The sequence below is a fragment of the Aeromonas enterica genome, assembly GCF_054052465.1.
The window spans coordinates 1-56,054 of the sequence record NZ_JBSTYL010000019.1 but is presented as its reverse complement, the minus strand read 5'-3'; the positions used below and the strand labels follow the sequence as shown (position 1 = coordinate 56,054).

General features: G+C 61.3%; 53 protein-coding genes, 1 tRNA gene and 1 pseudogene (1 of these 55 running past the window's edge). 25 read left to right on the top strand and 30 right to left on the bottom strand.

The window, feature by feature from the left end:
- The 3 genes from cysN to cysG form a co-directional block, all read right to left on the bottom strand.
- Positions 1-597, bottom strand: the beginning of a protein-coding gene (cysN, locus tag ACW5XD_RS17505; RefSeq protein WP_456495957.1) for a sulfate adenylyltransferase subunit CysN. The gene continues 831 nt to the left of window position 1, outside the view; 597 of the gene's 1,428 nt are visible here — the first part of the coding sequence; it begins with the start codon at positions 595-597; the stop codon falls past the left edge of the window.
- A 12-nt stretch (positions 598-609) separates the two neighbouring features.
- Entirely contained in the window at positions 610-1,518 is a 909-nt protein-coding gene (gene cysD / locus ACW5XD_RS17500) for a sulfate adenylyltransferase subunit CysD (protein ID WP_456495956.1), read from the bottom strand.
- A 106-nt stretch (positions 1,519-1,624) separates the two neighbouring features.
- The gene (gene cysG / locus ACW5XD_RS17495) at positions 1,625-3,058 is read right to left on the bottom strand and encodes a siroheme synthase CysG (protein WP_456495955.1); all 1,434 of its coding nucleotides are present in this window, start codon (positions 3,056-3,058) and stop codon (positions 1,625-1,627) included.
- A 197-nt stretch (positions 3,059-3,255) separates the two neighbouring features.
- Between cysG and ACW5XD_RS17490 the strand changes: the two genes are divergently transcribed.
- Together ACW5XD_RS17490 and ACW5XD_RS17485 are read left to right on the top strand one after the other, a co-directional pair.
- Entirely contained in the window at positions 3,256-4,179 is a 924-nt protein-coding gene (locus ACW5XD_RS17490) for an SPFH domain-containing protein (RefSeq protein ID WP_456495954.1), read from the top strand.
- On the top strand, positions 4,176-4,631 hold the full coding sequence (locus ACW5XD_RS17485; RefSeq protein WP_042869488.1) for an NfeD family protein: 456 nt from the start codon (positions 4,176-4,178) through the stop codon (positions 4,629-4,631). Before ACW5XD_RS17490 ends, ACW5XD_RS17485 begins: the two co-directional genes overlap by 4 nt.
- 86 nt (positions 4,632-4,717) lie before the next feature.
- Here the strand turns inward: ACW5XD_RS17485 and ACW5XD_RS17480 are convergent, their stop codons facing one another.
- Positions 4,718-5,128: a CBS domain-containing protein gene (locus tag ACW5XD_RS17480; protein ID WP_456495953.1), complete on the bottom strand. Its 411-nt coding sequence runs from the start codon at positions 5,126-5,128 to the stop codon at positions 4,718-4,720.
- 153 nt (positions 5,129-5,281) lie between these two features.
- Between ACW5XD_RS17480 and ACW5XD_RS17475 the strand changes: the two genes are divergently transcribed.
- From ACW5XD_RS17475 to ACW5XD_RS17435, 9 genes are all read left to right on the top strand, one after another.
- Positions 5,282-7,192, top strand: a complete 1,911-nt coding sequence (locus ACW5XD_RS17475; protein WP_456495952.1) for an ABC transporter ATP-binding protein — start codon at positions 5,282-5,284, stop codon at positions 7,190-7,192.
- Positions 7,185-7,646 carry a DUF2390 domain-containing protein gene (locus ACW5XD_RS17470; RefSeq protein ID WP_456495951.1) on the top strand — a complete coding sequence of 154 codons (462 nt, stop codon included), beginning with the start codon at positions 7,185-7,187 and terminating at the stop codon, positions 7,644-7,646. Before ACW5XD_RS17475 ends, ACW5XD_RS17470 begins: the two co-directional genes overlap by 8 nt.
- Positions 7,640-8,494 (top strand): 23S rRNA (adenine(2030)-N(6))-methyltransferase RlmJ, encoded by an 855-nt coding sequence (locus tag ACW5XD_RS17465; protein WP_456495950.1) that lies wholly within the window; start codon positions 7,640-7,642, stop codon positions 8,492-8,494. Before ACW5XD_RS17470 ends, ACW5XD_RS17465 begins: the two co-directional genes overlap by 7 nt.
- A gap of 337 nt (positions 8,495-8,831) precedes the next feature.
- Positions 8,832-9,194 (top strand): DUF2061 domain-containing protein, encoded by a 363-nt coding sequence (locus ACW5XD_RS17460; protein WP_456495949.1) that lies wholly within the window; start codon positions 8,832-8,834, stop codon positions 9,192-9,194.
- A gap of 124 nt (positions 9,195-9,318) precedes the next feature.
- Positions 9,319-9,918, top strand: a complete 600-nt coding sequence (locus ACW5XD_RS17455; RefSeq protein ID WP_456495948.1) for an MliC family protein — start codon at positions 9,319-9,321, stop codon at positions 9,916-9,918.
- A gap of 428 nt (positions 9,919-10,346) precedes the next feature.
- The gene (locus tag ACW5XD_RS17450; RefSeq protein ID WP_456495947.1) at positions 10,347-10,775 is read left to right on the top strand and encodes a VOC family protein; all 429 of its coding nucleotides are present in this window, start codon (positions 10,347-10,349) and stop codon (positions 10,773-10,775) included.
- Positions 10,776-11,073: 298 nt separating this feature from the next.
- On the top strand, positions 11,074-11,907 hold the full coding sequence (locus ACW5XD_RS17445) for a hypothetical protein (protein ID WP_456495946.1): 834 nt from the start codon (positions 11,074-11,076) through the stop codon (positions 11,905-11,907).
- A gap of 201 nt (positions 11,908-12,108) precedes the next feature.
- Positions 12,109-12,486 (top strand): MerR family transcriptional regulator, encoded by a 378-nt coding sequence (locus ACW5XD_RS17440; protein WP_456495945.1) that lies wholly within the window; start codon positions 12,109-12,111, stop codon positions 12,484-12,486.
- 136 nt (positions 12,487-12,622) lie between these two features.
- Entirely contained in the window at positions 12,623-13,225 is a 603-nt protein-coding gene (locus ACW5XD_RS17435; RefSeq protein ID WP_456495944.1) for an NAD(P)H-dependent oxidoreductase, read from the top strand.
- Positions 13,226-13,270: 45 nt separating this feature from the next.
- On the opposite strand, the gene putP is transcribed toward ACW5XD_RS17435, so the two are convergent.
- The 11 genes and pseudogenes from putP to ACW5XD_RS17380 all read right to left on the bottom strand — a co-directional run bounded on the left by putP (position 13,271) and on the right by ACW5XD_RS17380 (position 24,961).
- Positions 13,271-14,788: a sodium/proline symporter PutP gene (putP, locus tag ACW5XD_RS17430; protein ID WP_456495943.1), complete on the bottom strand. Its 1,518-nt coding sequence runs from the start codon at positions 14,786-14,788 to the stop codon at positions 13,271-13,273.
- A 290-nt stretch (positions 14,789-15,078) separates the two neighbouring features.
- Positions 15,079-16,005, bottom strand: coding sequence for a L,D-transpeptidase family protein (locus ACW5XD_RS17425; protein WP_073351664.1), 927 nt, complete (start codon positions 16,003-16,005; stop codon positions 15,079-15,081).
- Between the two features lie 187 nt (positions 16,006-16,192).
- Positions 16,193-17,434, bottom strand: coding sequence for a mechanosensitive ion channel family protein (locus tag ACW5XD_RS17420; RefSeq protein WP_456495942.1), 1,242 nt, complete (start codon positions 17,432-17,434; stop codon positions 16,193-16,195).
- A 129-nt stretch (positions 17,435-17,563) separates the two neighbouring features.
- Positions 17,564-18,763 (bottom strand): acetate kinase, encoded by a 1,200-nt coding sequence (locus ACW5XD_RS17415; RefSeq protein ID WP_456495941.1) that lies wholly within the window; start codon positions 18,761-18,763, stop codon positions 17,564-17,566.
- 170 nt (positions 18,764-18,933) lie between these two features.
- Positions 18,934-19,404, bottom strand: a complete 471-nt coding sequence (locus ACW5XD_RS17410) for a YhcH/YjgK/YiaL family protein (RefSeq protein WP_456495940.1) — start codon at positions 19,402-19,404, stop codon at positions 18,934-18,936.
- 303 nt (positions 19,405-19,707) lie between these two features.
- Positions 19,708-20,814 carry a 1-acyl-sn-glycerol-3-phosphate acyltransferase gene (locus ACW5XD_RS17405; protein ID WP_456495939.1) on the bottom strand — a complete coding sequence of 369 codons (1,107 nt, stop codon included), beginning with the start codon at positions 20,812-20,814 and terminating at the stop codon, positions 19,708-19,710.
- A 156-nt stretch (positions 20,815-20,970) separates the two neighbouring features.
- Positions 20,971-22,602, bottom strand: coding sequence for a multicopper oxidase CueO (gene cueO / locus ACW5XD_RS17400; RefSeq protein WP_456495938.1), 1,632 nt, complete (start codon positions 22,600-22,602; stop codon positions 20,971-20,973).
- Between the two features lie 128 nt (positions 22,603-22,730).
- Positions 22,731-22,829 (bottom strand): annotated as a pseudogene (locus tag ACW5XD_RS17395) (aspartate racemase); the annotation flags it as partial.
- Between the two features lie 16 nt (positions 22,830-22,845).
- On the bottom strand, positions 22,846-23,538 hold the full coding sequence (locus ACW5XD_RS17390) for an aspartate/glutamate racemase family protein (RefSeq protein ID WP_456495937.1): 693 nt from the start codon (positions 23,536-23,538) through the stop codon (positions 22,846-22,848).
- Between the two features lie 120 nt (positions 23,539-23,658).
- The gene (locus ACW5XD_RS17385) at positions 23,659-24,249 is read right to left on the bottom strand and encodes a LysE family translocator (RefSeq protein WP_456495936.1); all 591 of its coding nucleotides are present in this window, start codon (positions 24,247-24,249) and stop codon (positions 23,659-23,661) included.
- Positions 24,250-24,364: 115 nt separating this feature from the next.
- A complete protein-coding gene (locus ACW5XD_RS17380) occupies positions 24,365-24,961 on the bottom strand; it encodes a LysE family translocator (protein WP_456495935.1) in 597 nt (198 codons plus the stop codon).
- 116 nt (positions 24,962-25,077) lie between these two features.
- Between ACW5XD_RS17380 and ACW5XD_RS17375 the strand changes: the two genes are divergently transcribed.
- The 3 genes from ACW5XD_RS17375 (at position 25,078) to ACW5XD_RS17365 (ending at position 28,748) form a co-directional block, all read left to right on the top strand.
- On the top strand, positions 25,078-26,454 hold the full coding sequence (locus ACW5XD_RS17375) for an aminotransferase-like domain-containing protein (protein WP_456495934.1): 1,377 nt from the start codon (positions 25,078-25,080) through the stop codon (positions 26,452-26,454).
- Positions 26,455-26,507: 53 nt separating this feature from the next.
- On the top strand, positions 26,508-26,972 hold the full coding sequence (locus ACW5XD_RS17370; protein WP_456495933.1) for a hypothetical protein: 465 nt from the start codon (positions 26,508-26,510) through the stop codon (positions 26,970-26,972).
- Between the two features lie 147 nt (positions 26,973-27,119).
- A complete protein-coding gene (locus ACW5XD_RS17365; RefSeq protein ID WP_456495932.1) occupies positions 27,120-28,748 on the top strand; it encodes a hypothetical protein in 1,629 nt (542 codons plus the stop codon).
- 90 nt (positions 28,749-28,838) lie between these two features.
- Here ACW5XD_RS17365 and ACW5XD_RS17360 read toward each other — a convergent pair whose 3' ends face one another.
- On the bottom strand, positions 28,839-30,152 hold the full coding sequence (locus tag ACW5XD_RS17360) for a sodium-dependent transporter (RefSeq protein WP_456495931.1): 1,314 nt from the start codon (positions 30,150-30,152) through the stop codon (positions 28,839-28,841).
- A 443-nt stretch (positions 30,153-30,595) separates the two neighbouring features.
- Between ACW5XD_RS17360 and ACW5XD_RS17355 the strand changes: the two genes are divergently transcribed.
- Positions 30,596-31,312: a substrate-binding periplasmic protein gene (locus tag ACW5XD_RS17355; protein ID WP_456495930.1), complete on the top strand. Its 717-nt coding sequence runs from the start codon at positions 30,596-30,598 to the stop codon at positions 31,310-31,312.
- 5 nt (positions 31,313-31,317) lie between these two features.
- Here the strand turns inward: ACW5XD_RS17355 and ACW5XD_RS17350 are convergent, their stop codons facing one another.
- Both ACW5XD_RS17350 and ACW5XD_RS17345 read right to left on the bottom strand, forming a co-directional pair.
- A complete protein-coding gene (locus ACW5XD_RS17350) occupies positions 31,318-32,631 on the bottom strand; it encodes a sodium-dependent transporter (protein ID WP_456495929.1) in 1,314 nt (437 codons plus the stop codon).
- 212 nt (positions 32,632-32,843) lie between these two features.
- Positions 32,844-33,683 carry an isopenicillin N synthase family dioxygenase gene (locus tag ACW5XD_RS17345; RefSeq protein ID WP_456495928.1) on the bottom strand — a complete coding sequence of 280 codons (840 nt, stop codon included), beginning with the start codon at positions 33,681-33,683 and terminating at the stop codon, positions 32,844-32,846.
- Positions 33,684-33,890: 207 nt separating this feature from the next.
- Here ACW5XD_RS17345 and ACW5XD_RS17340 point away from each other — a divergent pair, with 207 nt between their 5' ends.
- Entirely contained in the window at positions 33,891-34,454 is a 564-nt protein-coding gene (locus ACW5XD_RS17340) for a DUF2799 domain-containing protein (RefSeq protein ID WP_456495927.1), read from the top strand.
- A gap of 50 nt (positions 34,455-34,504) precedes the next feature.
- Here the strand turns inward: ACW5XD_RS17340 and ACW5XD_RS17335 are convergent, their stop codons facing one another.
- Both ACW5XD_RS17335 and ACW5XD_RS17330 read right to left on the bottom strand, forming a co-directional pair.
- Entirely contained in the window at positions 34,505-35,326 is an 822-nt protein-coding gene (locus ACW5XD_RS17335) for a Cof-type HAD-IIB family hydrolase (protein WP_456495926.1), read from the bottom strand.
- Positions 35,327-35,517: 191 nt separating this feature from the next.
- Positions 35,518-36,759: an MFS transporter gene (locus ACW5XD_RS17330; RefSeq protein ID WP_456495925.1), complete on the bottom strand. Its 1,242-nt coding sequence runs from the start codon at positions 36,757-36,759 to the stop codon at positions 35,518-35,520.
- Positions 36,760-36,922: 163 nt separating this feature from the next.
- Here ACW5XD_RS17330 and ACW5XD_RS17325 point away from each other — a divergent pair, with 163 nt between their 5' ends.
- On the top strand, positions 36,923-37,543 hold the full coding sequence (locus ACW5XD_RS17325; RefSeq protein ID WP_011707347.1) for a helix-turn-helix transcriptional regulator: 621 nt from the start codon (positions 36,923-36,925) through the stop codon (positions 37,541-37,543).
- Here the strand turns inward: ACW5XD_RS17325 and ACW5XD_RS17320 are convergent.
- Positions 37,519-37,734, bottom strand: coding sequence for a hypothetical protein (locus ACW5XD_RS17320; protein WP_123785047.1), 216 nt, complete (start codon positions 37,732-37,734; stop codon positions 37,519-37,521). The two genes, ACW5XD_RS17325 and ACW5XD_RS17320, sit on opposite strands and share 25 nt — an antisense overlap.
- 117 nt (positions 37,735-37,851) lie before the next feature.
- Between ACW5XD_RS17320 and ACW5XD_RS17315 the strand changes: the two genes are divergently transcribed.
- A complete protein-coding gene (locus ACW5XD_RS17315) occupies positions 37,852-38,328 on the top strand; it encodes an Lrp/AsnC family transcriptional regulator (protein WP_456495924.1) in 477 nt (158 codons plus the stop codon).
- Between the two features lie 114 nt (positions 38,329-38,442).
- Here ACW5XD_RS17315 and ACW5XD_RS17310 read toward each other — a convergent pair whose 3' ends face one another.
- The 3 genes from ACW5XD_RS17310 to ACW5XD_RS17300 all read right to left on the bottom strand — a co-directional run bounded on the left by ACW5XD_RS17310 (position 38,443) and on the right by ACW5XD_RS17300 (position 39,594).
- Entirely contained in the window at positions 38,443-38,760 is a 318-nt protein-coding gene (locus ACW5XD_RS17310) for a hypothetical protein (RefSeq protein WP_456495923.1), read from the bottom strand.
- A gap of 145 nt (positions 38,761-38,905) precedes the next feature.
- Positions 38,906-39,133 (bottom strand): hypothetical protein, encoded by a 228-nt coding sequence (locus ACW5XD_RS17305; RefSeq protein WP_042865583.1) that lies wholly within the window; start codon positions 39,131-39,133, stop codon positions 38,906-38,908.
- Between the two features lie 35 nt (positions 39,134-39,168).
- Positions 39,169-39,594: a MarR family winged helix-turn-helix transcriptional regulator gene (locus tag ACW5XD_RS17300; RefSeq protein WP_456495922.1), complete on the bottom strand. Its 426-nt coding sequence runs from the start codon at positions 39,592-39,594 to the stop codon at positions 39,169-39,171.
- 141 nt (positions 39,595-39,735) lie between these two features.
- On the opposite strand from ACW5XD_RS17300, the gene ACW5XD_RS17295 reads away from it, so the two are divergent.
- From ACW5XD_RS17295 to chrA, 4 genes are all read left to right on the top strand, one after another.
- A complete protein-coding gene (locus ACW5XD_RS17295) occupies positions 39,736-40,182 on the top strand; it encodes an organic hydroperoxide resistance protein (protein WP_456495921.1) in 447 nt (148 codons plus the stop codon).
- Positions 40,183-40,264: 82 nt separating this feature from the next.
- Complete coding sequence (locus ACW5XD_RS17290) at positions 40,265-41,269, top strand: NADP-dependent oxidoreductase (RefSeq protein ID WP_456495920.1); 1,005 nt, start codon at positions 40,265-40,267, stop codon at positions 41,267-41,269.
- Positions 41,270-41,379: 110 nt separating this feature from the next.
- Positions 41,380-41,823, top strand: coding sequence for a nucleotide triphosphate diphosphatase NUDT15 (locus ACW5XD_RS17285; protein ID WP_456495919.1), 444 nt, complete (start codon positions 41,380-41,382; stop codon positions 41,821-41,823).
- A gap of 123 nt (positions 41,824-41,946) precedes the next feature.
- Complete coding sequence (gene chrA / locus ACW5XD_RS17280; RefSeq protein WP_456495918.1) at positions 41,947-43,089, top strand: chromate efflux transporter; 1,143 nt, start codon at positions 41,947-41,949, stop codon at positions 43,087-43,089.
- Between the two features lie 80 nt (positions 43,090-43,169).
- Here the strand turns inward: chrA and msrB are convergent, their stop codons facing one another.
- From msrB to malQ, 4 genes are all read right to left on the bottom strand, one after another.
- Positions 43,170-43,556, bottom strand: coding sequence for a peptide-methionine (R)-S-oxide reductase MsrB (gene msrB, locus ACW5XD_RS17275; protein ID WP_058395907.1), 387 nt, complete (start codon positions 43,554-43,556; stop codon positions 43,170-43,172).
- Positions 43,557-43,612: 56 nt separating this feature from the next.
- Positions 43,613-45,754, bottom strand: a complete 2,142-nt coding sequence (gene glgX, locus ACW5XD_RS17270) for a glycogen debranching protein GlgX (protein ID WP_456495917.1) — start codon at positions 45,752-45,754, stop codon at positions 43,613-43,615.
- A complete protein-coding gene (glgB, locus tag ACW5XD_RS17265) occupies positions 45,754-47,931 on the bottom strand; it encodes a 1,4-alpha-glucan branching protein GlgB (RefSeq protein ID WP_456495916.1) in 2,178 nt (725 codons plus the stop codon). Before glgB ends, glgX begins: the two co-directional genes overlap by 1 nt.
- Positions 47,932-48,013: 82 nt before the next feature.
- Positions 48,014-50,203, bottom strand: coding sequence for a 4-alpha-glucanotransferase (gene malQ / locus ACW5XD_RS17260; RefSeq protein WP_456495915.1), 2,190 nt, complete (start codon positions 50,201-50,203; stop codon positions 48,014-48,016).
- Positions 50,204-50,548: 345 nt separating this feature from the next.
- On the opposite strand from malQ, the gene gap reads away from it, so the two are divergent.
- Positions 50,549-51,544: a type I glyceraldehyde-3-phosphate dehydrogenase gene (gap, locus tag ACW5XD_RS17255; RefSeq protein ID WP_043138590.1), complete on the top strand. Its 996-nt coding sequence runs from the start codon at positions 50,549-50,551 to the stop codon at positions 51,542-51,544.
- 115 nt (positions 51,545-51,659) lie between these two features.
- Complete coding sequence (locus ACW5XD_RS17250) at positions 51,660-52,526, top strand: D-hexose-6-phosphate mutarotase (protein WP_456495914.1); 867 nt, start codon at positions 51,660-51,662, stop codon at positions 52,524-52,526.
- Positions 52,527-52,595: 69 nt separating this feature from the next.
- Here ACW5XD_RS17250 and nadA read toward each other — a convergent pair whose 3' ends face one another.
- Positions 52,596-53,669, bottom strand: coding sequence for a quinolinate synthase NadA (gene nadA / locus ACW5XD_RS17245; protein WP_043138584.1), 1,074 nt, complete (start codon positions 53,667-53,669; stop codon positions 52,596-52,598).
- Positions 53,670-53,810: 141 nt separating this feature from the next.
- Here nadA and ACW5XD_RS17240 point away from each other — a divergent pair, with 141 nt between their 5' ends.
- Entirely contained in the window at positions 53,811-55,916 is a 2,106-nt protein-coding gene (locus ACW5XD_RS17240) for a methyl-accepting chemotaxis protein (protein ID WP_456495913.1), read from the top strand.
- A 48-nt stretch (positions 55,917-55,964) separates the two neighbouring features.
- Here the strand turns inward: ACW5XD_RS17240 and ACW5XD_RS17235 are convergent.
- Positions 55,965-56,040 (bottom strand) — tRNA-Val (locus ACW5XD_RS17235).
- Positions 56,041-56,054: the final 14 nt, after the last annotated feature.

The following is a 56,054-nucleotide window of genomic DNA, read 5'->3' as shown; positions in this document are numbered from 1 at the left end:
CTGTATGGTGTCGACGCTGAGCTTCTTGGCAAACTCACGATAATCGGCACTGATGCGATCGAACACCTCCTGGCTGAACTCCACCAGATCCATCTTGTTGACCGCCACCACGAACTGCTTGATGCCGAGCAGGCTGGCAATAAAGCTGTGACGACGGGTCTGATCCAGCACCCCCTTGCGGGCATCGATCAGGATGATGGCCAGATCGCAGGTGGAGGCGCCGGTCGCCATGTTGCGGGTGTACTGCTCGTGACCCGGTGTATCCGAGATGATGAACTTGCGCTTGGCGGTGGAGAAATAGCGGTAGGCCACGTCTATGGTGATGCCCTGCTCGCGCTCGGCCTGCAGGCCGTCCACCAGCAGCGCCAGATCCAGCTTCTCGCCGGTGGTGCCAAGTTTCTGGCTGTCGGACTCCAGCGCTTTCAACTGATCTTCATAAATCTGCTGGGAGTCGTGCAGCAGGCGACCGATAAGGGTGCTCTTGCCGTCATCCACGCTGCCGCAGGTGAGAAAACGCAGCAGACTCTTGTGCTGCTGGGCGTGCAGATAGGCTTCGATGCCCTGTTCGGTAATGGCTGTCTGAATATGGCTGTTCATGCTGACGACTCCTTAGAAATATCCCTGACGCTTCTTCTGCTCCATGGAGCCTGCCTGATCGTGGTCAATCAGCCGTCCCTGCCGCTCGCTCGAGGTGGTGAGCAGCATCTCTTCGATGATCTCCGGCAGCGTGGTGGCATCGGATTCGATGGCCCCGGTCAACGGGTAGCAACCCAGGGTGCGGAAGCGCACCAGCTCCTGCTTCACTTCGTCTTCAGGGCCGATGGGCATGCGCTCGTCATCCACCATGATCTTGATGCCGTTGCGCTCCACCACCGGGCGCACGGCCGCGAAGTAGAGCGGCACTATGTCGATGTTCTCGAGATAGATGTATTGCCAGATGTCGAGCTCGGTCCAGTTGGAGAGCGGGAACACCCGGATGCTCTCCCCCTTGTTGACCTGGCTGTTGTAGACGCGCCACAGCTCGGGGCGCTGGTTCTTCGGATCCCAGCGGTGGGACTTGTCGCGGAAGGAGTAGACCCGCTCCTTGGCACGGGATTTCTCCTCGTCGCGGCGGGCGCCACCGAAGGCGGCATCGAAGCCGTGCTGGTTGAGCGCCTGCTTGAGCCCCTCGGTCTTCATGATGTCGGTGTGCTTGCCGCTGCCGTGCACGAAGGGGTTGATACCCATGGCGAGGCCATCCGGGTTCTTGTGGACGATGAGATCCAGCCCGTACTTTTTGGCGGTCTCGTCACGAAACTGGATCATCTCCTTGAACTTCCAGTCGGTGTCGACGTGCAGCAGGGGGAAGGGGATCTTGCCCGGATAGAAGGCCTTGCGGGCCAGGTGCAACATGACGGAGGAGTCCTTGCCGATGGAGTACATCATCACCGGGTTTTCAAATTCGGCAGCCACCTCGCGGATGATGTGGATGCTCTCGGCCTCCAGCTGCTGCAAGTGGGTCAGTCTTTCACGGTCCATGTCTGGGTCCTCGGTTCATTGCTAACGCGCCTGCTCGGGGCGCGGTGTTGGTTCAGGTCGGTGCCGCCATGGCCGCACCGTCAAATCGGTTCTTTACTCTGCCGGCTCAGGCCAGCTGCACCAGCTTGAGGTCACAGCCATTCAGGTCGCCGCTGCCCGCCTCATCGCCACTCTTTTCCCCAAACCAGGCCAGCCGGTCGCGCAGGGCGACCACCTCGCCGATGACGATGAGCGACGGGCTCACTGCCTGCTCGGCCAGTACCGCCAAGTCAGCAAGGGTGCCGGTCAGCACGCGCTGACGGGATGTGGTGCCCCGCTCTATGATGGCGATGGGGGTTTGGCTGCTGCGGCCGTGATCCATTAGCTGCTGCCGGATATGTTCGGAGCGCATCAGCCCCATGTAGATGACCAGGGTCTGACTGGTGGAGGCGAGCTGCTGCCAGTCGGGCTCCTTGCCCTCCTTCTGGCAGTGGCCCGTGATGAAGACGGCACTCTGGGCGTGGTCACGATGGGTCAGCGGAATGCCGGCATAGGCGGTGGCACCAGCGGCGGCCGTGATACCGGGCACCACCGAGAAGGGGATCCCCTCTGCTGCCAGTACCTCCAGCTCCTCGCCGCCACGACCAAACATGAAGGGGTCGCCCCCCTTGAGCCGCACCACACGGTTGCCTGCGCGGGCATGCTCCACCAGCAGGCGATTGGTCTCCTCCTGCGGCACGCTGTGGGCGCCGGCCTTCTTGCCGACCGACACCAGGGTAGCGTCGCGGCGCACCAGATCCAGGATCTCGGGCGAGACCAGCTGGTCGTAGAGCACCACTTCGGCCTGCTGAATCTGTTGCAGCGCCTTGAGGGTCAACAGGCCGGGATCGCCGGGCCCCGCCCCCACCAGCACCACCTCGCCCACCTCGCTTTGGGCCTTGTCGAGCCCCTCATTGAGCCAGGTTTCGGCACTCTGCCAGTCCTGCTTTTCGATGAGGCCGGCCAGGGTATTGGAGGAAAAGGCCCGCTCCCAGAAGCGGCGACGATCAGAAATGGATGAGAGCACCCGCTTGGCCTTGTCGCGCACCCGGCCGGAGAGTTCGGTAAGCCCCCCCAGATGGCGGGGCAGCAGGCTCTCGAGCCGCTCGCGCAACAGGCGCACCAGCACGGGGGCCTTGCCACCGCTGGAGATGGCCACCATCAGGGGAGAGCGGTCGATGATGGAGGGGAAAATGAAACTGGAGCGCTTGGGGTCGTCTACCACATTGACGAACAGACCCAGCTGATTGGCGCTCTGATAGACAAGGGCGTTGACCTCGAGATCATCGGTGGCGGCCACCACCAGGATCTGGCCGGCCAGATGGACCGGGGTGAAACGCTCGACCAGATGGGTAAAACGGCCGGCAAATTCGGCGAATTCGGGTTCAATCTCGGGAGAAACCAGGGTCAGCCTTGCTCCTGCGGCCAGCAGCAGGCGAGCCTTGCGCAGGGCTACCTCGCCCCCGCCTACCAACAGCACGGGGCGGCCTTCCAACTTGGCAAACATAGGTAAATAATCCATTTCGGCCCATCCCTTGGAACACGACTAACATGGGGCGACTATAGGCAGGGCTGCTTATCCCTCAAAATAATAAAAAATGCTTTTTAATGCGTTTTAGTAATTAGCAAAGCCGTATGATGACAAAGGAGAACGAACATCCTTGTGGTGCTCGGCGCCAGGCCATAGGCTAGTGAAAGTGTTTCATAAGGAGCTTAATGATGAATGAGTCATTGATTGTGCTGGGGATCTTCGTGTTCCTGGTGATCGTCACCCTGAGTGCCGGGATCAAGATAGTGCCGCAGGGCTACAACTGGACCGTGGAGCGCTTCGGCCGCTACACCCGAACTCTCTCCCCCGGTCTCAACCTGCTGATCCCCTATGTGGACAGGGTCGGCCACAAGATCATCATGATGGAGCAGGTGCTGGACATACCGGCACAGGAGGTGATCTCCCGCGACAACGCCAACGTCACCATAGACGCCATCAGCTTCGTGCAGGTAGTCGATGCCCGCAAGGGGGCCTATGAGGTCAACGATCTCCCCAGCGCCATCCGCAATCTCACCATGACCAACATGCGGACCGTGCTCGGCGCCATGGAACTGGACGAGATGCTCTCCCAGCGTGACACCATCAACGAGAAGCTGCTGCGCACCATGGATGCGGCCACCGCCCCCTGGGGCATCAAGGTGACCCGCATCGAAATTAAAGATGTACGTCCGCCGCTGGCACTGGTGGAAGCGATGAACGCCCAGATGAAGGCCGAGCGCCAGAAACGGGCCGAGGTGCTGGAAGCCGAAGGGGTACGTCAATCCAAGATCCTCAAGGCCGAGGGGGAGAAGCAGTCCCAGATCCTCAAGGCCGAGGGTGAGCGTCAGGCCGCCTTCCTCGCTGCCGAAGCGCGCGAAAGGGCCGCCGAGGCAGAAGCCAAGGCGACCCATATGGTCTCAAAGGCTATAGCGGAAGGGGATATGCAGGCCATCAACTACTTCGTGGCCCAGAAATACACCGAAGCGCTGGCCCGCATCGGTGAAGGCCCCAACAGCAAGATCATCATGATGCCGCTGGAAGCGGGCAGCCTGATTGGCTCGGTTGCCGGCATGGCCGAACTGTTCAACAAAGATGGCAAGGGCAACAAGTCATGACAGCCCTGTTCGAGGGGCTGACTCACTGGCACTGGCTGGGGCTCGGCTTCGTGCTGCTGGCCATCGAAGTGATGAGCTCGGTGGGTTTTCTGCTCTGGACCGGCATAGCTGCGCTGGAAGTCGGTCTGATCCTGCTGCTCTGGCCCTTCGGCTGGCAGGCGCAGCTGCTGCTGTTTGCGGTGCAATCCCTGCTCACCACCTGGGCCTGGTGGCGCTGGCAGCACCGACAGGACAGCTCGGGTCAGGATGCAGCTGCCCCCATCAACGAGCGGATGCAGAGCTATCTGGGCCGTGAGCTGACCCTGCTGGATGATGTGGTGCAGGGAACAAGCCGGGTGCATCTGGATGACACCGTCTGGACGGTGCGCAGCCCAGTGCCGCTCACCGCGGGCAGTCGGGTCAAGGTGGTGGGGGCGGATTCCCATATCCTGCTGGTGGAGCCATTGCCCTGACTCGGGTCAGCCACCACCTTGATGACACGAAAAAGGGCTCCTAGGAGCCCTCTTTCATGGGGTGGCACAGGCCAAAGTCTAAAAGCCTAGAAGGCGTCGCTGTCGAGGGCGGCGCGCAGCAGATCCTTCCAGCTGATGATGCCGACCAGGGCGCCATTTTCCAGCACCGGCAGGCAGGAGACATTCTTCTCCAGCATCACCTTGACCCCGTCCCGCACCGTGAGTTGAGGGGCTATGGTGACGGGATGGCGACTCATGATCTGGTGGGCGCGCCGATTGAGGGTCTCGGTATCGCGGCTCATTTCGGCCTCGGAATCGAGGTATGGGCTGATGGCGCGGAACAGATCCCGGTCCGAGATGACCCCCACCAGATCCTCTTCCTCCAGTACCAGCAGGTGGCGAAAGTGAGCCTGCTCGAAGATATCCTTGATGACATTGAGTCTGTCATCCATGGAAACGGTGGCGACCCGGGTCGTCATTATGTCCCTGATAAGCATGCTAGCCTCCCCAACCCTGACTGATTTCTCTGTTATGGCATGTTTTTGCCCCCCCAGCCAGTGGGAGCCCCCCACCTCAAGTGCAAATCTGCGCCGTTTCACGTAAGATCCGCGCCAGTTTTTCTCCTCCATTTGAGCAAGCAGACCCCATCCATGATAGTTGCCAGTCAAATCGAACTGATCCGCGGCGGCCGCAAGCTGCTGGACAACGCCTCCGCCACCATTCACCCCGGCCACAAAGTGGGTCTGGTGGGTAAAAACGGCTGTGGCAAGTCCACCTTTTTTGCACTGGTACGGGGCGAGCTGGCCATCGACAGCGGCAGCTTCAGCCTGCCCGCCGGCTGGCAGATCGCCGGCGTCGCCCAGGAGACGCCGGCCCTTGACTGCTCCGCGCTGGAGTACGTGATCGACGGTGACAAGGAGTTCCGCGCACTGGAGGCCCAGCTGGCCCAGGCCGAGCGGGATGACAACGGCATCCTGGTGGCCGAGCTGCACGACAAGCTCGACACCATAGGCGCCTACAGCATTCGGGCCCGCGCCGCCGAGCTGCTGCACGGCCTCGGTTTCAGCGACGAGCAACTGGGTTCGCCGGTGCGCAGCTTCTCCGGTGGCTGGCGCATGCGCCTGAACCTGGCCCAGGCGCTGCTCTGCCGCTCCGACCTGCTGCTGCTTGATGAACCGACCAACCACCTGGATCTTGATGCCGTCATCTGGCTGGAGAAGTGGCTCAAGGGCTATCAGGGCACGCTGGTGCTGATTTCTCACGACCGCGACTTCCTCGATTCGGTCATCAGCCGCATCATCCACATCGAGAACGGCAAGCTCAACGAATACACCGGCGGCTACTCCGACTTCGAACTGCAGCGCGCCGAACAGCTGGCCCAGCAACAGTCCATGTACGAGAAGCAGCAGCGGGAGGTCTCCCACATGCAGGCATATGTGGACCGCTTCCGCTACAAGGCCTCCAAGGCCCGTCAGGCCCAGAGCCGTCTCAAGGCCATGGAGCGGATGGAGAAACTTCTGCCCGCCCACGCCGACTCCGAGTTCAGCTTCGAGTTTCGCGAGCCGTCGGCCCTGCCGACCCCGCTCATCGCCATGGAGAACCTCAGTGCCGGTTACGGCGACAAGGTGATCCTGGAGAAGATAAAGATGAACCTGGTGCCGGGTTCGCGCATCGGCCTGCTGGGGCGCAACGGCGCTGGCAAGTCCACTTTCATCAAGATGCTGTCGGGCACCAATGCGCCCCTGTCGGGCAAGCTGGAGGTGAGCGCCGGGGTCAGCATCGGCTACTTCGCCCAGCATCAGCTGGAGACCCTGCGTCTCGACGACACCCCGCTCGATCACCTGGCCCGCCTCGCGCCGGACAAGCCCGAGCAGGAGCTGCGCAACTATCTGGGCAGCTTCGGCTTCCACGGTGACAAGGCGCTCGACAAGGTAGCCCCCTTCTCCGGCGGCGAGAAAGCGCGGCTGGTGCTGGCCCTCGTCACCTGGCAAAAACCGAACCTGCTGCTGCTGGACGAACCGACCAACCACCTGGATCTGGAGATGCGCCACGCCCTGACCATGGCGCTGCAAGGCTTCGAGGGCGCCATGGTGGTGGTCTCCCACGACCGGCACCTGCTGCGCACCACCACGGATGATTTCTATCTGGTGCATGGCGGCCGGGTCGAAGCCTTCGACGGCGATCTGGACGACTACCACAAGTGGCTCGGCGAGCAGGAAAAAGAAGCCAACGCCAAGCCCAGCGACGGCATCATCTCCGCCAACTCGGCGCTGGCGCGCAAGGATCAGAAGCGGCGCGAGGCGGAGTTCCGCCAGCAGACCCGGCCGCTGCGCCAGAAGCTGGAGAAGCTCGAAGCCAACATGGAGAAACTACAGACCCGACTGGCTGCGGTGGAAGAGCAACTGGCCGATCCCGCCATCTACGAAGAGAGCGCCAAGAACAAGCTCTCCGAACTGCTCAAGTCCCAGGGCCCCATCAAGGAGGAGCTGGAAGGGGTGGAGCTGGAGTGGATGAGCCTCTCAGAGGAGCTGGAAACCATGGAGCAAGCCTTCTTTGCGTGATGAACAGCTGATGGCGGCCGAGCGGGTCGCCGTGCACGAACTGCCGACGCCGCTCGGCTTCTGGCACTGGAGCGGCAAGGTCTATGGCGAGCGCAGCCAGGACTGGCTGACCGTGCAGGCGCAGGGCGGCAACGTCAATCTGGCGCTCTTGCTGCACCGGCTGGATCAGGCCGATATCCAGGTCGACCTGACCGACCTGCAACCTGCGTTGGTGCAGACCGAAGCAGTACTGACCCCCTGGCGTGCTCTGCGCCAGAGCGCCAAGTCGCGGCTGGATGAGGAAGAGTATCAGGCCATGCTGGCCCACGAGCTGGAGCTGGAACGGCTGCAGCAGGGGGTCCTGCTGCAGACCCTGCGCAGCCTCACCCTGTATCGGGGCAAGAGCCACAATTTGTTGAACTATCTATCGTTACTGGGGGCTCAGCAGGGCCCCCTCAGAGATCTAATATGCTGAGTTATCGCCACGCCTTTCACGCCGGCAACCACGCCGACGTGCTGAAACACACCATCCAGGCTCTGATCATCGAGTCCCTCAAGAAGAAGGATAAACCCTTCATCGTGCTGGACACCCATGCCGGTGGCGGTCTCTACGACCTGCGCGGCGACTGGTCCCAGAAGAAGGCGGAATACGCCGACGGCATAGGCCGGCTGTGGGATGAACGGGCCCAGTGGTCTGCCATGGCCCCCTATCTCGGCGTCATCGAAGAGATGAATCAGAACGGCGAGCTGCACTACTACCCCGGCTCCCCCGAGCTGTCACGCCGCCTCTCCCGCGAGCAGGACAAGCTGGCGCTGATGGAGCTGCACAACAACGAGGTGGAAGACCTTCGCGCCAACATGGGCTACGACCCTCGCGTCGCCGTCCACCACCGAGATGGCTTCGAAGGGCTGGTGGCGCTGCTGCCGCCGACCCCGCGTCGTGGACTTGTGCTGATAGACCCGCCCTATGAGCTCAAAGAAGATTACTTCGCAGTGGTCGATATCCTGAAAAAGGCGCAGAAGCGCTGGGCTACCGGCATCTATGCGCTCTGGTATCCCATTCTGGGCGAAGAGGCGGACAAGTCCCGCGACATGCTGCGCGCCATCAAGCGCGAGAACTTTGGCAACGTGCTGGTGGCCGAGCTGGAAGTGGCCGGTCAGACCAAGGATTGGGGCATGAACGGCTCAGGCATGCTGATAGTGAGCCCCCCCTGGATGCTGGCCGAGCAGATCGAAGCCTTCCTCAAACCCCTGTGCGCCAAGCTGGCCCAGGGCGCCGGTGCCCAGTATAAGGTGGAATGGCTCAACAAGGCCGCCGACTGAGGCGAAGCGCGAGCAGATCGAGCATCTACCTCAAACCCCTCTGCGCCAAACTGGCCCAAGGCGTCGGTGCCCAGTACAAGGTGGAATGGCTCAACAAGGCCGCCGACTGAGCCCTCACTGACCGCAATAATGACAAAGCCCCGCAAGGGGCTTTTCTATTTCAACCGTTACCGGTGGAGCGGGGTAAACGCTATGCCTCGGCGGGCGGCAACTCCCCATCATGGGTCAGATCCATCCCCCTTGATAGGTTCCCCCTATCCAACCATTAGATGAGAATAATTTTCATTTGATGTCATTCTGGCGGATACTGCTGTCATCACCAGAGGGAGTCACCATCATGAAAAAAACCATCAGCTTTGCCATCCTGCACTTCGGTGTCGCCTTTACCGTGGCTTACCTGCTGACCGGTGAGCTGCTGACCGCCAGCCTGATCGCCCTGATAGAGCCCGCCGTCAACACGGTCGCCTTCTACTTTCATGATCTGGCTTGGCACAAGTTCAAGCCCAATCACAGCCTGCAGGCCAAGACCAGCAGCTTCGCCCTGGTGCACTTCAGCGTCGCCTTCGGGGTCGCCTACCTGCTGAGCGGCGAGCTGCTCACCGGCGGCGTGATGGCCATCATAGAACCTGCCATCAACACGGTCGTCTTCTTCTTCCACGAGCGGCTGTGGCGCGCCCGTCAGCCACTGGCGCTGGCATAAGTCCGGGCCTGCACCGGATCCGCTCCGCCAACCGGGGTCGCCAAGTGTGAAAAAGCGCTCGGCGGCCCTGCTGCATTGTGCTCTAGTAGCCGGGTATCCCACTCTTTCTATTGGAGTCTTTCCGATGAACAAGCTGCTGCTTGGCCCTCTTCTCTTTGCCCCTCTGCTGGCCTGTGCAGCTACCCCTTCCTTTGATTGTGTCAAGGCAGCCGGCGCGACCGAAACCCTGATCTGCAAGGATGCCGCGCTGGCGGTGCTGGATAACGAGCTGGCCACCCTCTATCCCAAGGCGCTCGCCAACCTCTCCCCCGAACAGCTCAAAACGGAGAAGGCCATGCAGCGCGGCTGGATCAAGGGTCGCAACGACTGCTGGAAGGCCAAGGATCTACGCCAATGCGTGGAGGAGAACTACCAGTTGCGGATCACCGAGTTGCAGATAAAAGGCGGTCAGCTGACGGTACCGACGCCGGTCGATTACCAGTGTGGCAAGAACGTCACCCTCTCCACCTACTTCTATAACGATGCCAAGCTGCCCGCCGCCGTGATCAACCTGAGCGAAGGGGATAGCCAGCAACAGGTGTTCGCCTATGAAGCCCCCAGCGCCAGCGGTGCCCGTTATGAAGGCCAGAACCTCAGCCTCTTCACCAAGGGCACCGAGGCCAGCCTGGAGCGTTACGGCCAGCCGACGCTTAGCTGCTCTGAGATCCCGACCAAGGACAACTGACCGCAGTACGAGGGCCGCCTGCAAGCGGCCCCCTTGCCGGCCGCATGGCGCCCTGCGATGCCAGAGAGTGGCCTCAGTCATCCAGAGTCACACACTCGCTAGCGCTGCCTTTCGAAAACACCTTGCACAGCTCCCCGCCATCGAGTGATAGAACCGCCTTATTCATTAATTTGTTGATCCTGCCCAGAGATCTTCCATCTGGTCCTTCCCCTCTGTACCAAGCCCGTTAACATACCCGATTGGCAACAAACGCCTCGTCGGAGTCACCCATGAGCCCTCTCCGCCATCCCCGTTGGTTACAAAGCAGCAGACTGGAAGCTGAAATTCAGGGGCGGTAGCCATGCTATGGGCTTGCCAATCCCTTCTGGTCACACCAAGAAGGCCGGCCAGCCGCTGACTCATCCACAACATGCAAAGCAAGGTGGTGTATGGAAACACAAACACTGCATCGCGGTCGGCTGATAGACCATCTCCAGCTGGTGGTGAAGGACTTGACCGCCAGCCAACGCTTTTACACGGCCGCACTGGCCGCCCTCGATATTCCCATGGGCGGCACCGGTGAGGGTTACTTCTGGGCAGACGAGCTGTTTGTCACCGCCATCGACAGCCCGGCGGCGCTCGGGGCACTGACCGGCCGCCATCATCTCGCCTTTCAGGCACAGGACAGAGCCATGGTTGAGCGTTTCTATCAGGCAGCCCTCGCCCATGGCGGCAAAGATAACGGCGCCCCCGGCGAGCGAAATTATCACCCCAGCTATTACGCAGCCTTTGTGCTCGATCCGGACGGCAATAATATCGAAGCGGTATATCACGGCGAGGCAAAGCGCAGTGCTGGATCGGTGGAGATTCGGTTTTAGAAATAGAATGGAACGCCAGTGATATGGGCCTCGCCATGGCGCAACGAGGTGGCTACGCCTTGCTCAATATAGTGATATCCTGATTTTCTTATTGGCTGTATTTTTATTTATCCGTAACAATGGAGCCAAAAGATGATGTCAAGCAAATACGGACAGACTCAGAACCAAGCTGGCAAAGTTATAATTTTAAATAAATTCTCCGCCACGGTGATAACGTCGGCACGGAATAATTCGGAAGGCTCGATTATCGGATCAATACAGCCTTCCATCTAATCACTGTTAGGCTTTAAGGGAAGCTATGGCTCATTTTTCTAGTTCAATGGAAAAAATTATTTCTGATTTCAAAAGACATAAGATTGATATATCTAAATCTGGTTTTTATGATGAACCTAACTTTCTGAAAGTTGAACAAAGAAACCCTGAGTATTTAAATAATTATGCTCGTTTTGTTCAAGATAAAGCTTATAGTTCAGAGTATCTAGATAAAGCTAGAAAAGTGATTCCATTGATAGCTAATGAGTTACACAAAGAGCTATTGAGAGATGGGAGGAAAGGAGCTTGCATTGACTTATCGATGGTTTTGTCTCGTATTTTAGAAAGGGAAGGTTTCTGGAATTACATTGTAAAAGGATCTCTTACCGTTTCTTTTCCAAATGGTTCAGGTATTGGAGACCGTTTTTTTTGGTCAATTGATCATGGAGAATTTTCTGCTGGACATGCGTGGGTCGTCGCTCCGCCTTTTGGGGTAATTGATTTAACTGTTAAGCAACAAGAACGAGATCTCAAAGAATTAAAATACCTTCCTGATTTCATTATATCTGAAGTGTTAACTCCAGAACTAGCAAAAGTTGAAGACATTATATCTCCTGAAATACGTCAGATATTGCAGGCTCAAGGGTTACATTCTGGCAATATGCTCTCGATGATAAACTCGACACTAGACAAAGTATTAGTTACATTTAAATCTGGCAGTGTTGAGCTAAAAAATACTAAATTTAAATATGTTCCTGTAGCTTTTGGCGCTCCAGATTGCGCCTTGGAGAATATGGTTGGTATATCAATCGATGGAATGTCTGCTATCGAGATGTACATGACGTTAGTTAAACCAAAGTTGGTGCTAGAAAAAACCTAACAAACACATCTAGTTGCAGGAAAAAAATAGGACACCCACCATCTCGATAGCAGACGTGCCTGACAAGGTGGGTGTCCTCTGTCAGTCTCCTCTGTCAGTCATCCCCTGCCAATCCAGCTCTGTCCCCCCCATGGGGATTCAATCCCCCCTGCCACTAACCTATAGTGAGCCCCTACTCGAACAACCTTTGCGAGCAGCAATATGTATATCGGCGAATTTGCCCGGCTGGCGGGCACCACCCCCAAGGCGATCCGTCTCTACGAACAGATGGGGCTGCTGCCCGAACCCAGGCGGCGCGGCAAGTATCGCGTCTACCGGGCGGAAGATCTGGAATGGGTCCAGATCATCCGTCAGGCCCAGCAGTTTGACTGCAAACTCAGCGAGCTCAGATCCCTGCTGGCTGGCCTGACCGACATGGCGCAATTTCCCTGGCAGGAGGCCGAACGCCTGATTGCCTGCAAGCTGGCCCAACTCACCGCCGAGACGGCTCGCCTGCAACACCAGCATCAGCAGCTGGCACAGTTCGCCGAACTGCTGCAACAGCATCCCTGCCGCACGCCTGTCCCCCAGCCAGGCTAAGCACGGGCAAACGCCCTTCGATGGCAGGCCAGCTGCACTGGCCAGCGACCCCATGAAAGAGGGCCACTGCGCCCCTTGACTCTGTCCCATGGGACAGAGGGTCTAATACGGGCTCACCCCATCAGGAGCCCTGACCATGCCACCTCGCCTGCTTATCATCAACGGCAATCTCAAACCCGACAGTTTCTGCCACGCCCTGGCCCGCGAGTATGCTCGCAGCGCCGAGGAGGCGGGCGCAGAGGTCACCCTGCTGCACGTGGGCGAACTGGCCTTCGAACCGGACTTGCGCCATGGCTATGACCTTATGCCGCCGCTGGAGCCGGATCTGCTGACGTTGCAGCAGAACCTGACTGCCGCTCATCATCTGGTGATCGTATCTCCCCTCTGGTGGGGCAGTCTGCCGGCACGCCTCAAGGGCCTGCTGGATCGCATCCTGCTCCCCGGCTTCGCCTTTCAATACATCAAGGGCAAGGCCCAGCCCCTGCGCCTGCTCGCGGGCAAGACGGCGCGCCTGCTGCTCACCATGGACAGCCCTGTCTGGTATTACCGCTGGTGGCTGGGGGATCCTGCCTCGCGCATCCTCGACAAGCAGGTACTGGGGCTGTGCGGCATCCGGCTCACCCACCGCCAGCACCTGGGCCCCATGCACACAGCCAACAATCAGGACAGGACCCGCTGGCTGACGCGCACAGCTGCGGCGGCCCGCGCCGATGTGCGCCGGCTCAGTCGCAGCGCATAAAAAAAGCCCCGCATCGCGGGGCTGGTTGTTATCGGCAGTGGCATATCAGTTCACGGCAACCGGCTCGCTTAGCGCATAAGGTGATGTCCGGTACTCGCGCTCGGCTTCATCAAAACGTGCCAGCATGCTCTCGGGAGGCGTCTTGTCCAACAGGCTGAACACCAGAATGGCCAGCGTGGAGAAGAGGAAGCCCGGAATGATCTCATAGAGCCCCAGCCAACCGAACTGCTTCCAGACGATGACAGTCAAAGCACCGACCAGCATGCCCGCCAGGGCGCCGTTACGGGTCATGCGCGACCAGAGCACGGAGAGCAGCACCACGGGACCGAAAGCGGCACCAAAACCAGCCCAGGCGTAGCTCACCAGCCCCAGCACCCGGTTCTCCGGATTCATGGCCACGGCGATGGCAACGATAGCGATCAGCAGCACCATCAGGCGGCCAACCCACACCAGCTCACGCTGGGAGGCGTTCTTGCGCAGGAATGGCTTGTAGAGATCTTCCGTAACGGCGCTGGAGCAGACCAGCAGCTGACAGCTCAGGGTACTCATCACAGCCGCCAAGATGGCGGAGAGCAGCACGCCGGCGATCCAGGGGTTGAACAGGATCTTGGAGAGCTCGATAAAGATCCGCTCCGGGTTGTCGGTGACGCCGGCGGCCTGCTCGGTGAAGGTGGAGAAGTAGGAGAGCCCGAAGAAACCGATGGCCACGGCACCACCGAGACAGAGTACCATCCAGGTCATGCTGATACGGCGAGCATTGGCCATGGAGTGGTGGGAATCTACCGCCATGAAACGCGCCAGTATGTGGGGTTGGCCGAAGTAACCCAGCCCCCAGGCCATCAGCGAGATGATGGCGATGATGTCCAGATTCTTGAACATGTCGAGGTTGCTGGCATTTTGTGCCGCCACCTGCACCATGGCGGTGTCGATGCCGCCGACGGCGATGATGACGAACACGGGGGTGAGGATCAGGGCGAAGATCATCAGAGTGGCCTGCACAGTGTCGGTCCAGCTCACCGCGAGGAAACCACCGAAGAAGGTGTAAGTGATGGTGGCCGCGGCACCGACCCAAAGGGCGGTGTCATAGCTCATGCCGAAGGTGCTCTCGAACAGACGGGCACCGGCCACCACGCCGGAGGCGCAGTAGATGGTGAAGAACAGCAGGATCACCAGGGCAGAGAGAATGCGCAGCACCCGGCTCTTGTCCTCAAAGCGGTAGGTGAAGTAGTCCGGCAGGGTCAGGGCGTTACGGTTTTTCTCGGTGTGAACCCGCAGTCGACCGGCGACCCAGCGCCAGTTGAGATAGGCGCCTATGGTGAGGCCGATGGCGATCCAGCTCTCCGAAATGCCGCCAATGAAAACGGCGCCCGGCAGGCCCATCAAGAGCCAGCCGCTCATGTCGGAGGCGCCGGCGGAGAGGGCGGTCACCCAGCTCCCCATGCGGCGGCCGCCAAGAATGTAGTCGTCAAAGTTGTGGGTGGCGCGATAGGCAATAAAGCCGATCAACACCATTCCGAGGATATACACCAGGAAGGTGATAAGCATTGGGGTGCTAGCTGTCATGCAAAACTCCGTTATGTGACTCTGTACCCGTTCTGACGACGGGCTCTTCCTTAAAAAATCCGCCCTAGCTTAATCAGCAGATCCCATGACCTCAACCATTTTTAACAAATAAAAAACACAACATAAACGTTTTATCTTTAATTAACGAACTACTCAAAGAGCAATCAGCCAGATTTTATCCTGACGCAGCAACCGCTTATCGGGTCGCCCACCCCCATGCTCCGGCCCGGCATGACGGTAAAAAAAAAGCCCCGGCCAGAGGCCGGGGCGAGAGACGATTGGCACCAGGATCAGCGATTGATCGCGATCGGCATGCCGCTGCGCTGCTCCAGCGCCTGCTTGACCAGCTGGGAATCGCTGTCGGCGTGGGCAATGAAGCGGGTCACGGCCGGGGTCATCGGCAGCGGCGCCGGCAGGCTGGAGTTGAACTCCTCCTGATTGCGGGAGAGCGGCTGATGCACTTCCAGGTAGCGGCGACCATCCGGCTCGACCGAGGCCTTGATCGGCTGGTTGACGAACTGCACGCGAGTGCCGACCGGTACCTTCTTGAACAGGTATTCGATGTCGTCGTTGCGCAGACGCACGCAGCCGTGGCTCACTCGCAGGCCGATGCCGAACTGGGCATTGGTGCCGTGGATGGCGTACATCTTGCCGATGTAGAGCGCAAACAGCCCCATGGGGTTGTCCGGGCCGGCGGGCCAGACTGCTGGCAGACTCTCGCCACGGGCGGCATACTCGGCATGCATCTTGGCAGTGGGCGTCCAGGTCGGGCCCGCCTTCTTGCGCTGCACGCTGGTCACCCAGTTTTCCGGGGTGTCGGTGCCGAGCTGGCCGATACCGATGGGCAGCACTTCCACCACCTTCTTGCCTTTCGGGTAGTAGTAGAGGCGCATCTCAGCCACGTTCAGCACTATCCCCTCGCGCGGGGCATCCGGCAGGATCAGCTGATGCGGCACTATCAACTTCTCGCCGGTCTGCAGCAGCAGGGGATCCGCCTTGGGGTTGGCCTCGAGCATATTGGTCAGACCCAGCTGGAATTTGGCGGCAGCGGCTTCCAGCGGCTGGCCATTTTCCTCTGCCGGGACCACGTATTCCAGATTTTCACCCACCAGGCGGCTGTTGGCCGCAGGCAGGGCATATTCAACAGCGAGCGCAGGCGCGGCGCCCAAGAGGAGGCTGCAGCACAGTGCGGCCGCAGTATTGTGAAGGAGCTTCATAACTTTCCTGTAATGGATGACGTGGTTCAAGACTCTGGGCTGACCCGGGAGCGGCAGGGCGATCCGGGGGGCGAAGAGAAGGCCGCCATTTTTCTCCTCCGCACAGCAAATTTCAACTGACAAGTGGCGGCGGGTCGGTGATTAATATCGCTTTTTTATCCGCCGCCAGCTCTCGTCGGATGGTCATTTACCCCTTTTGCCAGGTGCGCATATCGTAACCTGTGGGAGATTGGTGCAACCGCAGATGAAATTGCTCAATGATGGCAAAGATATGGTCGAAAATATCGGCCTGGATCCCTTCGTAATCGGCCCAGGCGGTGGTCGCGGTGAAGCAGTAAATCTCCAGCGGCAGACCATCCGTGGATGGTGCCAGTTGGCGTACCATCAGCGTCATGTCCTTGCGAATGCCGGGGTGGGCCCGCAGGTAGGCGTCCAGATAGGCACGCAGGGTGCCGAGGTTGGTGAGATGACGGCCGTTGATGGGACAGCTGATGGCATCACTGAGCTGCTGGTTGTAGGCGCTCAGCTCCTGCTCCTTGCGACTCAAGTAAGGTGCCAGCAGTTGCGCCTGCTTGAGCTGTAATTGCTCCTCCGCCGTCAGAAAGCGCACGCTGGTCATGTCGATACTGACGCTGCGCTTGATGCGACGACCGCCAGATTCCGTCATCCCCTGCCAGTTCTTGAAAGAGTCGGAGATGAGGGCATAGGTGGGTATGGTGGTAATGGTCTTGTCCCAGTTCGACACCTTGACCGTAGTGAGACCTATGTCGGTCACCTCGCCATCGGCACCGTACTTGTCCATCTGCAGCCAGTCACCGACGCTCAGCATGCGGTTGGCGGAGAGCTGGATGCCGGCCACCAGCCCGAGGATGGGATCCTTGAACACCAACATCAACACGGCGGTCATGGCACCCAGGCCACTGAACAGGAACAGGGGTGACTTGCCGAGCAGCAGGGCGATCATCAGGATGCCGACCAGAATGCTGCCGACCAGCTTTACTCCCTGGAAGATGCCACGCAGGGGCAGATCCCGTCCGAGCCGGGTATAACGGCTCACCGACAGCATGCAGTCGAGCAGAGCGAACAGCGCCAACAGCAGGAACAGCAGGATCCAGAGTTGGGCCACCATCTCGATCAGTTGCAGGCTGTCTGAGTTGCGCGGCAGCCAAATCTCGGCCTGACCGAGCAACACGGCTCCCTGAAACACGAAGGCGAGCCGGTAGAACAACCGCTGTTGCAGCTGAGGTGGCAGCCATACCTGCTTGGTTTTGCCGAGCACCCCCACCAGCCGAACCAGCAGGACTCGATGCAGCAGCATGTGCAGCACCAACGAGGTCAGGATGATAAAGCCCAAGGCGATCACCAGCGCCATCAGGTTGCTGACTTCAACCCCCATGCCGGTCAGCCAGCGGAAAAACATCTCCTTCATCCCTACCTCCCATGTGTGAAACTGCCGTCAGAGTACGTATCTGCCACCCCATGTCAAATGACGGCGAGTACGACGCCACAAATGACAACGCCCGGCACAGGCCGGGCGTCGATTCAGAACGAGGTGGCGTTAACCCACCAGGCTCAGGGCATCGCGGGCGATGACCAGTTCTTCGTTGGTGGGCATCACCAGCGCCAGGCGGCTGCCTTCGGCCGTGATGGGGCCCTCGCCACCGAGCACGGCAGCATTGTTTGCTTCTTTATCTACCTTGAAGCCGAACAGGGCCAGCCGATCCAGCACCATCTCGCGCACCATGGCGGCGTTTTCACCGATACCGCCGGTGAACACCAGAGCATCCAGACGACCTTCCATGGCGGCGGCATAGGCACCGACGTACTTGGCCACCCGGTAGGTGAACACATCCAGCGCACGCTTGGCGCCGGCGTCGGTCGCATAGTTGGTGGTGACATAGCGACAGTCACTGCTCACCTCGGTCAGGCCCAGCAGACCGGATTCACGGGTGAGAGTGTGGTTGATCTCGTCCACGCTGTAACCGAGCTGGTCGTGCATAAAGAAGACCACGGCGGGGTCGATGTCACCGGAGCGGGTGCCCATCGCCAGCCCTTCCAGCGGGGTCAGGCCCATGGAGGTGTCGACGGACTCGCCGTTCTTGATGGCGCAGACGGAGGCACCGTTGCCCAGGTGACAGTTGATGATGTTGAGCTCATGCAACGGTTTGCCCAGCGCCTTGGCGGTCTCTTCCGCGATGAAGCGGTGGGAGGTGCCGTGGGCGCCGTAACGACGGATGCCATTCTCTTTATAGAGCTTGTAGGGCAACGCGTAGAGATAGGCTTCCTGCGGCAGAGTCTGGTGGAAGGCGGTGTCGAACACGGCTACGTTCTTCTCGACCAGGGCCGGGAAGACCTTGAGCGCGGCGCGGATGCCGATGAGGTGCGCCGGGTTGTGCAGGGGAGCGAACGGAATGGCGGCTTCGATGCCGGCGATCACGCCATCATCGATGCGAACGGAGCGGGAGAACTGCTCGCCGCCGTGCACGATGCGATGGCCGATGGCCACCAGCTGCTCGGCCAGAGAGGGATCCTGGGGCAGGATATGACCCACGATATGGTCGAGGGCAGCCTGGTGTGCGGCGCCCGCTCCCAGCATGGCTTCGCCCTTGACCCCGTGGAGTTTCCATTTGATACGTGCATCATCCAGATTGAAGCATTCGGCCAGGCCGGACAGCATGTCCTCACCTGTTTCGGCGTCCATTACGGCAAATTTCAGGGAAGAGCTACCGCAGTTAAGGATCAATACCAACTTGCTCATGTTCTACATCTTCCTGTGCTTCGGCTTTATGCCGACAGTGTCGTGTCATCCAGAAGTGGATGGGATTCCCCTGCCGGGGGCTTATGGTCGCAGGAAAGTGCGCCCAATTTTTCAATACGTTAAGTGCAGATCCTGATGATTCCGTGCACTCATCTCAGCTGCACCGTCTGTTACAGGCCGGCCAGCAGATCCCTGTGCACCTTGACCACCAGCTTCTTCACTTGAGCCGGCTGGTTGGGGGTACAGAGAGGGCGATGCAGTTCTCCCGGCCAGAAGATGGCGAAGTCGCCGGGCTGCAACGCCAGATAACTGGTCTGTTCGTCGTCGACGAACCAGAGATCGGGATGGGGATGATCGGCGCCCTCATTGACATAAGCATGAGGCCCGACGCCTATCCACTCTTCACCACGCAGCAGCAGCTGGATATCCAGATACTGCTGATGAAACTCGCCACGGCGGTCCGCGGCCGGCTCGGTCAGCTCTTCGCTCACCAGACAGAACAGCATGAGGCCGTCGATCTCGCGCTTGCCGATCGGCGCATTCAGCCACTGCTCCACACTCTTCACCACCTCGACCATGATGCGATCCAGCGGGGCGGGCAGCGGCGTGCGCTGCAGGGTATTCAGACTGCCGGTGATCATGGCGAGCGGATCCTTAGGTGTATTCAGGCGACATCTTCGCCGTAAAATGAAAAAGGACCCTGTTGAGGTCCTTGTGTCACACCGTCCGCAATCCGTGCAGACAGGAGTAGAGCATTTGCTCGTGCCGAGCGTGATGAGGGCACTTTTACACACTCATCCGCAGCTTGCCAAGAGGCGCAAGCGTATTCGCCCAGTGATCGTACCAGCTGAAACAATATTATTCACTACTCCATCGCCGTCGACTTTGACCAGACGCAAAAACGGGAGCATCTGCTCCCGTTTTTTTCACACAACCGGTGTCATTCAAGCCTTGCGGGCATTTTCCACTGGCTTGGCATACATGGCGCGCCAGATCGCCTTGTGCTCTTCCGGCACCTCCGACTGACGGGTCAGGAAGGCCGCCTGCTCGATGGTATTGGCCTTGCCGGACACATCTGCGGCCAGGTAGTTGCCCGGGAAGAGGCGATAGTTACCCCAGATCGCCTTGTCGATCAGCGCCGCCAGTTCGTCCGGATCGCTGAAGCCCTCGGTGATGGGGGCGCCGAAGGAGACATGTACCCGCCCCTTCTGGCCGACGATACCGGCGACTATGCTCTCGATGTCCTCGAACTCGCCCTTCTCGTAGCTACCGTTGACCGACTTCTCGTACAGCTCGCGCGCCTTGGCCTTGTCGGTCGGATCCAGCTCGTAGCTGATGCTGACCGGCACGATATTGAGGCTGCGCATGTAGTCGACGAAGTCGATTTTCTGTTTCTTGCCATCCACATAGAACATCTTGAGGATGGCCGGATCCGTCTTGTCATCGCCATTCTTGGCGCGCCCTTCCTTCTGGGCGATCCAGATGGAGTGGCCCTCGTGCACCGACTGGCCTATGTAGGCCGACAGCTCGCCGAGGGCTTTCATCATCTCCCGCGGCCCCTTGGCGGAGCGCTTGACGATGAAACTCTTGTTGAGCTTCATCAGCTCGGTGGCGCAGGGTTTGCGCAGCAGGTTGTCGCCGATGGCGATGCGCACGGTATCGAAACCGTGGGTGTGCAGCCCCCAGTTGACGAACGCCGGATCCATGGCGATGTCTCTGTGGTTGGAGACGAACAGGTAGCCCTGCTCCTTCTTCAGATGCTCGATCCCCGAGAAAGTCACCCCCTGGGTGGAGGTAGCGATCATCCGGCTCATGTAGCGGGTTACCCCCATCTGCACCTGATGCACCGTGGTCACCCTGGACCACTTGTAGCGCAGGAACTGGCGGATCAACGGACGTAGGGCCCAGCCCAGCCAGCTCATCAGTGAGCCGAAACGATACTTGGCGATGGCGCCGACAAATTCATCATCCCGGATCAGCCGCTCGATGGCTGCCGGCACTTCTTCATCGCGGTAGGGGCGAATGTCCGCGAATCTATCTACTTCTGTCACAGTGTCAGCCTTGCATGTACGGAGGCGCGGCCAGCGCGCGCTGGCCGGAAAATTCAGGGCGCAATTTTACACGCTTTTATGCCAAGGGGTATGTGATGTACGTAGATAGTGAGATCTGACCAGTGAAATAAGCAAACGACCCCATTTGGGCCATTTTTACTCTTCCACCGTGAACGAGAGCATCATGCCGGTATCTTCGTGCTCCAGCAGATGGCAATGCGCCATGTAGGCCCGCTCCTTCGGCGCCGGGTGATCGAAACGCACCAGCACCTCGCTGCGCCCGCCCTCCACTTTCACCATGTCCTTCCAGCCGGCACGGTGCGGTGCCACCGGCTGGCCATTCTCGCTCAGGATCCGGAAGCGGGTGCCGTGGATATGGAAGGGGTGCAGCATCATGTCCCCCTCCCCCGAGATGATCCAGCGCTCGGTCTGACCCCGCTTGACCGCAAACTGCGGGTCATTCATGGCGAAGGGCTGGCCGTTGATCCGGTTGCCACCGTGCAGATCCAGCGGCTTGGCACTGCCCTTGCCGTCCTGCATCCCGGCCATGCCGCCATGATCCATCCCCACCATGCCACCGGCATCGCCTTGCGATCCCTTCATCTCCCCCATTTCCATGCCAGCCATGCCCGCGGCACTGCCATGATCCATGCTCATGCCCGCCATGGCACCGTGACCATAACGCCCCATCAGCGCCTGCATCCCCTGCCGATCCAGCTCGGGATCCATCGACAGGGTCAGGGTGCGGCTCGGCAAGCCTTGAGTGGCAGGCAGCGCGGGCAGGCGGGCCAGACTGTCCGGCAGCCGCCCCTTGCCCTCGATCAGGGAGGGCTGGATCCGCAGCAGCGGCAGCGCTGCATCGAACGGTGCCAGGGTCATCCCCATCTGGCGCACTGGCAGGGTGAGCAGATCGAACGCCTTGCCGTTGCGGGCATCCACCATCACCTCGAACCGCTCCCCCGGCAGCAGCGCCAGCTCGCTCAGCGCCACCGGCTCCGCCAGCAGGCCGCCATCGCTGCCGATCACATACAAAGGACGGCCGTCACTGGTCGCCAGCGTGAGGGAGCGGGCATTGCAGCCGTTGAGCAGCCGCAGCCGCAGCCAGCCGCGAGGAGCGTCGTGGGTCGGATAGACGGCGCCGTTGGTCAGCATCAGATCGCCGAACCAGCCGACCGCCGCGCTCATCACATCCAGCTGGTAGTCCACCTGATCCCGCGCATCGAGCCGTTTGTCCTGCAGCACCAATGGGATGTCGTCCACGCCCCAGCGCTGGGGCAGCGGCAGCCGCAGACTCTCTTCGTCGTCGAGGATGAAGAGCCCGGCCAGCCCCATCGCCACCTGATGGCCGGTCTGACCGTGGGTATGAGGGTGATACCAGCAGGTGGCCGCCGGCTGCTCGATGCGAAACGCCGCCTGCCACTGCTTGCCGGCGGGGATGCTGGCCTGCGGGCCGCCATCAGCGGTGCCGGGCACCTCCAGCCCGTGCCAGTGCACAGTGGTGGTCTCGGCCAGCCGGTTGCTGACCCGGATCCGCACCGCCTGCCCCTGACGGGCACGCAGGGTGGGGCCGAGCAGGTTGCCGTTGTAGCCCCAGCTATGGGTCGGCTGGCGTCGCCAGCGCATCTGGCCGGGCTGGGCGTTCAGCTGGATCACGCCGCTTTCATCCGGTTCGAGTACGGCGGGAATCGGCAGGGCGGGCCGTTCGGCGGCGAAGGCCCGGCCCCACCAGGGCAGAGCGCCGGCGACGCCGAGCGCTGTGGAGAGTTTGAGAAAATCGCGACGCTGCATGAGTCGATCCTCGTTGGCGGAAGCTGACCCTCAGCCTAAGCAGCAACCCTATGGCAAGGTCAAGCCTTGTCGATCAAATTGGCGGACAAGCGCCGGCTTGTCCGCTTGCCAGCAGGGTGCCATGCCCCTCAGGCCAGTGCTAGGGTGACCGCCGCCTCGGCGTGGATGGCGATAGTAGCGTCGTCGAGCGGCACCGCGGCCTCTGCATCTCCCACCATCTGGCTTATCCGCTTGCCATCATCGTCAAGACAGCGCCAAGCTCACCGCCGCCTCGGCGTGGATGGCCGTGGTGTCATAGAGCGGCACTGCGGCCTCGGAATCCCCCACCAGCAGCGCAATCTCGGTGCAGCCGAGGATCACCGCCTGGGCACCCGCCCCGGCCAGCCCGGCTATGATGGCCAGGTACTCGGCCCGCGACGATTCGCGAATGTCGCCAAGGCACAGCTCGTCATAGATGATGCGGTGCACCCGCTCCCGCTGCGCCTCGCCGGGCACCAGCACCGCCAGCCCGAACTTCTCCTGCAAGCGCCCCTTGTAGAAATCCTGCTCCATGGTGAAGCGGGTGCCGAGCAGGCCGACCCTTTGTATCCCGTCTGCTTGCAGCTGACGAGCGGTGGCATCGGCGATATGGAGCAGCGGGATGTCGATGGCGGCCTCGATCTCGGGCGCCACCTTGTGCATGGTGTTGGTGCCGATCAGCAGAAAATCGGCGCCACCGGCCTGGATGGCCCGCGCCTCGACCGCCAGCAGGCGGGCGGTGGCGGGCCAGTCACCAGCGTGCTGCAACCGCTCTATCTCGGCAAAATCGACGCTGCTCAGCAGCACCCGCGCCGAGTGCAGGCCGCCGAGCCGCGCCCGCACGCCCCGGTTGAGCGCCTGATAGTAGCTGACGGTGGACTCCCAGCTCATGCCACCCAGCAGACCGATACATTTCATGGGACCTCCTTGTACAAACCAAGCAGAGGGCGGCGCACGTCATGTCGCACCGCCAATGAAATAAAAAAGGCCCCGCAGGGCCAACAAGACAGCCGGTAAAGGCCCGGGCGCAAGCCCGGACTAAATCCAGATCATCAGCACGCAGGCCGCCGTGGCGACTCCCATGCCGAGATTAAAACGACGCCAGCCACGGGCAGTGCGAATGAGGCGACGCACCTGGGCACCGAACAGCACCCAGAAAGCGCCGGTATAGAGGCCGGTCACGAAAAAGATGCCGAGCACCCAGATGGCGGAGGGCCAGTAGGCCTCCCCCGCCAGGGTGAAACCGCTGATGGCGGAGAGCGCCATCATCCATGCCTTGGGATTGAGCAGTTGCAACATGGCCCCCTGGTGGGCCGGGATCAGTGGCCGGTTGCCCTCCGCCGGGCCGCTGGCGGTCGCCACCCTCCAGGCCAGCCAGAGCAGGTAGGCCGAGCCGATGAGCTTGAGCCCGTCGTGCAGCAGCGGCACCTGCTCGAACATCACCCCAAGCCCCAGCGCCGTGGCCAGGATCATCAGGTTGATCCCCCCGACTACCCCCACCAGCAGGGGAAGGGTGCGGCGAAAACCCTGCGCCGCCCCGGCACTGGTGAGCAGCATGTTGTTGGGCCCCGGCGTACCACAGGTGATGAGGGCAAAGCCCGTCAGGGGAAGCAACCAGTTCAGATCCATCTCAACCTCTTGGTGATACAAACGCCGGCTCGGCGGCAAGCCTTCTAATATGCAGAGCCAGCCCCGCGGCGACAAGTCAGAAATGGCTCTTTCTTGCCCGCCAGCGCGGTGCGACTCAATACCAGAGCATGACTACACAGAGCGCCGTCAGCGCCCCGAGGGAACCGTTGAGCCGGCGCCAACCCCGATCCGTGCTGATCCAGTTGCTCAGCTGATGGCCGAACAACACCCAGACAAAGCAGACCGGGAAACCTACCAATGGAAAGATCAGCATGATCCCCCACAGGCTCGGCCAGTAACTGGCACCGGGCAGACTGAACAGGCTGATGGCGGAGATGGCCATCATCCAGGCCTTGGGATTGAGAAACTGGAAGCCCAGCCCTTCCAGCAGGGTTAGCGGTCGTGCACGCCGTGCCGGATCGCCGGGGGCGCCGGCCACCGCGATGCGCCACGCCAGCCAGAGCAGATAGAGGCTGCCGAAGATCTGCAAACCGAGGCGCAGCAGGGGCCACTGCTCGAACAGAGGGTAGAGCCCCAGTGCCATGACCAGTTGCAATACGGGTTGACCCACCGCCACGCCAGTCAGGTGTGGCAGGGTACGACGCACCCCGAAGTTGGCACCGGATGCCGTCAACATGAGGTTGTTGGGCCCAGGCGTACCGCAGGTGAGCACGGCAAAGCCGAGCAGGGTGACATACCATTCCATCGTCATGAGTGACTCCTGAATTGCGCACATTGTATCGATACAATGTGCCATTCTTGATTGTTATTGGGTGTAAATTCACGCTATATTGCGAACAAATTTGGATCAATGGATTTATTGTCACCATGACAATCTGGACCCCGGACCTCACCCCCTTTGCCGGCCCCCTCTACCTCAAACTGGTGAAGGCCATAGAGCAGGCCATTCAGGACGGCACCCTGTCACCCCAGACCCGGCTGCCCACCCACAGGGCACTGGCGGATCGGCTGGGGGTCACGGTCGGCACAGTCACCCGCGCCTATGGGGAGGCGGAGCGACGCGGCCTGCTGGCCGCCAAGGTGGGGCACGGTACCTGGGTCAAGGGTGCAGGCATGGATCCGGCCAACGAGTGGGTGATCCGCAAGGAGGAGGGGCACCGCATCGAGTTGTGGCAGAACCTGCCGGTGCAGCTGGACAGGGCCGCCATCATACGTCCCATGCTGGGGGAGCTGGCTGACGGGGATCTCAATGCCCTGCTCGGCTACGACAAGGAGGCGGGCCAGCCCGGCCAGCGTCAGCTCTTCATCGACTGGCTGGCCGAGCAGGGGGTGCACGGCAGCGAGGAGCGCCTGCTGTTCAGCCACGGCGCCCAGCACGGCATCATGCTCTCCCTGCTGGCCACCGGCTGCGTGGGGGAGACCATTTTGTGCGAGGGGCTCAGCTATCCCGGCATGCTGGGCAATGCCCGCCAGCTGAAGAATCAGGTGGTGGGGCTGGCGATGGACGAAGAGGGACTGCTGCCCGATGCGCTGGAGGCCGCCTGCCGCACGCGGCGAGCCAAGCTGCTCTATCTCACCCCCACGCTGCAAAATCCCACCACCGCCATCATGAGCCAGGCGCGGCGCGAGGCCGTCGTCGCCATCGCCCGCCACCACGACCTGCTGATCATCGAAGATGACGTCAACGGCCTGCTGCCCCAGATCCCGGTGGCGCCTCTGGTCAACCTGGCGCCGGAGCGGGTCATCTATCTGGGCAGCCTGGCCAAGATCGCCTGCGGCGGCCTGCGGGTCGGCTTCGTGCTGGCACCGCCCGCCCTGCGCAACGCCTTCGCCCAGGCGATGCGACTGTCGAGCTGGATGGTGAGCCCGCTCTTGATCGAGCTGGCCTGCAAGCTGGTGAGCCAGCGCCAGATCATGCCATTGGTCGAGCAACAGCGGCAGATCCTGGCACGTCGCGGCGAGCTGCTGCGCCACCTGCTGCCGGGAGCCCGCTGGCAAGCGGGATCCATGCACGCCTGGCTGCCGCTGCCGGAGCCCTGGCGCAGCCAGGCGTTCGCCGAGGCAGCCAACGCCCTTGACGTCGGGGTGGCGAGCGGGGAACACTTCGCCGCCGGCCAGTTCGCCGCGCCGCAAGGGGTGCGGCTGAGCCTGAGCCAACCGGCCACGGATGCCCGCGTCGCCGAGGGGCTGGAGCGGCTGGCGCAGCTGCTGCGGGGCTCCCCGCCCCCCAATCCCTTGCTATAGTCAGCCACTATTTGGCCCAATACGCCCAGAACCGCGCGCTCGAAGGAGAGCCCATGCACCCGACCCGTGTCTCACTCCTGTTTGTCACCCTGCTGCTGGGGGGCTGCGCCTCGCCCGGTCATCAACAGCTGGGCACGGCACTGACCGGGCTGGAAGGGGAGCTGCAGCGGCTGGAGGAGGAGCTGGCGGCCATGAACGGCCTCCATTATCAGAAGGCGATAGACGCGCCGCTCAGCCTGCGCCGCGTGCTGGCTACCCCAAGCCAGGCGCAGGATGGCCTGCAACCAGTGCAGCGCCAGCTGCAGGATGGGCCGCGGCTCGACTACCACTACCGGCTGCCGGATGGCATGACGACCCTGCCCATCGGCAACCCCTGCCTGCGTTACGAATTCGAGCTGCGCCACCTGGGTCGTTTTGGCCAACTAGCCCTCAGCTGGGAGGGACGCGACGGCCAGGGTTCCCGCCTGATCCGCCAGAGTGACTGCCCCTTCTCCGCCAAAGGCCCCGGCCTGCAATAAAAAGCACCTTACCCGCCTCACGCAGGGCCTTGACCCGAGGGAGGTATTGACCTCAGTACACTTTTTCGCCCACATTGATAGCTCTCTTTGACTCCAATCAGATGCCATACTTTTTTAGTATCGTGAACCAGCAAGGGAGCGCCAAGGATGCAAATCCTGTTGATCGAAGACGATGCCATGCTCAGTTCAGTCCTCTCCAAGGGGCTGAATGAGCAAGGTATTGCGCCATCCCAACTGATCTACTGCAAGGAGCTCACCACCCTGCCGGCTCTGCTGCGTCAACAGTCATTCGATGCCATCATCTGCCGCCAGTATCGCCATCAGGCCCATGAAGGGATCCGCCTGCTGCAGGAGGCGCACTATCTGGGCTTGCTCGAACCGGGCTGCGTGCTGCTGTTGCTGGATGAAGATCATGATCTGCTGCTTCAGTATCCCCCCTCGGATCTCTACTTCCCTCTGCACCTGCCCATGCCGTTCACCACAGAGCAACTGACGCTCTGCCTGCACGATCTGGTGCTGCTGACAGGGCTGACCCGCCCCCTGCCCGCCCCGATGAAGCTGAGGGAGTGGCATATCGGCTGCGCCCTGTGTGAAGACCTGCTCTATCAGCAGCAAAAGTACCGGGAGCTGGGCCCGCTGCTGGACAGGGTCAAGGGTTACATGCTGCTGCAGCAGCAGGATCACTTCCACGCCACCCAGCACTATGCCATGTGCACCACGGAGCACGACGCCTGGTGGCCGCGCAAGGGCCTTATCCACGCCCTGCTGGGATTGAACAAGCTGGACAGCGCGCGCAAGGATCTGGCCCGCAATCAGGAACGGCTGCCACCCAACATACAGCTGGAGCTGATACTGGCCTGCCTGTTGCACGAGTCGCAGTGGGAATCTGCCTGGGAGGTGCTCAGCCAGTTGCTGCACAAGCAGCCCTGGCAGCCCGAGTGGCGCCAGGCCGCCATCCTGCTGGCCCTGCTGCTCAAAGACGAGGAGAAGGCACTTGAGCAGGCCAACGCCCTCAGCCTGCGCTTCTTCGCCGATCACAAATTCCGGGTATCCATCGAGAATTTCATTCTGAACGCCAGCCTGGCGGTGATCTGGCGCTACCCCACGGCGGCCAGGATCAGCGCGTTGCAGCAGGAGTATCAGTACCTCAGCCAGGCCGTGACCCTGCGCGCTCATGAGAGTGCCTTGCTGCAGGCCCTGATGCTGAGCCTGGATTATCGCTTCGACGAGGCCCTGCTGCTGTTGGCCAAGCACCCGCCGGAAACGGCGCGGGACAACCACCTCAACCAGCTGCTCGGTTTTGCCGTCAGCCAGTTCTGCGGCCTGCCCCACCACGCCCAGCGCTATCTGGCACAGCTCAGCCAGTATCAGGCCAGGGTGGCCCCGGCCCCGCTGATCCAGCAGTTGTTCAAGCAGGTGATCACCGATCAGAAGCTGCAACTGGAGCGCCGTGAACAGCGCCTGACCTATCTGCGCCAGGAGCGGCAAAGAGCGACCGTGGCGGGCCAGCATCAGCTCGCCGTGCAGTACGCCCTGACCCTGCAGGAAGAGTTTCCGGCGCTGCCCGGCGATGCCTGGCAACTGCTGGAATTGTTGCAACTGTGCTGGCCCGCCGGCATGCCGGCCCCCAAGGTAGCGCTGCTGGTTGACCGGCTGGAGCGGCGCCTGAGCCACAGCGCCTCCTTCATGGAGCACCACGCAGAGGAGTACCGCAAGACCCTGTTGCAGATCCGCTCCCACCTCAATCCCCGCCTGCCCGCCACGCCCCCCAACTGAGCCCGGCACAGGCCGGGCCTTGTTATCAGACGCCCAGGCAGAACCCGGCACGGCCGGGCCTTGCTGGCAGGCCCCCAGGTAAAGGCCGGCTTACAGCAGACCCCGCACCAGGATCCCGGCGATCAGCAGCGGCGCCACCAGTCGCCAGCACCAGAGCAGACCGAAGCGCAGTACCGGAGAGAGGCCGGCGGGCAATATGCGGTCCCCCAATCGCCAGCCCAGCAGCAGGGTCAGCACCAAGCCGAACAGCGGCATCATCAGGTTGGAGGTGAGGTAGTCGAGCAAGTCAAAGAGGGTCTTGCCAAACAGGGTCAGCTCGCTCCAGGGGCCGAACGACAGGCTGACCGGAATGCCGGAGGCCATGATCAGCAGAGTCAGCACCCGGCAGGCGCCACGGCGCGACCAGCCCCACTCCTCCGTGGTGAAGCGCACCAGATGCTCCAGCATGGAGATGGAGGAAGAGAGCGCCGCCACCAGCAGCAACAGGAAGAACACCACCCCCAGCCCCTGACCAAACGGCAGATGGCTGAACACGGCGGGCATGGTCATGAAGGTGAGACCGGGGCCGGCGGTAGGATCTATGCCGGTGGAGGCCAGCGCCGGGAAGATCATCAGACCCGCTAGCACCGAGATGAGGCTCGCCAGGGTCACTACCCAGACCCCGGAGCGCAGCACCCCCTCGCTGCTCGGCAGGTAGGCGCCATAGGTGGTGTGCACGCCAAGGCCGATGGAGAGAGAGAAGAAGGCCAGCCCCAGCGCATCCAGCACGCTCTGGCCGGTCAGCATGGAGAAATCAGGCAGCAGCAGCTGGCGCACGCCAGCCATGGAGCCGGGCATGGAGAGCCCCACCCCCACCAGCAGCAACATCATGATGAACAGCGCCGGCATCATCCAGCGCAGCGCCCGCTCCACCCCCTTCTGGATACCGCCCTGCACGAACCACCAGGTCAGTCCGGCGAACACCAGATGGGTCAACACCGGCCACCAGGGATCGCTGACATAGCCGTTGAACAGGGCGGTGAGGGCACTGCCCTCGCTCAGGTTGAGCTTGCCCATCACAGCCAGTGCCGCGTAGCCCACGGTCCAGCCGCCGACCACGCTGTAGAAGCTGTAGATGAAGAAGCCGCACAGTATCCCCATGTAGCCCATCCAGCGCCAGTTCGGCCCCACCAGCTGGTTGAAGGCGCCGAGCACCCCGCGCTGGCTGCGGCTGCCGAGCAGCGTCTCCCCCACCAGCACGGCTACCCCCAGGGTGAAGCTGAACAACAGAAACACCAGCAGGAAGGCACCACCGCCATTGGTGGCTGTCACATAGGGAAACTTCCAGATGGCGCCAAGGCCGATCGCCGTGCCGGCCGCCGCCAACACATGACCGAGACGGGAAGACCACTGAACCTGGCTCATACAACCTCCGGGCAAGACAACATTCGATACTCCATGGGTAGCCGCACGATGCGGGGCAACAAAAAAGGCCGCCTGGTGGCGACCTTTGCAATGAACATTCAGACAAACTGCGCGTGCAAGGTCACCTCTCTTGCGAGCTAAAAAATCGGCCGAACAGCGCGAAAATGGGTGACATGGATGGGGTGACCTGAACGCCAAAAAGGAGCAACAGCCTAAACCATGGAAAGAAAAATTGACACATGCTTGATAAAAATTTTTCAATCTGGCTGAAAAAGCAACGCCGCACCTCGTTCGCCAATTCATTGCGCGATAATAGTCTTAACCTTTGTGGGCACATTAGCCGCCGAAGCAGGGGAGAACACGCCTCTCCCCCGCATTGCGGGCAGGCCAGTGCCCCTGACTTGCATGGATCTACCGACGTGACGCACCTGACCGGATACCGCATGAAATGGACGCTTCTCCCCTGGCTACTGTTGAGCAGTTTGAGCCTGTCGGCGCAGCCCGCCCTGACCTTGCTCAGCCATGAGCTGCCCCCCTTTACCCAATCCCGTGATGGCCAGCTCGACGGGCTGGCCGTTCGGCTGGTACAGGAAGCCCAGCAGGAGATGGGGGTCAACTATCCCATCAAGCTCTACCCCTTGAAGCGGGCGCTGGCGCTGACCCGGGTCGAGCCGGGTTTTGCCATGTTCGTGGTGCTGCGCACGCACCAGCGGGAAACCCAGTTCAAGTGGGTGGGGCCACTGTTCCTGAACCGGGTGCTGATCTACCAGGCCAGGGGCAGCCAGCCGCTGACCGATCTGGCCCAGTTGCGCAAGCTGGAGCGGGTCGGTGTCCTGCTCGGCAGTGCCGATGATGAGCGACTGACCCATGAGGGCTATGCCAATCTGGTGCGCTACAAGACGGTCGAGGAGGCCGTCGAGCGGCTGGTGCTCGGCAAGATAGATGCTTTCCCCATGGGGGAGCTCATCATGGAGGCCACTCTGACGCAGATGAAGTTCTCTCCCCGCAGCGTGATGAACTCCAGGGTGTTGCTACACGAGAACTGGCTCTACATCGCCTTCTCCAAAAGCGAGGATGACGCCGTGATCGCCCGCTGGCAGGCCGCCATCGACAAGGTCAAAGCCAGACACGCACAGACTCAGTCGCCCGCCCAACCCTGAATCCATTACACCAGCCCCCGCACCAGGATGCCGCCGATCAGCAGGGGGGCCAGCCAGCGCCAGCAGCCCATCACCAGCGCGCGCCAGTGTTGTGCCAATCCCCGGGGCAACGCCTGCTGACCCAGTTTCCAGCCCAGCAACAGGGTGAGCGCCAGCCCGAACATGGGCATCATCAGGTTGGAAGTGACGAAATCCAGCAGCTCGAAGATGTTCTTGCCAAACAGGGTCACCTGCGCCCAGGGGCCGAATGACAGGCTGACCGGTATGCCGTTCACCATCACCAACACGGTGATCAGGCTGCTGGCCGCGCGGCGCGACCAGCCAAAGCTTTCGCAGAGGAAGCACTGCAGATGCTCCAGCAACGAAATGGCCGACGAGAGTGCCGCCACCACCAGCAGGGAGAAGAAGCTCACCGCCAGCCCCTGACCGAACGGCAATTGCTGGAACACTGCCGGCATGGTCATGAAAGTGAGACCCGGGCCTGCGGCAGGATCGATACCGGTCGCCGCCAGCACCGGGAAAATCATCAAGCCCGCCAGCACGGCAATGAGGCTCGCCAGCAACACCACCCAGAGGCTGGAACGGCCCACGCCGTCACTGGAAGGCAGGTAGGCGCCATAGGTGGTGTGAATACCGAGCCCGATGGAGAGGGAGAAGAAGGCCAGCCCCATGGCATCGAGTACCCCGGACATGCCGAGCTTGCTGAAGTCCGGCATCAGGAAGTGGCGTACCCCGGCCATGGCATTGGGCAGGGTGAGACCGAAGGCCACCAGCAGCAGGATCATGATGAACAGGGCCGGCATCATCCAGCGCAGGGTGCGCTCCACCCCTTTCTGCACGCCGCCCTGCACGAACCACCAGGTAAGCCCGGCGAACAGCAGATGGGTCAGCACAGGCCAGAACGGATCGCCGACGTAATCGTTGAAGCGGGCGGTGAGTGCGGCGCCATCGCCGTGTTGCAGGCTACCCGCCAGCGCCATGCCGGTGTAACCCAGAGTCCAGCCACCCACCACGCTGTAGAAGCTGAAGATGAGCAGGCTGCAGAGCAGGCCCATGGCCCCGACCCAGCGCCAGCGCTTGCCCATCAGTTCGCCAAAGGCCCCCACCACCCCGCGCCGGCTCAAGCTGCCGAGCAGTGTCTCCCCCATCAGTACGGCCACCCCCAGGGTGAAACTGAACAGCAAAAAGACCAGCAGGAAGGCACCGCCACCGTTGGCGGCCGTCACATAGGGGAACTTCCAGATAGCGCCGAGACCGACGGCGGAGCCTGCGGCGGCCAGGATATAACCGAGCCGGGATGACCATTGGGACTGCTTCATAAGAACTCCAATACAGGTGCCCACCACCTGGGCCCGAAATGGCGCTCAGAGTACGGTCATGGCCACGCAATCACAACGCCGCTTATCGGGTTAAAAAACGATTTATTGGCATCATTACCTAATTAAATTCGATTTAACGCACTATCGTGCCACCATATAAAACCGGAGCGCATTTGCTCCGGTTTTATATGGTGGTGGACCTGCGGCAGGGACTAGATCACCCCCAGCTCCCGCAGCCGCTCCATCAGGTAGCTGTGGGCGGTATGACGCTCGGAGAGCACCACGTCCGGCCGCGGATGGAGGAACAGCGGCAGTGAGATGCGGGACTTAGCGGCGCTGCCACCGGTCGGGTTGATGACCCTGTGGGTGGTGGAGGGGTAATAACCGTGGGAGGCCTCCTGCAGCATGTCACCTATGTTGATGATGAGGGTGCCAAAATCGCACGGTACGTCCATCCACTCCCCGTCGGAACCCTTCACCTGCAGGCCCGGCTCGTTGGCGGCGGGCAGTATGGTCAGCAGGTTGATGTCTTCATGGGCGGCGGCGCGGATGGCACCCGGCGCCTCTGTGCCATCGAACGGCGGATAGTGCAGCACCCGCAGCAGGGTCTTCTGGCTCTCTTCGATCATGGAGGAGAGCGGGCAGCTGTAGTGGGCGGCGATGTCGGCCGGGGTGTATTGCTCGACCCAGCCCAGCAGCTCGGCGGCCAGGTTGTTGGCGAGGCGATAATACTCCATCGCCTGCTCTTTCAACTCTTCCGGCATCTGGCCCCAGGGGTAGAGATGGAAATACTCCTTGATGTCCTTCTGGCTGTGACCCTTGGCCACCTCGGACACCGACGGCGGGAAGTAGCCATCCTGAGTCTCGCGATTGAACAGGAAATCCTGCTTCTGCTCGCTCATGAAGAAGCGATACCAGTTGTCATAGATGGACTGCACCAGCTCTTTCGGGATGGGGTGGTGGGTCAGCACACCAAAGCCGGTGGTACGCAGGGATTCGGTGAAGCGCTGCGCCGCATCGGGCGAGCGGTAATCGACAGTCAGGACTTTCATTATTTTTGTTACGCGCCAGTTAAAAGATGGCGCAGTTTACCTCGCCCATGACCACAAGGAAAGTGAGCCGCCCCTCCAGCCCCGGCCCGTCGCCAATAGTGATAAAAACGTCAGAAAACGGCGCCAGCCAAGACCCGCGCTCACTCCTTGTCCTGACCCGGCATCCTCACTAGAATGCCCCACCATCATTGCTGTCGGAGCCCGTTTATGTCCCCCAAGATCCTGTTGCTGACCCTGCCTTTCCTGCTCGCCGGTTGCAGCTCGCTGTCGGAAGAGGAGTGCCGCGCCATGAGCTGGTACAACCTCGGCTATCAGGATGGGGAACAGGGCAAGACCCGGGCGGCCACCCGTGACTATGTGTCGACCTGTGGTGAATACGGCCTCAAGGTGGATGAAGCCGAGTGGAAGCGTGGCTATGCCAAGGGGCTGGAGCTCTACTGCATTCCCGAGCTCGCCTACAGCAAGGGCAAGTCTGGCACCGAGTATCTGGGGGTCTGCCCCAACGATGCCAGCTTCCTCACCCAGTACGATCGCGGTCGCAATGAGTACCTGCTGGAGAAGCAGCTCAGCGAGATCAGGAGCGACATGGAGCAGACAGAGCAGGATATCGAACAGCTGGAGCGGCAGATCCGCAATGAGAATGACAGCAAGCAGCGCGACTACTACCGGGCCCAGCGCGAGCGCGCCATCCGCCATTACGAGGGGCTGCGCCGCGACTACAACAGGATCCGTTTCCCGGATCGGGTGATCCAGTTCTCCTTCGGGAACTGACAAACAAAAAAGGGGCCGACATGGCCCCTTTCTGTTGCTGTTTCTGTCCCTCAGGCGGGCAGAACCCAGCGCTGCAGCGCCAGCGCGATGCCGTCTTCGTTGTGATCGGCGGTCACCAGGTCGGCATGGGCCTGGACATGAGTGGCGGCATTGCCCATGGCGACCGCCAACCCCACCTGCTCGAACATGCTGATGTCGTTGTTGTTGTCCCCAAACGCCACCACGTTTTCCATCGCTATCCCCTCGCTTTCTGCCCACAGGGCCAGCCGGTTGCCCTTGCTGCAGCCGGGTTGTACCAGCTCCACCGCATAGGGCGCAGCCCAGTCACGGGTAAAGGGCATGGCCTCGACCACTTCCCCCATGAACCGATGCAGGCGGGCAGGCTCCTGGTTGAACAGCTCCAGTTTCCAGATGGGATTTTTCAGCCAGATTGCCAGATCGTCTGCGGGCAGCAGAGAGATCTTGAGATGATCCGGCTGATTGGCCGACCAATGGCGCATCCGGGTGATGTGATCCTCACAGCCGATATAGCCGATCCCTTCGCTCAGGTGAAACAGGGCGCCCATCTGCTGCGCCTCGACCTGGGCCAACAGCTCGGTGAGCGGGACTACCGCCAGCGGATCCCCCGCCAGGATCTTCTCCTGCACCGGATCATAGAGGTAGGCGCCATTGCTGCAGATGATGGGGGTGTCGAGGGCCAGCTCGTGATGGAAGGGACGGGCCGTCATGAAGTGGCGCCCCGTCACCAGCAGCACCTTGATGCCGTGGGCGCGGGCCTGGGCCAAGGCGGCCCGGGTGGCGGACGAGATCTTGTGATCCCGGGTCAGCAGAGTACCGTCCATATCCAACGCAATGGCCTGAAAACGACTCATATCACCTCCAAAGACTGAGCATCGCGGGGCGCATGATGGAGCAAGGGAGCGCCGGGCGATCGGGTAAGCGAAGCAAAGAGCCATACCGTCCCAGACCCACCGGCAGGATGCAAGCCCTGTCAGCCGTCGAGCGCCCAATCTGTGATCTGACTGCGATGCAGGGCGAGCGCTTTCCCTGCTCTGGCCGCCACTCAAGTCGGCTCTGCGCAGCTCGCCGGGCGCTGGTGGCGATCGGCCCGCTTGCGCAGACCATAGAAACCGACGGCACAGAGCAGACCAGAGATAGCAGCTAGATAGAAGGGCCACTCGGTGCCCGCCAGCAGCACCAGACTACCCACCAGCACAGCCAGGATCTCGCTGCCCACCGCCAGCCCGCGATAGAGCCCCATCGCCTGCCCCTGCTGCTCGGCATGGCTGCGGTTGGAGACCGCCACCGAGGTCGCCAGCTCCCCCAGGCTCATGCCGATGCCGGTGGGGATAAAGGTGAGTGCCAGCCCCCACCAGTGGCCGGGCAGCACGAACATCAGCATGCCCGCCGCCATCACCAGATGACCGACTACCCCCAGGCTGCTGCCGCGCCAATGGCGAGCCAGGCGGGAGCCCAGCCAGGATCCCAGCATCATGGGCACGCTCACCAGCACGGCGGCCTGCGCCAGCTGCACCGGATCCCAGGCCAGCCGCTCCACCAGCCAGACGTTGAAGTAGGTGAAATAGAGCTGCACCGCGCCGTAGCTGAGCAGGGTCAGCACGAAGTAGGGCAGCAGCGCCGGTTGCAGCAGCAGCTGGCGGGAAGAGAGGGCAGGTGCCGGCTGCTCACTGCGGGCCGCCGCCGGCCGATTGGGCAGCAGCCAGAGCACCAGCAGCAGGTTGACCAGAGTCATGGCCACCGCCAGCCAGGCCGCCAGGCTGTAATCACCGGACATCACGGCGGCATAGCCGCCGATCATGGGACCCACCACCCAGCCCAGGTTCATGCCTATGTTGATCCAGGCGAAGCTGCGCGCCTTGGTTTTGGCGGTGCTCATATCGGCCGCCATGGCCTGCACGATGGCGATGTCACCGTTGAAGAAGCCCTCCACCACCCGGCTCAGCAACAGCAGTGGCAAGGAACGCCAGGCGATCCCCAGCGCCATCAGGGCATAGCCCACCAGCACACCCACCAGACAAAGGGTCAGCACCGGCTTGCGGCCATGACGATCGGAGAGCTTGCCGAGCCAGGGAGCCCCTACCAGCTGAAACAGCGGATAGAGTCCCATGATGACCCCCAGCCACACCTTGCGGCTCCAGTCCGACGCTTCCGGCGTCAGCATGCCCTGGGCCGGATCCAGCAACAGCGGCGCCAGCACCGGAGACGGCAGGCTGAAGCCCGCCACCGCCAAGGTCACCGTCATCACCAATACCCACAAGGTGGCCTGTCCCTTGATTCTTTCCATGTTAGCCTCATTAAATAAAGTAATCAGTTTATTTATGTTGCCCAGTGAACTGGATTAAGTAAAGCGAACTGTTGATTTAAAAAATACCTCTCCCCATAATGGGTACCTGCACGCCAGCACCGAAAGCCCCTCTGGCGCGCCTGCCGATAACGAGAGCCACCGAATGAATGCCAGCACCGACAAGATACTGTTTCTGCTCAAGAGCCACGGGCCCCAGAGCGCCGCCGAGCTGGGGGAGCAGTTGCAGATGACCTCCATGGGGGCCCGCCAGCACCTGATGACGCTGGAGGCCGACGGCTGGGTGAGCTTCAACGACGAGGCCCGCGGGCGCGGTCGACCGGTACGGTTGTGGCATCTGACCGAGCAGGCCTGGCAACGCTTCCCCGACAGCCACAGCGAACTGACGCTGCAACTTATCGACAACATCCAGCAGCTGTTTGGCGAGGTGGGCATGGAGCGGTTGATCGCCCAGCGGGAGCAACAGCAGCTGGCTCGCTATCAGGCCGAGCTGACCCAGCCGGCGCTAGCCGACAGGCTGGCGGCACTGACGGCGCAGCGCACGCGAGAGGGCTATATGGCGGATTTTCGCCAGGAGGAGGATGGCAGCTGGCTGCTGTGGGAGAGCCACTGCCCCATCTGCGCGGCGGCGCGGGCCTGCCGGGGTTTTTGTCGCAGCGAGCTGGAGATGTTTCGCCGCTTGCTGGCGCCGGCCGGAGTGGAACGGGAGCAGTATCTGCTGGAGGGGGATCACCGCTGTCTCTATCGCATCAGGCCGCAGCCCTGATCCGCAAACGCCAGAAACAACAAAGCAGGCGCCGGGATGCCTGCTTTGTTGCCTTCGGGGAGGGGATGCTCTCGTTCCAGCCCGTCGTTTCCCGATAAGGTGAGACGGCTGATGGGGTTGTTGACCCGGTAAGGTCCTTCACCACAGAGACCGGGTTGGGTTTCTGTCTTGCCACCGGAAGATGTAACCATGGTATCCCTGCCGGCCCGGTGAGTGGTTGCGAAGTAGCGTGTATTTTCAGTTGTTTTTGCAATAGTTCACCCTTAATCTAGGAAAAGTGAATTAGTAATTGCAACGAGGAACGGAGAATGCTGAAACTTGATCGCATAGACAGGCATATTCTGGAGTTGATGCAGGAGAATGGCCGCATCAGCAACCTGGAGCTGGCCGAGCTGGTCGGGCTCTCCCCCTCCCCCTGCTCCCGCCGGGTCAAGGCGCTGGAGGATGCCGGTCTCATCGATACCCACGTGACCCTGCTCAACGCCCGCCAGCTGGGGCTCACCCTCACCGCTTATATTCATATCTCCATGGACAGGCACACCCCGGAACGGTTCGAGAATTTCGACAAGGCCATCAAGGATCTGCCAGAGGTGCTCGAATGCGACCTCATCACCGGCAACGACGCCGACTACCAGCTCAAGGTGGTGGTGCGCGACATGGAACATTATCAGCACTTCCTGCTGGACAAGCTGACCCACATTCCGGGGGTGACCGGGGTGCGCTCCAGCTTCGTGCTGCGTCGCATCAAGCACAAGACGGCGCTGCCGCTCAATCATCTGGGGTAGGGTCTGATGGCAGAGCGGCACGCCCTCTCTGCCATCACGACAAAACCGATAACAACAAAAAGAGGAGGCCTGGGCCTCCTCTTTTTCATTTTTGCTTGCTCGATGGCGCGTCCGTCAGACCGCAACTTGGCTGACATCCTGCACCTGCAGCAGCCAGCCGGCCTGCTCCTGCTGGGGCTCACCGCTCACCCGCAGCCGCTCGCCTGTGGATACCCACTGCCCCTCGGGCAGGGAAACCAGCAGACTCTCGCTGCCGTTATCGAACAGCCAGCGATCTTCGCCCAGCGACTCGATCAGATAACCTTCCATCTCCACTCTGGACTCGGCTTGCCAGGATGGCGCAACGGAATCACGGCTCTCGATGAAATCCCCCTGAACACCAAAACTGGCTAGCCCCCACAGAATGGAGAGTCCGACCAAGGATGTTTGCATCTTGTCTCTCCTCTTTTGGAACTGTGGGGCCAGTATGGGAATAGAAAACTGAGCGCACCATGAACAAGATGGCAAAGTGCCGACGGGATCGCGAAAAAAACCGGCCAACGGGCCGGCTATGTCATTTTATGGCGTCTGGATCACACTATTTGGCGGCTTCCTCTGCCATCCGCGCGGCTCTTGGCTTATTCGTCCACATGGCGACACCGCGATGATCCGCACAGATCCCCTCTTCGATCACGGCCCGGACCCGGGTACCGTCCTTGCAGATCGCCTGCCAGGCATCGGCATCGTCGATGGCCATCGAAGGAGCATGGGAGCCGGAACTACAGGCGGTCAGCAACAGGGCAAACAGGGGCAACAGGATTTTCATGGGGTGGCTCCTCAGGCTGTATGGGTCGGCCGCTCTCAGCGCCCCAGTTGCGTCGAGATGCGATCGCAAAGCTGCTTGAGCTGAGCCAGTTCAGCATCGGCCAGATCCACCTGATTGCGCAAGTTGTCCGCCAGGCAGCACGCTTTGACCTCCTGCTGCAACTGGCGCCCCGCCTCGGTCAGGCAGATACATTTTTGCCGCTCATCCTCGCTGGAGACGGTGCGGGTCAGCCAGCCCTTGCTCTCCAGCCGCTTGACGATGGGGGTCAGGGTGCCCGCATCCAGCCCAGTCTCCTGGCCAATCTCCTTGAGACTGACCTCATCCCGCGCCCACAGCGATAGCATCACCAAGTACTGGGTATAGGTGAGATCCAGCCGGTCCAGCAGCGGCCGATAGGCACGCATCACGGCATTGGAGGCACTGTAGAGGGCAAAACAGACCTGCTTTTTCAATTCACTCATGAGGCACCTCGCTGACGACTGGGGCCAGTATACCCCATGAAAATCGGGGGTCGAATAATTTGCACACAAAATAGTTGTCAGCCAGCGCTTTCGGGATTAGTCTGAACTTAGCTTGCACACAAAACAAATCAGAGCCAAGACATGAAGACACTCTATCGCACTCAAGCCATCGCCCAGGCGGGCCGCAACGGCGAGGTTCACACCCTGGACAACAGCCTGCAACTGGCGCTGGCCCTGCCGACCGCCCTCGGCGGCAACGGCAAGGGCAACAACCCGGAGCAACTGCTGGCCGCTGGTTACGCTGCCTGCTTCTCCAACGCGCTGATCCACGTGGCCCAAAAACTCGGCACGCCTCTCTCCAGCGCCCCCGTCACGGCTGGGGTCGAGTTGCTGGCCCTGGCCGATGGCCGCTTCAACTTCGCCATCACGCTGGACGTGGCGCTCGCCGCAGCGCAGCCTGAGCAGACGGCGCAGGCCGAGCAGATAGTGCGGCTGGCCCACCAGACCTGCCCCTTCTCCAACGCCATGCGGGGCAATGTCGTCACCCAACTGTTGCTCAATGGCACCCCGCTGGAGGAGATAGCATGAATCAGTCCAGCCTCAACGTCATGGGAAGCACCCTGATGGCCACCCACGGGTTGCCAAACACCATCGAACTGGAGAAAACACAATGAATCAGCTCAGCCATCAAATCCAGCTGCTGCGTCGCCCGGTCGGTATGCCCAGCCAAGCCGACTTCACCCTGCTCGAGGTCACCCTGCCCGAGTTGCAGGAAGGGGAGGTGCGGGTCACCAACCAGTGGCTGTCGGTAGATCCTTATATGCGCGGTCGGATGAGCGACGCCAAGAGCTACGTGCCCCCCTTCCCCCTCAACGGCCCGCTCGATGGCGGCGCCATCGGCACAGTGCAGGCCTCGCGCCACCCGGACTTTGCGGTGGGCGATCGGGTAAGCAGCATGCTGGGCTGGCGCGACAGCTTTGTCGCCAAGGCCGATCAGCTGACCCGCCTGCCCGACACCCGGCTGCCACCCCAGCGCTTCCTCGGCGCCCTCGGCATGCCGGGTATGACCGCCTGGGTCGGTCTCAACCGCATCGCCAAACTGCAGGCCGGTGAAACCGTGTTGGTGTCGGCCGCTTCCGGCGCCGTCGGCTCCATGGTGGTACAGCTCGCCAAGCGAGCGGGGGCCCGTGTCATCGGCTCCACCGGCTCGGCCGACAAGGTCGCCTATCTCAAGACGCTCGGTGCTGACGAGGTGATCAACTACCGCGAAATCCAGGATCTCGATGCCGAGCTGGCGCGGCTTGCCCCGGAGGGCGTCCACGTCTACTTCGAGAACGTGGGGGGCGCCATGCTGGACGCGGCCCTCAACAACATGGCGGTGCACGGTCGCATCGTGATGTGCGGCCTCATCGAGCAGTACAACAGCAAGGGCGAGGCGAGCGGCCCGCGCAATCTCTCCCAGATGATCCGCAAGCGCCTCACCATGCAGGGGTTGATCGTGTTCGAACACTGGCAGCACTACGGCGAGTTTCTGGCAGAGGTGACCCCGGCCTTCGACGCCGGAGCACTGCAGGCCGAAGAGACCGTCTATGAAGGGCTGGCCAGCATGCCGCAGGCTTTCATCGGTCTGTTCGAGGGGCGCAACACCGGCAAGATGCTGGTCAAGCTGGACTGAGTCACCGGATGGGAACATCACGCCGCAGGCGACTTGCATGACGGGCCCATCCGCCCTAAGGTGGGCCCGTTTTTTATGGTGCAATCCCGTTTCGGCAAGGAGCTTTTCTTATGTCTACTCCCTACCCCCGCGTCGGTGTCGGCGTGATCCTCACCAACCGCGAGGGCCTGGTGCTGCTTGGCAAGCGCAAGGGCAGCCACGCCCCCTACTGGTCCATCGCCGGCGGCCATCTGGAGTTGGGAGAGAGTTTCGAGTCGGCGGCGATCCGGGAGGTGGCCGAGGAGACGGGCTTTCGGATCAGCAATCCCAGCGTCATCGCCGTCACCAACAATCTGGAGACCTGGCGCGAGAGCGGGCTGCACTACATCTCTGTTACCCTGCTGGCCGAAGTGGAAGGCGAGCCGCAACTGCTGGAGCCGGAAAAATGCGAGGGCTGGGTCTGGTGCGACCCCCGCAACCTGCCAGAACCCCACTTCGATGCCAGCCGCCAATCGATAGCCTGCTGGCTGGCTGGTTGCTGTTATTTGCCACAACCGGACCTGCCGACAGAGTGACCATCGCCGACAGGCTGACAGGGCGCGGCTACCTGCCAGCAGCCCCCTGATTTGTCATAAAAAAGTCACCGCTTTGTCATATCATCCCAACCGGGTCTATGAGGACAACGAGGGAGTGACCAGGTGGGACAGGTATTCATTCAATTTTTGTGGTTGGGCTGTATCAGCTTCGGCGGGCCCGCCGCTCATATCGGCTATTTCCAGCGCACCTTCGTCGAGCGACTGGGCTGGCTGAGTCAGGCCGAATTCGCCCAGTTGCTGGCACTGTGTCAGTTGTTGCCGGGCCCCGCCTCCAGCCAGCTCGGCTTCGCCATCGGCCGCCAACGGGCGGGTCTGGCCGGGGCACTGGCCGCCTTTATCGGCTTTACCCTCCCCTCCTTCCTGCTGTTGCTGGCCGCCGCCATCGGGGTGGGACAACTGACCGCCAATGTCTGGCTGGATGCCGCCCTGCACGGCCTCAAGCTGCTGGCGCTGGTGGTGGTCGCGGATGCGGTACTCACCATGAGCCGCCAGTTCTGCAAGACGGCGCTGTCACAGGGGATCATGGTGGCGACCGCCGCCGCGCTCTGGTGGCAACCCGGACTCTTGACCCAGCTCGTCATGCTGGCGGGGGCCGCCCTGCTCTGTGCCCGCATCGGGGTGCCGCAGACCACGACACCTGCTCAGCCAACGCATCTGCGCCAGCCCAACTGGCCCACCCTGCTGCTGTTTGCCCTGCTGTTTGTCGGCCTGCCGCTGCTGGCCACTGATCCCGCCAGCCAGCTGGTCGCCGACTTCTACCGGGCGGGCAGCCTGGTGTTTGGCGGCGGCCACGTAGTGCTGCCCCTGCTGGCCGAGAGCGTGGGTCACAGTCTCAGCCAGCAGCAGTTTCTGACCGGCTACAGCCTGGCCCAGTTGGTCCCCGGCCCCATGTTCACCCTGGCCACCTACCTCGGAGCCCAGCTGCTGCCGGCCACCCCGTTTGGCGGTGCCCTGCTGGCGACCCTGGCACTGTTCCTGCCCGGCTTTCTGCTGTTGTGGGCCCTGGGACCCTGCTGGCAGAGCTGGCTGGCCCGCCCCCGGCTGGCAGGGGCCGTGACCGGCATCAACGCCGCCGTAGTGGGTCTGCTGCTGGCAGCCCTCTATCAGCCGGTGTGGCAGAGCGCGGTACAGGTGCCGACCGATCTGGCGCTGACTGCCATCGGCTTCTATCTGTTGCGAGTCTTGAAGCTGCCCATACTGGTGGTTGCCGCTCTGCTGGTGGGGGCCGCCATGCTGCTGGCTTGAACCAGATGCCGGGCTATGCGCCATAAAAAACGGCGCCTCTGTTGGCAGGGGCGCCGTTTTGTCATGTTCAAGCTGGTCGCTCAGGCGTCGGGATCGAAATCCAGACTCAGGCTGTTGACGCAGTAACGCTGGCCGGTCTCGGTGGGTCCGTCGGGAAAGACGTGCCCCAGGTGGGAGCCGCACTGACTGCAGGTGATCTCCACCCGTTTCATGCCGTGGCTGCTGTCCTCTGTGTAGGTCACTGTGCCCTCGATGGCCCGATCGAACGAAGGCCAGCCGCAGCCGGAGTCAAACTTGGCATCCGAATGAAACAGCACGCTCTTGCAACAGACGCAGAGATAGTCGCCGCTCTTGCGGTTGTGGAGCAGGGCGCCGCTGTAAGGCTGCTCGGTGCCTTTCTCCCAGCAGACCCGAAACTGTTCCGCACTCAGCTTGTTGCGCCACTGCTCAGGATTGTTGTTGCTCATACCGACTCCTTGCCATTTATCACGGCGCTCAGCATACCCAGTCAGGCCGCTTAGCTCTACCCCGCCAGCGGGAACTGTGATCCGGTTGGCAACACGGCAGCAACATCCGGCATGGCAGCGACACCCTCTTCGGCCAGCGCCACCGCGCTCAGGGCGACCCGCTCCAGCAACTTGAGGGAGTGGGCCCGGCCAACCGCCACCTGACGCTTGATGTCATCGGGCAGGAACGGCAGGCCGTCGTTGGTGGCCGTATCTATGGTCTGGATCCACTCCAGCCCCTCCCCCGGCGGCGGCAGGCGGAACTGGATGTCGTAGTCGCTGGCGTTGAACAGCACGTACCAGCGCTCTCCCTCGCACAGCTGCATGCCGATATCCATGGCAAACGCCTGCCCCATGGGCGCGTGCCAATCCTGATCGGTGAGCTGATGACCATCCGGGTGATACCAGTTGACCTGATGGCAGCTGGTGGGCGCCCCGTTCCAGCTGTCGTCGCTCAGCTGCAGATTGGCGAAGACGGTCGATTCCGCCCGCAGCGCCATCATCTGCTGGGTGAAGGCGAGCAGCCGCTCGTCTTCCGGCCGCCACTGCCAGTTGACCCAGCTGATCTGGTTGTCCTGACAGTAGGCATTGTTGTTGCCCAGCTGGCTGCGGCCCATTTCGTCCCCGGCCAGGAAGTGCGGTGTGCCCTGGGAGAGCAACAGGGTGGCGATCAGGTTGCGCTTCTGCTGCTGGCGCAGATTGTTCACTCTGGGATCCAGCGTCGGCCCTTCCACCCCATGGTTGTGGGAGAGGTTGTTGCCGTGACCGTCCCGGTTGTCCTCGCCATTGGCCTGGTTGTGACGCTGGTTGTAGGAGACCAGATCCTCCAGGGTGAAGCCGTCGTGATAGCAGAGGTAGTTGACGCTGGTGTGGGGCGCACGCCAGTTCTTGGGGAAGAGATCCCGCGATCCCACCAGCCGGGTGGCAAAATCCCCCATCTTGCCGGCATCACCGCGCCAGAAGGCGCGCACCGTATCTCGATAGCGGTCGTTGATCTCCAGCCACTGGCTCGGGAACTGGCCGAGCCGATAGCCGAACGGTCCTATGTCCCAGGGCTCGGCGATGAGCTTGACCCGTGCCAGCACGGGATCCGCCATCATGGCCTTGAAGAAGGCCCCCATGGGATCGAACTCGCCCGCCTCCCGCGCCAGGGTCACCGCCAGATCGAAGCGGAAACCGTCCACCTGCATCTCGGTCACCCAGTAGCGCAGCGCATCCAGCACCAGCCGCAGGCTGTTGGGGTGATCCAGGTTGACGCTGTTGCCACAGCCGGTGACGTTGGCGTGGCGGCCGTAGTCGGGTCCGTGGGCGCCCGCCTCGAAGGCGTAGTAACCGGCGTTGTCGAACCCCTTGAACGACAGCATGGGGCCGTCAAAACCGGATTCGGCTGTGTGGTTGTAGACCACGTCCAGTATCACCTCGAGCCCTGCCCTGTGCAGCTCGCGCACCATGGTCTTGAACTCGGTCACCGCTTCCCCCGCACCGTAGCGCGGCTCGGGGGCGAAGAAGGCGATGGGGTTGTAGCCCCAGTAGTTGGTGAGACCCAGCTGCTCCAGCCTGGGCTCGGACATGAAGGCCGCCACCGGCATCAGCTGCACCGAAGTGATGCCGAGGGACTTCAGATGCTCGAGGATGAGCGGGTGACAGATGCCAAGGTAAGTGCCGCGCAGCTCGCTCGGCACCCCCTGATGCTGGCGGGTAAAGCCCTTGACGTGGGTTTCATAGATGACGGTGCGCTCTGACGGGATACCCGGCTTGCCTATTCCCTGCCAGTCGAAGGCGTCATCCACCACCACAGACTTGGCCACCATGGCTGCACTGTCGCCCTCATACAGCGTGTCGTCCCAATGGGTCGCCCGGCTGAGCGCCTTGGCATAAGGGTCGATCAGCAGCTTTTGCGGATCAAACAGCATTCCTTCCTGGGGGGTGCCATGCACCCGATAGCCGTAACGCTGACCGGCCTTGACGTCGCGCACATAGCCGAAGCGATATTGGCCGCGGCGGCCGGGCAGCACCAGCCGGGCCAGCTCCTGCTCCTGCTCGTCGAACAGGCAGAGCTCCACCTTGTCCGATTGCGGGGCCCAGACACAGAAGTGACAACCCGTCTCATCGAGCAGGGCACCCAGCGGGTGGTCCTGTCCCTTTTCCATTGCAAACATCAAGACTCCTGTTTGATGAACAAGGTCGCGAGCGGCGGCAGATCCAGCACTATGCTGTGCCCCATCCCCTGCCAAGGGGTCGGCTCGGCGACGAAGACCAGACCCACATCATAGTTGCTGCCCCAGTAATGCTCGCTGTCGGTATTGAGCACGACCCGGTAGTGACCGGCGGCCGGCACGCCGAGTCGATAGGCGATGCGCGGCACCGGGGTGAAGTTGCAGGCCACCATGACAGGGTGGGCCCCCTGCTTGTCGGCCCGCAGCCAGGCGAAGATGCTGTTGTCGGCATCGTTGTGATCCAGCCAGCGGAAACCGGTCTGATCATAATCGGCCTGGTACAAGGCAGGCTCATGACGGTAGAGGTGATTGAGATCGCGGATCAGCCGCTGCTGACCGCCGTGCTTGGGATACTGCAGCAGGTGCCAGGGCAGCTGGGCATCGTGATTCCACTCGTTGCTCTGGGCGATCTCGGTCCCCATGAAGTTGAGTTTCTTGCCCGGGTGGGCATACATGAAGCCCATGTAGGCACGGAGGTTGGCCGCCTGCTGCCACTCGTCACCCGGCATCTTGTAGAGCATGGAGTGCTTGCCGTGCACCACCTCGTCGTGGGAGAGCGACAGGATGAAGTTCTCGTCATAGTGATACACCATGGAAAACGTCATGTCGTTGTGGTGATAGCGGCGGTGGATCGGCTCTTTCTGCATGTAGGTGAGGGTGTCGTGCATCCAGCCCATATTCCACTTGAAGCCAAAGCCGAGGCCACCGAGGAAAGTAGGACGAGACACGCCGGCAAAGGCGGTGGACTCTTCGGCGATGGTCATGGCGTGGGGGTACTTGCCGTACACCTCTTCGTTGGTCCACTTCAGCAGGCTGATCGCCTCGTAGTTGTGGTTGCCGCCGTCGACATTCGGCACCCACTCGCCGGCGTTGCGCGAATAATCCAGATAGAGCATGGAGGCAACCGCATCCACCCGCAGGCCGTCGATATGGAACTTGTCGAGCCAGAACAGGGCGCTGGCAACCAGGAACTGGCGCACCGTATTGCGGCCGAAGTCGTAGATGTAGGAGTTCCAGTCCGGGTGCCAGCCACGGCGAGGATCTTCGTACTCATAGAGCGGTGTGCCGTCGAAGCGAGCCAGACCGTGGGCATCGGACGGGAAGTGGGCGGGTACCCAATCCAGAATGATCCCAATGCCGGCCTGGTGGCACTGATCGACGAAATATTTGAAGTCGTCGGCGCTGCCGTAACGGCTGGTGGGGGAGAACATGCCCACCGGCTGATAGCCCCAGGAGCCGCTGAACGGGTGCTCGGAGACCGGCAGCAGCTCTATGTGGGTGTACTCCATCTCCTTGATGTAGGCCACCAGATCCACCGCCAGCTCGCGCCAGCTCAGGCTGTCACCGTTGGGGTGACGCTTCCAGGAGCCGACGTGCAGCTCGTAGATGGAGAGCGGCTGATCCCGCTTGTCATTCTGCTGACTCTCGCGCCAGGCGGCATCCTGCCACTGGTACTGCTCGTGGTCGTAGACCACGGAGGCAAACGACGGATACTGCTCGCAATAGAAACCGACCGGATCGCTTTTGTGGGGTAGCCGATGCCCGGCCGGATCTTTCAGTTCAAACTTGTAGCGATCCCCGGCCTTGAGGCCCGGCACGAACAGCACCCAGTGACCACACTGGCTGCGCTGCATGGGGTGACGACGGCCATCCCAGAAGTTGAAATCGCCGATCAGGCTCACCGCGGTGGCACTCGGCGCATAGACGGCAAAGCGTACCCCTGCCACCCGCACGCCAAGGTGCTCCACGCTGCGCAGTTGCGCGCCGAGCGTGTGGTAGATGTTTTCCGGCTGGGAGGTCAGTTCTGCCAGACCGACCCAACCCGCATCCTGAAACTGGTAAGGGTCGACAAACTCGGTGTTGGCATCGGGATAGTCGGCAAGCAACTGGTAGGGAAAGGGATTCTTGCGGCGGGTGAAAACAGTTTCAAAAAGGCCCGATTCATCGGAGGGCGCCAGGGTGGCAACGATTTTGCCCGACTTGAGATCCCTGACGCGCACCTCGAGGGCATCCGGCAACCAGGCGGTCAGTTTGAGGCCAGGCCCATCCGGGTTGGCCTGCAGGCCTAAATGAGAGAAGGGATCGGCACAGCGGGCAGCAACCAAACGTTCAACGAGCATCGAGATTTCCTTTCATAGCTGAGCATCCGCTCCGGCCAGGGCCGAAGCGGATGTAAGTGAGTCACGTTTTGTCGGCAGTGGCTCAACGACTGGCCTCATCACGGGCCTGGCTCATCTTGCCTGCCAGTACCTTGAGCGCTTCATTGGCAAAAATATCCTCCAGATCGGTGGACAGCTTGCGACGCCAGTTGGGGTATTCATAACTGGTGCCCGGCACGTTGACCGGCTTGTCCATCTCCAGCCAGTCTTCCAGCTGGGTGCTGAACAGGGCACAACTGCCGCGGGACATATGCAGTTGCAGCCCATGGTTGAGCTCGGTGTTCATGCCGACCCAGTTCACGTCATGACTGACACTGTCAGAGATAACCCCATGAGCGTGCAGGCTGTCGAGGATCCGCTGTTTTGCCTGGTGGCGATCAGCATACAGGGTCTTGAGCACGTCTTCATCCGGATACAATCCCAGCTCGCGGCCCAGCGCCAGATCATCGCAATGCCAGAAGCCCTTGAGGGTCGGCATGTCGTGGGTGGTCAGGGCCGACATCGCCTGCTCGGTGTAGTGAGCAGGGGAGATGAAGCCGCCATCGGCCTTGGAGCGCTCGAAGAAGAACACCTTGTAGGAGTGAACCCCGTTCTCTTTCAAGGTGACGTCTATGCCTTCCGGCACAGTCCCCAGATCTTCACCGATCAGCAGGCACTGATTGCGGTGGGATTCGAGCGCCAGGATCCCCAGCAGATCGTTGACCGGGTAATAGATGTAGGCCCCCTTGGCGGCAGACTCTCCGGGCGGCACCCACCACAGGCGCAACAAGGCCATCACGTGGTCGATGCGCAGCGCACCGCAGGAGCGCATGTTGGCGCGGAACAGATCCACCATCGGCTGGTAGGCCGCCTCGAACAGCTGGTTCGGGTTCATGGGGGGCAAGCCCCAGTTCTGGCCGAGCGGGCCCAGAATATCGGGCGGCGCACCGACCGAGGCTTTCGGGCAGTAGAGATCCCGGTTGGCCCAGATCTCGGTGGAGCCTTCGGAGACGCCCACCGCCAGATCCCGATAGATCCCCATCACCATGCCGGCCGTCTTGGCTCGGGCATCGGCTTGCGCCAGCTGCTCATCGGCCAAGAACTGCAGGTAGAGATAGAAGTTCACGTCTTGCTGATGCGCGGCAACCCAGGTGGCCACCTCGGGGTTGTGATAATCGCGGTACGCATCGGGCCATACCGGCCAGCCCCAGGCGTTTTCACCCTTGCCATAAAAATGAGCCTGCAGGGCATCGAAGGCCGCCTGCTGTTGCAGACTGTCGCCACCGGCCGCCACGAAGGCATCGATGCCGGCCTGGCGCTCGGCACTGAAGCTGGCCTGGTCGAACACCTGACGCAGCATGCCGATCTTGGTCTCGATGACGCCGGTGTAATCCACGTTGCTCTTGGCACGCAGCTCGGCCAGGTGCTGCTGGAACGCCGGATTGGCTACCTCCGCCTTGAGCCGCTCGTTGGCCAGAAACTCGGGCACAACTTCCACGTTGATGTAAGCCACATTGAGCCAGCGACGGGAAGAGGGGCTGTAAGGGCTGGCACTCTCGGGGTTGGCCGGGTAGAGGGCATGAATGGGGTTCAGGCCGACGAAGTGGGCGCCCCAGGCGGCCGCTTTCTCAACCAGCTGGCCGAGATCGCTGAAATCACCTATGCCCCAGTTGTGACGGCTGCGCAGGCAGTAAAGCTGCACGCTCGGGCCCCACACCTTGCGGCCTTCGGCAATGGGGGCCTGTTTGTAGCACGCCTTGGGAGCGACGATGAGACGCATGCTGGCGAGCGGCTCGTCGTTGCCCTCCTCCAGCAGGGTCAGCTGGTGATAACCCAGTTCAGGCTGCACAGCCAGCGCCACGCGATAGGCCTGGCACTCCATCTCTTCGAACTCGGCGACGCCGACCAGCTCACCCTCGATAGGGGTGAGCTGGCCAGACAGCACAGTCCCCTGCTCCAGCACGAGCTGCCAGGTGAGGGCGTCATTGACGAAATCGATGGGCAGGCGAACGTCGAGGGTGATTGGCTCACCGCTGCGGACCACCATCACGGGATCCAGCGCGCGCAACCAGTGCTGGCGATGCTCCTGCTCCAGCTGCTCGGTCAGGGCGGCCTCGTCATCGACGCGGTAACCCATGGCGCCCAGCATGGCGGCCTTGCTCTCTTCGGATACTTGGGCCGGGTGGCCCCAGGCATCAACATACTCACTGGCGATGCCTTTGGCGGCAGCCAGCTGTTCAATCAGGGTGGTCATAGTTTGAGAATTCCCGCTGTGGATTCTATCTATACTATTTTGATTAATTTTTATGGGTGGTACTTGAACAGTGGCTCTTTGGCCATGCTAAACCGCGCACATTTTTACACATCTGCCTGACTGGTTGTGTGACCGAACAGGCACTATTGTTGATATCTGTGACACGAACCAGCCGATGACATTTTCGACAAAAGTTGGTAGTCAGTTACATAAACCGAAAATAAATTTCACAGTTTTTCATGATATAGCGCAATTTCAGACAGATTGTTGGTTGACTCACGGGGGAGTTCTAGTAAATTTACAAACGGAATTTTCTTTGACTACTGAACAGTTAGGTAACCAAATATGACTATCAAAGTAGGTATTAACGGTTTTGGCCGCATCGGCCGTTTCGTCTTCCGTCTGGCTGCTGAGCGTGCTGACATCGAAGTGGTTGGTATCAACGACCTGATCGACGTTGACTACATGGCTTACATGCTGAAGTACGACTCCACTCACGGCCGCTTCAAGGGCACCGTTGAAGTCAAAGACGGCAACCTGGTTGTCAACGGCAAAACCGTACGTGTTACCGCTGAACGCGACCCGGCAAACCTGAAGTGGGATGCCATCGGTGTTGACGTTGTTGCCGAAGCCACCGGTCTGTTCCTGGACGACGCGACTGCTCGCAAGCACATCGCTGCCGGCGCCAAGAAAGTTGTTCTGACTGGCCCGTCCAAAGACGCTACCCCTATGTTCGTCATGGGTGTTAACGACGCGACCTACGCTGGCCAGGACATCGTTTCCAACGCTTCCTGCACCACCAACTGCCTGGCCCCGATCGCCAAGGTTCTGAACGATACCTTCGGTATCGAATCCGGCCTGATGACCACCGTCCATGCTACCACTGCTACCCAGAAGACCGTCGATGGTCCGTCTGCCAAAGACTGGCGCGGTGGCCGCGGTGCGGCTCAGAACATCATCCCGTCCTCTACCGGTGCTGCCAAGGCTGTTGGCGTTGTTATCCCGGAGCTGAACGGCAAACTGACCGGTATGGCTTTCCGCGTACCGACTCCGGACGTGTCTGTTGTTGACCTGACCGTCAACCTGAAGAAAGCCGCTACCTACGCTGAAATCTGTGCAGCCATGAAAGCAGCCTCCGAAGGCTCCATGAAAGGCGTGCTTGGCTACACCGAAGATCAAGTGGTTTCCACTGACTTCCTGGGCGAGCGTCAGACTTCCGTGTTCGATGCCAAAGCCGGTATCGCACTGAACGACAAGTTCGTTAAAGTTGTATCCTGGTACGACAACGAAATGGGCTACTCCAGCAAAGTTCTGGACCTGATCGCTCACATCTCCAAGTAATTTGGGATGCGCAATCAAGTAGCTTGAAAAAGGCGGCCATTGGCCGCCTTTTTGTATTCTGGATCGTGGATTTTCCGACCCTCTCTTCTGAATGTGCGCGAGCACAGGAGTCCTCATGCAACCGACACGCTCTCTGACTGCCCACTGTACCCTCAGCCACAATGCGGCTGGTCAGCCCCTGCTCTCCATCGACAATGGCGATGCCAAGGCGGAGATCAGCCTGTTTGGCGCCCACGTGCTGCGCTACCAGCGCCACGGCGAACCCGCCTCGATCTGGCTCAGCGACAAGGCCGTGCTGGATGGCAGCAAGCCCATCCGCGGCGGCATTCCCATCTGCTGGCCCTGGTTCGGCCCGGCCCCCGCCCGTGTCGGCAGCGGCAAACCGTCCCACGGTTTCGCCCGCACCAGCCTCTGGACTCTGGACGGAGTCTCCGATCACGGCGATGGCACGCTCGTCCATCTGTCTCTGCGTGACAACGAGGCGACCCGCACCCTCTGGCCTCACCCTTTCGAGCTGGAGCTGGACGTCCTGGTCGGCAAGGAGCTCTCGCTGGTACTGACCACCCGCAACACGGGCAAGGCCCCCATCGTCTATAACGCAGCCCTGCACACCTATCTGCAGATTAGCGCCCCGGAAGCCGTCAGCGTGACCGGACTGGGCGAGCCTTACGCCGACAAGCTGACCGGCCAGGATGCTCAGCAACAGGGTGCTCTGACACTCACAGCGGCGATTGATCGGGTCTACCACCAACCCGAGGCCATGATCCGGGTTCAGGATGGCGATCGCACCACTCAGGTGGTCAGCGGCAATCATGACAGCATTGTGGTCTGGACCCCCTGGCTGGAAGGCGCCACCGCCATGGCCGACATGAGCAACGACGGCTACCGCACCATGCTCTGCGTCGAAGCGGCCATCACGGCCGAGGCTGGTGTAGTCATAGCGCCGGATGAGGAGCACAGCCTCTCTACCGTGATCCTCTGATCTGCACGGCACCCATAACGCAAGAGGGCACCCAACGGGTGCCCTCTTCACTTCTCATGCCCCAATAGATCAGGCATTGCCCTGAGTCTTGAGCCTGAGCTCGGCGGCAAAGTCCAGCATGCGATCCAGCGGGATCAGCGCCTTCACCCGCAGGGCTTCATCCACCAGGATCTCGTGACGCTCGGCGCCATCGGTCAACGCCTCCTTGATCGCCACCAGGCCGTTCATCGCCATCCAGGGACAGTGGGCGCAGCTGCGGCAGGTGGCGCCATCACCACCGGTTGGTGCCTCGACCATCTCCTTGTCCGGACAAGCCTGCTGCATCTTGTAGAAGATGCCGCGATCGGTCGCCACTATCAGCTTCTGCTGAGGCAGCTCTTTGGCCGCCTTGATCAGCTGACTGGTGGAACCCACCGCATCGGCCAGTTCGATGACGGAAGCCGGGGATTCCGGGTGCACCAGCACGGCCGCATCCGGATTCTGCTCCTTGAGTTCGCGCAGGGCACGGGCCTTGAACTCGTCATGGACGATGCAGTGACCCTGCCAGCGCAGCATCTGGGCCCCCGTCTTCTTCTCGATATAGGCGCCCAGGTGCCTGTCCGGGCCCCAGATGATCTTGTGACCCTGGCTGTCGAGGTGCTCGACTATCTCAAGCGCGATGCTGGAGGTCACCACCCAGTCGGCCCGCGCCTTCACCGCCGCCGAGGTATTGGCGTAGACCACCACTATGTGGTCGGGGTGGGCATCGCAGAAGGCCGAGAATTTATCGATGGGGCAGCCCAGATCGAGGGAACACTCGGCCTCCAGGGTTGGCATCAGCACCCGTTTGTGAGGGCTCAGGATCTTGGAGGTCTCCCCCATGAAGCGCACCCCCGCCACTATCAGGGTCTGGGCGGCATGATCCCGACCGAAACGGGCCATCTCGAGGGAGTCACCGACGAAACCACCTGTGGCCTCGGCCAGGGCCTGGATCTCGGGATCCGTGTAGTAGTGCGCAACCAGCACGGCCTGACGCGCTTCAAGCAGTGCCTTGATGTCTGCGATCAGGGTCGTTTTCTGCTCGGCGGTCAGCGGGGCCGGTTTGACCGGGAACGGGTAGTCCATCTCGACCACCGGAGGGATATTGCTCAGTGCATTGCTCATTGCGACTGTTCCATCAAGGCTCGGAAAGGCAAAAATTATAACCAGAAGCTGGCCACAAACCCATCAACAAATCCTGTGGTACGCAAGTGTCCGAATATACTCAAGTAATTCGTTGTCATTCTTGCCAAAAGGAGCTTCCGAATGAAGCAACGCTCGCTCAAAACCAAGCTGCTGCTGCTCACCATGGGACTCTTCCTGTTCAGCGGCATCGCCATGACGCTGATACAGTCCTCCTCCCTGCAATCCTTGCGCAGCAACGTCATGGGCCAGACCCGCCAGGCGCTGGAACAGGAAGTCTCCCGCACCCTGCAGTTTCAAGCCGAGCGCTACGCGGTGCAGATCGCCGCCTTGCTGCAGCAGTCCTATCAGGTGCCACTGGGGATAGCTGCCCAGCTTGAGGGCAGCATGGTCCAGCCGGACCGTATGCTCTCCCGCCCCCAAATCGAGGCCCTGTTGGGCAGTCGCTTGCAACAGGCGAGCGGCATCAGCTCCATCTATGCCCAGTTTGAGCCCAATGGCTATGATGGCCAGGATGCCAGCTGGCAGGGTGGCGCCTCTCATTCAGTCCCCAACAAGGGCAGCCTGGAGGTTTACTTCGTTCGCGATCAGGGAGGTAAGGTCTCGCAACAGCAAGTGGATGCCACTGCCAGTGACGCCAAATACGATACCTCGGTCAACGAATTCGGCATTCGCAACAGCGAGTGGTACCTGTGTGGTCGCGATACCCGCCGGCCCTGTCTGATGGAACCCTACCTCTACGAAATCAGTCCGGGCAACAAGGTACTGATGACCAGCCTGACGGTTCCCCTCCTCAAAGAGGGCAAGTTCGTCGGGATCACGGGCGTCGACATGAATCTGCCCATCTTCCAGCAGCTGGCGGAAAGTCTGGGCAAAAGTCTGTATGACAATCAGGCCGACGTGACCCTGGTCAGCAAGCTGGGCCTCATCGTCGGCAGCAACCGTTATGCCGACAAGCTGGGTCGCCCGCTGACGGAGGCAGGGCTGACCGCGCCAACCGGACAAACGCTGGATACCGACACCGATTTCATCTTGCAGCAACCGGTGCGGATCGATGCGACCGATACCCAGTGGTGGCTGATGATCAAGGTACCCAAAAAGCTCGCACTGAGCCAGGCCAACACCATCAGCAACCAGCTGGGCGACCTGTTGCAAGCCGCCCAGCAACAACAACTGATTGCCGTCACCATCATCACCCTGCTGGCACTTGGGCTACTCATCTGGTTTATCCAGACCATCACAGCCCCGTTGTCGCTCATCAGCCGCCACGTCGCCCACCTCTCCAGCAACGAGGGAGACCTGACCCAGCAGGTGCAGGTAAATACTCATCAGGAGCTGATCGAACTGGGCGGCCAGATTAACGTCTTTCTCGGCAAGCTGCGCGGCATGGTGCAGGGCAGCAAGCAGATTGGACAGCAGGTGCGCCAACAGGCACAAGGGATGAAACAGACGGCCGATAGCATGCGCACCAGCCTGGATGAGCAGAGCATAGAACTGGAGAGCGTAGTCAGCGCCATGCATCAGATGAGCACTACTGCGGTCAGTGTGGCGGGCTATGCGGAGCGGGCCGCCCAGGAGTCGGAGGCCGCCACCCTTCACATCAACACAGCCCAGCAGACCCTGAGCCGCGCTCGCACCGAGATCCATACCCTGGTCGAGGACATGCACCAGGCCGACAAGGCAGTGGCGCAGGTGGCCCAGCGCAGCACCAATATCAGCCGTATTCTGGATGTGATCAGGGCCATCGCCGAGCAGACCAACCTGCTGGCGCTCAATGCGGCCATAGAGGCGGCGCGGGCGGGAGACATGGGACGAGGCTTTGCGGTGGTCGCAGACGAAGTACGGGCGCTCGCCACCAAGACCCGCGAGTCAACCGACGAGATAGGCCAGCTCATCGGCAGCCTGCAAACCGAGGTGAATAGCAGCCAGCAGCTGATGAGCACCGGCATCACCCGCTCGGCCAGTACGGTCGAGGGCACGGAGCAGGCCTTCGAAGCACTCAACCGGGTGGTCACCCAGATCCAGCAGATCCACGATCACATCAGCCAGGTCGCCACGGCAGCCGAGCAACAGAGTGCAGTCAGCGATACCATCAACCAAAACCTGATGCACATTGGGGATGCAGCCACCACCCTGGGGCAGGAGGCCAGTGCCAGCCATCGCCTGAGCGAGGAGCTGGAACAGGCCTCGGCCGCCCTGGCAATCCAGCTGGATCGTTTGAGAACCTGATGACAAACAGCCATAAAAAAAGCCCGCATCGTTGCGGGCTTTTCGATCTGGTGGTCGTTACTGGGATCGAACCAGTGACCCCCTCCTTGTAAGGGAGGTGCTCTCCCAGCTGAGCTAAACGACCTGGGATTCTTGAAA

Excerpts from the sequence above, each read along its gene's own strand:
- ACW5XD_RS17485 (WP_042869488.1), top strand. The coding sequence starts at position 4,176 with ATGACAGCCCTGTTCGAGGGGCTGACTCACTGGCACTGGCTGGGGCTC.
- ACW5XD_RS17345 (WP_456495928.1), bottom strand. The coding sequence starts at position 33,683 with ATGAAAGTCCTGACTGTCGATTACCGCTCGCCCGATGCGGCGCAGCGC.
- ACW5XD_RS17440 (WP_456495945.1), top strand. The coding sequence starts at position 12,109 with ATGTATATCGGCGAATTTGCCCGGCTGGCGGGCACCACCCCCAAGGCG.
- ACW5XD_RS17360 (WP_456495931.1), bottom strand. The coding sequence starts at position 30,152 with ATGAGCCAGGTTCAGTGGTCTTCCCGTCTCGGTCATGTGTTGGCGGCG.
- ACW5XD_RS17410 (WP_456495940.1), bottom strand. The coding sequence starts at position 19,404 with ATGATCACCGGCAGTCTGAATACCCTGCAGCGCACGCCGCTGCCCGCC.
- glgB (WP_456495916.1), bottom strand. The coding sequence starts at position 47,931 with ATGCTCGTTGAACGTTTGGTTGCTGCCCGCTGTGCCGATCCCTTCTCT.
- ACW5XD_RS17445 (WP_456495946.1), top strand. The coding sequence starts at position 11,074 with ATGGCTCATTTTTCTAGTTCAATGGAAAAAATTATTTCTGATTTCAAA.
- ACW5XD_RS17325 (WP_011707347.1), top strand. The coding sequence starts at position 36,923 with ATGAATGCCAGCACCGACAAGATACTGTTTCTGCTCAAGAGCCACGGG.
- ACW5XD_RS17390 (WP_456495937.1), bottom strand. The coding sequence starts at position 23,538 with ATGAAATGTATCGGTCTGCTGGGTGGCATGAGCTGGGAGTCCACCGTC.
- ACW5XD_RS17305 (WP_042865583.1), bottom strand. The coding sequence starts at position 39,133 with ATGAAAATCCTGTTGCCCCTGTTTGCCCTGTTGCTGACCGCCTGTAGT.
- ACW5XD_RS17340 (WP_456495927.1), top strand. The coding sequence starts at position 33,891 with ATGTCCCCCAAGATCCTGTTGCTGACCCTGCCTTTCCTGCTCGCCGGT.
- cysD (WP_456495956.1), bottom strand. The coding sequence starts at position 1,518 with ATGGACCGTGAAAGACTGACCCACTTGCAGCAGCTGGAGGCCGAGAGC.
- ACW5XD_RS17250 (WP_456495914.1), top strand. The coding sequence starts at position 51,660 with ATGCAACCGACACGCTCTCTGACTGCCCACTGTACCCTCAGCCACAAT.
- ACW5XD_RS17490 (WP_456495954.1), top strand. The coding sequence starts at position 3,256 with ATGAATGAGTCATTGATTGTGCTGGGGATCTTCGTGTTCCTGGTGATC.
- ACW5XD_RS17420 (WP_456495942.1), bottom strand. The coding sequence starts at position 17,434 with ATGAAGGAGATGTTTTTCCGCTGGCTGACCGGCATGGGGGTTGAAGTC.
- ACW5XD_RS17450 (WP_456495947.1), top strand. The coding sequence starts at position 10,347 with ATGGAAACACAAACACTGCATCGCGGTCGGCTGATAGACCATCTCCAG.
- ACW5XD_RS17320 (WP_123785047.1), bottom strand. The coding sequence starts at position 37,734 with ATGGTTACATCTTCCGGTGGCAAGACAGAAACCCAACCCGGTCTCTGT.
- nadA (WP_043138584.1), bottom strand. The coding sequence starts at position 53,669 with ATGAGCAATGCACTGAGCAATATCCCTCCGGTGGTCGAGATGGACTAC.
- ACW5XD_RS17380 (WP_456495935.1), bottom strand. The coding sequence starts at position 24,961 with ATGACGATGGAATGGTATGTCACCCTGCTCGGCTTTGCCGTGCTCACC.
- ACW5XD_RS17315 (WP_456495924.1), top strand. The coding sequence starts at position 37,852 with ATGCTGAAACTTGATCGCATAGACAGGCATATTCTGGAGTTGATGCAG.
- ACW5XD_RS17310 (WP_456495923.1), bottom strand. The coding sequence starts at position 38,760 with ATGCAAACATCCTTGGTCGGACTCTCCATTCTGTGGGGGCTAGCCAGT.
- ACW5XD_RS17295 (WP_456495921.1), top strand. The coding sequence starts at position 39,736 with ATGAAGACACTCTATCGCACTCAAGCCATCGCCCAGGCGGGCCGCAAC.
- ACW5XD_RS17425 (WP_073351664.1), bottom strand. The coding sequence starts at position 16,005 with ATGAAGCTCCTTCACAATACTGCGGCCGCACTGTGCTGCAGCCTCCTC.
- ACW5XD_RS17370 (WP_456495933.1), top strand. The coding sequence starts at position 26,508 with ATGCACCCGACCCGTGTCTCACTCCTGTTTGTCACCCTGCTGCTGGGG.
- ACW5XD_RS17480 (WP_456495953.1), bottom strand. The coding sequence starts at position 5,128 with ATGCTTATCAGGGACATAATGACGACCCGGGTCGCCACCGTTTCCATG.
- ACW5XD_RS17330 (WP_456495925.1), bottom strand. The coding sequence starts at position 36,759 with ATGGAAAGAATCAAGGGACAGGCCACCTTGTGGGTATTGGTGATGACG.
- ACW5XD_RS17465 (WP_456495950.1), top strand. The coding sequence starts at position 7,640 with ATGCTGAGTTATCGCCACGCCTTTCACGCCGGCAACCACGCCGACGTG.
- cysG (WP_456495955.1), bottom strand. The coding sequence starts at position 3,058 with ATGGATTATTTACCTATGTTTGCCAAGTTGGAAGGCCGCCCCGTGCTG.
- cueO (WP_456495938.1), bottom strand. The coding sequence starts at position 22,602 with ATGCAGCGTCGCGATTTTCTCAAACTCTCCACAGCGCTCGGCGTCGCC.
- ACW5XD_RS17455 (WP_456495948.1), top strand. The coding sequence starts at position 9,319 with ATGAACAAGCTGCTGCTTGGCCCTCTTCTCTTTGCCCCTCTGCTGGCC.
- ACW5XD_RS17385 (WP_456495936.1), bottom strand. The coding sequence starts at position 24,249 with ATGGATCTGAACTGGTTGCTTCCCCTGACGGGCTTTGCCCTCATCACC.
- ACW5XD_RS17475 (WP_456495952.1), top strand. The coding sequence starts at position 5,282 with ATGATAGTTGCCAGTCAAATCGAACTGATCCGCGGCGGCCGCAAGCTG.
- ACW5XD_RS17365 (WP_456495932.1), top strand. The coding sequence starts at position 27,120 with ATGCAAATCCTGTTGATCGAAGACGATGCCATGCTCAGTTCAGTCCTC.
- ACW5XD_RS17240 (WP_456495913.1), top strand. The coding sequence starts at position 53,811 with ATGAAGCAACGCTCGCTCAAAACCAAGCTGCTGCTGCTCACCATGGGA.
- ACW5XD_RS17335 (WP_456495926.1), bottom strand. The coding sequence starts at position 35,326 with ATGAGTCGTTTTCAGGCCATTGCGTTGGATATGGACGGTACTCTGCTG.
- ACW5XD_RS17355 (WP_456495930.1), top strand. The coding sequence starts at position 30,596 with ATGAAATGGACGCTTCTCCCCTGGCTACTGTTGAGCAGTTTGAGCCTG.
- glgX (WP_456495917.1), bottom strand. The coding sequence starts at position 45,754 with ATGTTTGCAATGGAAAAGGGACAGGACCACCCGCTGGGTGCCCTGCTC.
- ACW5XD_RS17285 (WP_456495919.1), top strand. The coding sequence starts at position 41,380 with ATGTCTACTCCCTACCCCCGCGTCGGTGTCGGCGTGATCCTCACCAAC.
- malQ (WP_456495915.1), bottom strand. The coding sequence starts at position 50,203 with ATGACCACCCTGATTGAACAGCTGGCTGCCGCCAAAGGCATCGCCAGT.
- ACW5XD_RS17435 (WP_456495944.1), top strand. The coding sequence starts at position 12,623 with ATGCCACCTCGCCTGCTTATCATCAACGGCAATCTCAAACCCGACAGT.
- gap (WP_043138590.1), top strand. The coding sequence starts at position 50,549 with ATGACTATCAAAGTAGGTATTAACGGTTTTGGCCGCATCGGCCGTTTC.
- msrB (WP_058395907.1), bottom strand. The coding sequence starts at position 43,556 with ATGAGCAACAACAATCCTGAGCAGTGGCGCAACAAGCTGAGTGCGGAA.
- ACW5XD_RS17460 (WP_456495949.1), top strand. The coding sequence starts at position 8,832 with ATGAAAAAAACCATCAGCTTTGCCATCCTGCACTTCGGTGTCGCCTTT.
- putP (WP_456495943.1), bottom strand. The coding sequence starts at position 14,788 with ATGACAGCTAGCACCCCAATGCTTATCACCTTCCTGGTGTATATCCTC.
- ACW5XD_RS17300 (WP_456495922.1), bottom strand. The coding sequence starts at position 39,594 with ATGAGTGAATTGAAAAAGCAGGTCTGTTTTGCCCTCTACAGTGCCTCC.
- ACW5XD_RS17290 (WP_456495920.1), top strand. The coding sequence starts at position 40,265 with ATGAATCAGCTCAGCCATCAAATCCAGCTGCTGCGTCGCCCGGTCGGT.
- ACW5XD_RS17375 (WP_456495934.1), top strand. The coding sequence starts at position 25,078 with ATGACAATCTGGACCCCGGACCTCACCCCCTTTGCCGGCCCCCTCTAC.
- ACW5XD_RS17350 (WP_456495929.1), bottom strand. The coding sequence starts at position 32,631 with ATGAAGCAGTCCCAATGGTCATCCCGGCTCGGTTATATCCTGGCCGCC.
- ACW5XD_RS17415 (WP_456495941.1), bottom strand. The coding sequence starts at position 18,763 with ATGAGCAAGTTGGTATTGATCCTTAACTGCGGTAGCTCTTCCCTGAAA.